This is a genomic window from Bacillus haynesii (genome assembly GCF_001969855.1).
Classification (GTDB): Bacteria; Bacillota; Bacilli; order Bacillales; family Bacillaceae; genus Bacillus; species Bacillus haynesii.
Genome location: NZ_MRBL01000012.1, coordinates 1 through 57,671, shown reverse-complemented (window position 1 = coordinate 57,671; position 57,671 = coordinate 1). Strand labels below are relative to the sequence as shown.

Annotated in this window: 61 protein-coding genes, 4 tRNA genes and 1 rRNA gene (1 of these 66 running past the window's edge); 20 read left to right on the top strand and 46 right to left on the bottom strand. The window is 44.9% G+C overall.

Annotated features, from left to right (window positions below):
- The 20 genes from BTA31_RS11250 to BTA31_RS11160 all read right to left on the bottom strand — a co-directional run.
- Positions 1 to 790, bottom strand: the 5' end (the start) of a protein-coding gene (locus BTA31_RS11250) for an AIPR family protein (protein ID WP_076791574.1). 1,388 nt of this gene lie to the left of the window's left edge; the window shows 790 of its 2,178 coding nt (coding positions 1-790); its start codon is at positions 788 to 790; the stop codon falls past the left edge of the window.
- A gap of 91 nt (positions 791 to 881) precedes the next feature.
- Positions 882 to 1,361: a 23S rRNA (pseudouridine(1915)-N(3))-methyltransferase RlmH gene (gene rlmH / locus BTA31_RS11245; RefSeq protein WP_076791572.1), complete on the bottom strand. Its 480-nt coding sequence runs from the start codon at positions 1,359 to 1,361 to the stop codon at positions 882 to 884.
- A gap of 80 nt (positions 1,362 to 1,441) precedes the next feature.
- Positions 1,442 to 1,600, bottom strand: a complete 159-nt coding sequence (locus BTA31_RS11240; RefSeq protein WP_003177948.1) for a CxxH/CxxC protein — start codon at positions 1,598 to 1,600, stop codon at positions 1,442 to 1,444.
- Between the two features lie 198 nt (positions 1,601 to 1,798).
- On the bottom strand, positions 1,799 to 2,281 hold the full coding sequence (locus BTA31_RS11235) for a DUF4234 domain-containing protein (protein ID WP_076791597.1): 483 nt from the start codon (positions 2,279 to 2,281) through the stop codon (positions 1,799 to 1,801).
- 429 nt (positions 2,282 to 2,710) lie between these two features.
- Positions 2,711 to 3,229, bottom strand: coding sequence for a GNAT family N-acetyltransferase (locus BTA31_RS11230; RefSeq protein WP_076791569.1), 519 nt, complete (start codon positions 3,227 to 3,229; stop codon positions 2,711 to 2,713).
- A 30-nt stretch (positions 3,230 to 3,259) separates the two neighbouring features.
- Entirely contained in the window at positions 3,260 to 3,730 is a 471-nt protein-coding gene (locus tag BTA31_RS11225; protein WP_043929009.1) for a membrane protein, read from the bottom strand.
- A 248-nt stretch (positions 3,731 to 3,978) separates the two neighbouring features.
- Positions 3,979 to 4,824, bottom strand: a complete 846-nt coding sequence (locus BTA31_RS11220) for an SAM hydrolase/SAM-dependent halogenase family protein (RefSeq protein WP_076791567.1) — start codon at positions 4,822 to 4,824, stop codon at positions 3,979 to 3,981.
- 300 nt (positions 4,825 to 5,124) lie between these two features.
- A complete protein-coding gene (locus tag BTA31_RS11215) occupies positions 5,125 to 6,336 on the bottom strand; it encodes a S1C family serine protease (protein ID WP_076791565.1) in 1,212 nt (403 codons plus the stop codon).
- Between the two features lie 82 nt (positions 6,337 to 6,418).
- Positions 6,419 to 7,213, bottom strand: a complete 795-nt coding sequence (locus BTA31_RS11210; protein WP_003177960.1) for an MBL fold metallo-hydrolase — start codon at positions 7,211 to 7,213, stop codon at positions 6,419 to 6,421.
- 14 nt (positions 7,214 to 7,227) lie between these two features.
- Positions 7,228 to 8,076 carry a two-component system regulatory protein YycI gene (locus BTA31_RS11205; protein WP_076791563.1) on the bottom strand — a complete coding sequence of 283 codons (849 nt, stop codon included), beginning with the start codon at positions 8,074 to 8,076 and terminating at the stop codon, positions 7,228 to 7,230.
- Entirely contained in the window at positions 8,063 to 9,427 is a 1,365-nt protein-coding gene (locus tag BTA31_RS11200) for a YycH family regulatory protein (RefSeq protein WP_076791560.1), read from the bottom strand. Before BTA31_RS11200 ends, BTA31_RS11205 begins: the two co-directional genes overlap by 14 nt.
- Positions 9,417 to 11,261 (bottom strand): cell wall metabolism sensor histidine kinase WalK, encoded by a 1,845-nt coding sequence (walK, locus tag BTA31_RS11195; RefSeq protein WP_020453619.1) that lies wholly within the window; start codon positions 11,259 to 11,261, stop codon positions 9,417 to 9,419. The genes BTA31_RS11200 and walK overlap by 11 nt, the downstream gene beginning before the upstream one ends.
- A 7-nt stretch (positions 11,262 to 11,268) precedes the next feature.
- Positions 11,269 to 11,976, bottom strand: coding sequence for a response regulator YycF (gene yycF, locus BTA31_RS11190; protein ID WP_043929002.1), 708 nt, complete (start codon positions 11,974 to 11,976; stop codon positions 11,269 to 11,271).
- Between the two features lie 409 nt (positions 11,977 to 12,385).
- A tRNA-Phe gene (locus BTA31_RS11185) sits at positions 12,386 to 12,458 on the bottom strand.
- A 21-nt stretch (positions 12,459 to 12,479) separates the two neighbouring features.
- A tRNA-Asp gene (locus BTA31_RS11180) sits at positions 12,480 to 12,556 on the bottom strand.
- Between the two features lie 88 nt (positions 12,557 to 12,644).
- A tRNA-Glu gene (locus tag BTA31_RS11175) sits at positions 12,645 to 12,716 on the bottom strand.
- Between the two features lie 7 nt (positions 12,717 to 12,723).
- Positions 12,724 to 12,799: transfer RNA gene (locus tag BTA31_RS11170), tRNA-Lys, on the bottom strand.
- A gap of 81 nt (positions 12,800 to 12,880) precedes the next feature.
- Positions 12,881 to 13,018: a hypothetical protein gene (locus BTA31_RS23700; RefSeq protein ID WP_239693176.1), complete on the bottom strand. Its 138-nt coding sequence runs from the start codon at positions 13,016 to 13,018 to the stop codon at positions 12,881 to 12,883.
- 87 nt (positions 13,019 to 13,105) lie between these two features.
- Positions 13,106 to 13,294, bottom strand: a complete 189-nt coding sequence (locus BTA31_RS23695; RefSeq protein ID WP_239693175.1) for an NUDIX hydrolase — start codon at positions 13,292 to 13,294, stop codon at positions 13,106 to 13,108.
- Between the two features lie 63 nt (positions 13,295 to 13,357).
- Positions 13,358 to 14,650 carry an adenylosuccinate synthase gene (locus BTA31_RS11160; protein ID WP_003177974.1) on the bottom strand — a complete coding sequence of 431 codons (1,293 nt, stop codon included), beginning with the start codon at positions 14,648 to 14,650 and terminating at the stop codon, positions 13,358 to 13,360.
- A gap of 264 nt (positions 14,651 to 14,914) precedes the next feature.
- On the opposite strand from BTA31_RS11160, the gene BTA31_RS11155 reads away from it, so the two are divergent.
- Positions 14,915 to 15,181, top strand: a complete 267-nt coding sequence (locus BTA31_RS11155) for a holin (protein WP_003177977.1) — start codon at positions 14,915 to 14,917, stop codon at positions 15,179 to 15,181.
- A 17-nt stretch (positions 15,182 to 15,198) separates the two neighbouring features.
- Here BTA31_RS11155 and dnaB read toward each other — a convergent pair whose 3' ends face one another.
- The gene (dnaB, locus tag BTA31_RS11150) at positions 15,199 to 16,563 is read right to left on the bottom strand and encodes a replicative DNA helicase (protein ID WP_020453623.1); all 1,365 of its coding nucleotides are present in this window, start codon (positions 16,561 to 16,563) and stop codon (positions 15,199 to 15,201) included.
- Between the two features lie 183 nt (positions 16,564 to 16,746).
- On the opposite strand from dnaB, the gene BTA31_RS11145 reads away from it, so the two are divergent.
- Complete coding sequence (locus tag BTA31_RS11145) at positions 16,747 to 16,944, top strand: DUF2188 domain-containing protein (RefSeq protein WP_043925016.1); 198 nt, start codon at positions 16,747 to 16,749, stop codon at positions 16,942 to 16,944.
- A 36-nt stretch (positions 16,945 to 16,980) separates the two neighbouring features.
- Here BTA31_RS11145 and BTA31_RS11140 read toward each other — a convergent pair whose 3' ends face one another.
- Positions 16,981 to 17,208 (bottom strand): hypothetical protein, encoded by a 228-nt coding sequence (locus BTA31_RS11140; RefSeq protein WP_412055726.1) that lies wholly within the window; start codon positions 17,206 to 17,208, stop codon positions 16,981 to 16,983.
- Positions 17,209 to 17,341: 133 nt separating this feature from the next.
- Between BTA31_RS11140 and BTA31_RS11135 the strand changes: the two genes are divergently transcribed.
- The 7 genes from BTA31_RS11135 to nagE all read left to right on the top strand — a co-directional run bounded on the left by BTA31_RS11135 (position 17,342) and on the right by nagE (position 23,879).
- Positions 17,342 to 17,494 carry a YycC family protein gene (locus tag BTA31_RS11135; protein WP_076791557.1) on the top strand — a complete coding sequence of 51 codons (153 nt, stop codon included), beginning with the start codon at positions 17,342 to 17,344 and terminating at the stop codon, positions 17,492 to 17,494.
- A gap of 57 nt (positions 17,495 to 17,551) precedes the next feature.
- Positions 17,552 to 18,757, top strand: a complete 1,206-nt coding sequence (locus tag BTA31_RS11130) for a CynX/NimT family MFS transporter (RefSeq protein WP_076791554.1) — start codon at positions 17,552 to 17,554, stop codon at positions 18,755 to 18,757.
- A 131-nt stretch (positions 18,758 to 18,888) separates the two neighbouring features.
- On the top strand, positions 18,889 to 20,139 hold the full coding sequence (nagA, locus tag BTA31_RS11125) for an N-acetylglucosamine-6-phosphate deacetylase (protein ID WP_083698298.1): 1,251 nt from the start codon (positions 18,889 to 18,891) through the stop codon (positions 20,137 to 20,139).
- Positions 20,136 to 20,882, top strand: a complete 747-nt coding sequence (gene nagB / locus BTA31_RS11120; RefSeq protein ID WP_076791552.1) for a glucosamine-6-phosphate deaminase — start codon at positions 20,136 to 20,138, stop codon at positions 20,880 to 20,882. Before nagA ends, nagB begins: the two co-directional genes overlap by 4 nt.
- On the top strand, positions 20,879 to 21,610 hold the full coding sequence (locus BTA31_RS11115) for a GntR family transcriptional regulator (protein WP_076791549.1): 732 nt from the start codon (positions 20,879 to 20,881) through the stop codon (positions 21,608 to 21,610). Before nagB ends, BTA31_RS11115 begins: the two co-directional genes overlap by 4 nt.
- Positions 21,607 to 22,503, top strand: a complete 897-nt coding sequence (murQ, locus tag BTA31_RS11110) for an N-acetylmuramic acid 6-phosphate etherase (RefSeq protein WP_076791546.1) — start codon at positions 21,607 to 21,609, stop codon at positions 22,501 to 22,503. The genes BTA31_RS11115 and murQ overlap by 4 nt, the downstream gene beginning before the upstream one ends.
- Positions 22,504 to 22,505: 2 nt before the next feature.
- Entirely contained in the window at positions 22,506 to 23,879 is a 1,374-nt protein-coding gene (nagE, locus tag BTA31_RS11105) for an N-acetylglucosamine-specific PTS transporter subunit IIBC (RefSeq protein WP_076791544.1), read from the top strand.
- Positions 23,880 to 23,917: 38 nt separating this feature from the next.
- On the opposite strand, the gene rplI is transcribed toward nagE, so the two are convergent.
- The 4 genes from rplI to BTA31_RS22900 form a co-directional block, all read right to left on the bottom strand.
- On the bottom strand, positions 23,918 to 24,367 hold the full coding sequence (rplI, locus tag BTA31_RS11100; RefSeq protein WP_043925023.1) for a 50S ribosomal protein L9: 450 nt from the start codon (positions 24,365 to 24,367) through the stop codon (positions 23,918 to 23,920).
- Positions 24,364 to 26,346: a DHH family phosphoesterase gene (locus BTA31_RS11095; protein WP_043925024.1), complete on the bottom strand. Its 1,983-nt coding sequence runs from the start codon at positions 26,344 to 26,346 to the stop codon at positions 24,364 to 24,366. Before BTA31_RS11095 ends, rplI begins: the two co-directional genes overlap by 4 nt.
- A 35-nt stretch (positions 26,347 to 26,381) precedes the next feature.
- Complete coding sequence (locus BTA31_RS11090) at positions 26,382 to 27,311, bottom strand: YybS family protein (RefSeq protein WP_076791541.1); 930 nt, start codon at positions 27,309 to 27,311, stop codon at positions 26,382 to 26,384.
- A gap of 215 nt (positions 27,312 to 27,526) precedes the next feature.
- Positions 27,527 to 27,667, bottom strand: coding sequence for a hypothetical protein (locus BTA31_RS22900; protein WP_020453636.1), 141 nt, complete (start codon positions 27,665 to 27,667; stop codon positions 27,527 to 27,529).
- A 160-nt stretch (positions 27,668 to 27,827) separates the two neighbouring features.
- Here BTA31_RS22900 and BTA31_RS11085 point away from each other — a divergent pair, with 160 nt between their 5' ends.
- Positions 27,828 to 28,304: a spore coat protein gene (locus tag BTA31_RS11085; RefSeq protein ID WP_043925027.1), complete on the top strand. Its 477-nt coding sequence runs from the start codon at positions 27,828 to 27,830 to the stop codon at positions 28,302 to 28,304.
- A 42-nt stretch (positions 28,305 to 28,346) separates the two neighbouring features.
- Here BTA31_RS11085 and BTA31_RS11080 read toward each other — a convergent pair whose 3' ends face one another.
- Together BTA31_RS11080 and BTA31_RS11075 are read right to left on the bottom strand one after the other, a co-directional pair.
- On the bottom strand, positions 28,347 to 28,766 hold the full coding sequence (locus BTA31_RS11080) for a universal stress protein (protein ID WP_043925028.1): 420 nt from the start codon (positions 28,764 to 28,766) through the stop codon (positions 28,347 to 28,349).
- A gap of 17 nt (positions 28,767 to 28,783) precedes the next feature.
- Positions 28,784 to 30,250 carry a SulP family inorganic anion transporter gene (locus BTA31_RS11075; protein WP_076791538.1) on the bottom strand — a complete coding sequence of 489 codons (1,467 nt, stop codon included), beginning with the start codon at positions 30,248 to 30,250 and terminating at the stop codon, positions 28,784 to 28,786.
- A gap of 216 nt (positions 30,251 to 30,466) precedes the next feature.
- Between BTA31_RS11075 and BTA31_RS11070 the strand changes: the two genes are divergently transcribed.
- Positions 30,467 to 31,768, top strand: a complete 1,302-nt coding sequence (locus tag BTA31_RS11070) for an MFS transporter (RefSeq protein WP_076791535.1) — start codon at positions 30,467 to 30,469, stop codon at positions 31,766 to 31,768.
- A gap of 78 nt (positions 31,769 to 31,846) precedes the next feature.
- On the opposite strand, the gene rpsR is transcribed toward BTA31_RS11070, so the two are convergent.
- The 6 genes from rpsR to BTA31_RS11035 all read right to left on the bottom strand — a co-directional run bounded on the left by rpsR (position 31,847) and on the right by BTA31_RS11035 (position 35,682).
- Positions 31,847 to 32,086: a 30S ribosomal protein S18 gene (gene rpsR, locus BTA31_RS11065; protein WP_003178022.1), complete on the bottom strand. Its 240-nt coding sequence runs from the start codon at positions 32,084 to 32,086 to the stop codon at positions 31,847 to 31,849.
- A 48-nt stretch (positions 32,087 to 32,134) separates the two neighbouring features.
- Entirely contained in the window at positions 32,135 to 32,647 is a 513-nt protein-coding gene (gene ssbA / locus BTA31_RS11060) for a single-stranded DNA-binding protein SsbA (RefSeq protein WP_003178024.1), read from the bottom strand.
- A gap of 46 nt (positions 32,648 to 32,693) precedes the next feature.
- Complete coding sequence (gene rpsF, locus BTA31_RS11055; protein ID WP_043925031.1) at positions 32,694 to 32,981, bottom strand: 30S ribosomal protein S6; 288 nt, start codon at positions 32,979 to 32,981, stop codon at positions 32,694 to 32,696.
- Between the two features lie 113 nt (positions 32,982 to 33,094).
- Positions 33,095 to 34,195, bottom strand: coding sequence for a redox-regulated ATPase YchF (gene ychF, locus BTA31_RS11050; RefSeq protein ID WP_076791532.1), 1,101 nt, complete (start codon positions 34,193 to 34,195; stop codon positions 33,095 to 33,097).
- 179 nt (positions 34,196 to 34,374) lie between these two features.
- Complete coding sequence (locus BTA31_RS11040) at positions 34,375 to 34,581, bottom strand: DUF951 domain-containing protein (RefSeq protein WP_043925046.1); 207 nt, start codon at positions 34,579 to 34,581, stop codon at positions 34,375 to 34,377.
- 87 nt (positions 34,582 to 34,668) lie between these two features.
- Positions 34,669 to 35,682: a YkvI family membrane protein gene (locus BTA31_RS11035; RefSeq protein ID WP_076791526.1), complete on the bottom strand. Its 1,014-nt coding sequence runs from the start codon at positions 35,680 to 35,682 to the stop codon at positions 34,669 to 34,671.
- Positions 35,683 to 35,983: 301 nt separating this feature from the next.
- Between BTA31_RS11035 and yyaC the strand changes: the two genes are divergently transcribed.
- Entirely contained in the window at positions 35,984 to 36,601 is a 618-nt protein-coding gene (gene yyaC / locus BTA31_RS11030) for a spore protease YyaC (RefSeq protein ID WP_043928245.1), read from the top strand.
- 36 nt (positions 36,602 to 36,637) lie between these two features.
- Here yyaC and BTA31_RS11025 read toward each other — a convergent pair whose 3' ends face one another.
- From BTA31_RS11025 to rpmH, 12 genes are all read right to left on the bottom strand, one after another.
- Positions 36,638 to 37,486 carry a ParB/RepB/Spo0J family partition protein gene (locus tag BTA31_RS11025; RefSeq protein WP_076791523.1) on the bottom strand — a complete coding sequence of 283 codons (849 nt, stop codon included), beginning with the start codon at positions 37,484 to 37,486 and terminating at the stop codon, positions 36,638 to 36,640.
- On the bottom strand, positions 37,479 to 38,240 hold the full coding sequence (soj, locus tag BTA31_RS11020) for a sporulation initiation inhibitor protein Soj (RefSeq protein WP_020453647.1): 762 nt from the start codon (positions 38,238 to 38,240) through the stop codon (positions 37,479 to 37,481). Before soj ends, BTA31_RS11025 begins: the two co-directional genes overlap by 8 nt.
- Before the next feature lie 241 nt (positions 38,241 to 38,481).
- Positions 38,482 to 38,925: a carboxymuconolactone decarboxylase family protein gene (locus tag BTA31_RS11015; RefSeq protein ID WP_043928248.1), complete on the bottom strand. Its 444-nt coding sequence runs from the start codon at positions 38,923 to 38,925 to the stop codon at positions 38,482 to 38,484.
- Positions 38,926 to 38,991: 66 nt separating this feature from the next.
- The gene (locus BTA31_RS11010) at positions 38,992 to 39,849 is read right to left on the bottom strand and encodes an RNA polymerase sigma-70 factor (RefSeq protein WP_043928249.1); all 858 of its coding nucleotides are present in this window, start codon (positions 39,847 to 39,849) and stop codon (positions 38,992 to 38,994) included.
- A 55-nt stretch (positions 39,850 to 39,904) separates the two neighbouring features.
- Positions 39,905 to 40,756 (bottom strand): nucleoid occlusion protein, encoded by an 852-nt coding sequence (gene noc, locus BTA31_RS11005; protein ID WP_023856799.1) that lies wholly within the window; start codon positions 40,754 to 40,756, stop codon positions 39,905 to 39,907.
- 97 nt (positions 40,757 to 40,853) lie between these two features.
- Complete coding sequence (gene rsmG, locus BTA31_RS11000) at positions 40,854 to 41,573, bottom strand: 16S rRNA (guanine(527)-N(7))-methyltransferase RsmG (RefSeq protein ID WP_043928251.1); 720 nt, start codon at positions 41,571 to 41,573, stop codon at positions 40,854 to 40,856.
- 13 nt (positions 41,574 to 41,586) lie between these two features.
- A complete protein-coding gene (gene mnmG, locus BTA31_RS10995; protein WP_043928252.1) occupies positions 41,587 to 43,473 on the bottom strand; it encodes a tRNA uridine-5-carboxymethylaminomethyl(34) synthesis enzyme MnmG in 1,887 nt (628 codons plus the stop codon).
- Positions 43,474 to 43,488: 15 nt separating this feature from the next.
- Entirely contained in the window at positions 43,489 to 44,868 is a 1,380-nt protein-coding gene (mnmE, locus tag BTA31_RS10990) for a tRNA uridine-5-carboxymethylaminomethyl(34) synthesis GTPase MnmE (protein ID WP_043928254.1), read from the bottom strand.
- A 335-nt stretch (positions 44,869 to 45,203) separates the two neighbouring features.
- A complete protein-coding gene (gene jag, locus BTA31_RS10985; RefSeq protein ID WP_076791521.1) occupies positions 45,204 to 45,827 on the bottom strand; it encodes an RNA-binding cell elongation regulator Jag/EloR in 624 nt (207 codons plus the stop codon).
- The gene (gene spoIIIJ / locus BTA31_RS10980) at positions 45,824 to 46,624 is read right to left on the bottom strand and encodes a YidC family membrane integrase SpoIIIJ (RefSeq protein ID WP_043928256.1); all 801 of its coding nucleotides are present in this window, start codon (positions 46,622 to 46,624) and stop codon (positions 45,824 to 45,826) included. The genes jag and spoIIIJ overlap by 4 nt, the downstream gene beginning before the upstream one ends.
- Before the next feature lie 166 nt (positions 46,625 to 46,790).
- The gene (gene rnpA, locus BTA31_RS10975) at positions 46,791 to 47,150 is read right to left on the bottom strand and encodes a ribonuclease P protein component (protein ID WP_020453656.1); all 360 of its coding nucleotides are present in this window, start codon (positions 47,148 to 47,150) and stop codon (positions 46,791 to 46,793) included.
- Between the two features lie 84 nt (positions 47,151 to 47,234).
- Positions 47,235 to 47,369: a 50S ribosomal protein L34 gene (gene rpmH, locus BTA31_RS10970; RefSeq protein ID WP_003178075.1), complete on the bottom strand. Its 135-nt coding sequence runs from the start codon at positions 47,367 to 47,369 to the stop codon at positions 47,235 to 47,237.
- Positions 47,370 to 48,008: 639 nt separating this feature from the next.
- On the opposite strand from rpmH, the gene dnaA reads away from it, so the two are divergent.
- The 8 genes from dnaA to BTA31_RS10930 form a co-directional block, all read left to right on the top strand.
- The gene (gene dnaA / locus BTA31_RS10965) at positions 48,009 to 49,349 is read left to right on the top strand and encodes a chromosomal replication initiator protein DnaA (RefSeq protein ID WP_009330034.1); all 1,341 of its coding nucleotides are present in this window, start codon (positions 48,009 to 48,011) and stop codon (positions 49,347 to 49,349) included.
- A 177-nt stretch (positions 49,350 to 49,526) separates the two neighbouring features.
- A complete protein-coding gene (dnaN, locus tag BTA31_RS10960; RefSeq protein ID WP_076791518.1) occupies positions 49,527 to 50,663 on the top strand; it encodes a DNA polymerase III subunit beta in 1,137 nt (378 codons plus the stop codon).
- Between the two features lie 167 nt (positions 50,664 to 50,830).
- Entirely contained in the window at positions 50,831 to 51,046 is a 216-nt protein-coding gene (yaaA, locus tag BTA31_RS10955; protein WP_003178084.1) for a S4 domain-containing protein YaaA, read from the top strand.
- Positions 51,047 to 51,062: 16 nt separating this feature from the next.
- Positions 51,063 to 52,175 (top strand): DNA replication/repair protein RecF, encoded by a 1,113-nt coding sequence (gene recF / locus BTA31_RS10950; RefSeq protein ID WP_076791515.1) that lies wholly within the window; start codon positions 51,063 to 51,065, stop codon positions 52,173 to 52,175.
- Positions 52,176 to 52,192: 17 nt separating this feature from the next.
- Positions 52,193 to 52,435 (top strand): extracellular matrix regulator RemB, encoded by a 243-nt coding sequence (gene remB / locus BTA31_RS10945; protein ID WP_043928258.1) that lies wholly within the window; start codon positions 52,193 to 52,195, stop codon positions 52,433 to 52,435.
- 59 nt (positions 52,436 to 52,494) lie between these two features.
- Positions 52,495 to 54,408: a DNA topoisomerase (ATP-hydrolyzing) subunit B gene (gyrB, locus tag BTA31_RS10940; protein ID WP_043928259.1), complete on the top strand. Its 1,914-nt coding sequence runs from the start codon at positions 52,495 to 52,497 to the stop codon at positions 54,406 to 54,408.
- A gap of 190 nt (positions 54,409 to 54,598) precedes the next feature.
- Positions 54,599 to 57,073 carry a DNA gyrase subunit A gene (gyrA, locus tag BTA31_RS10935; RefSeq protein ID WP_043928260.1) on the top strand — a complete coding sequence of 825 codons (2,475 nt, stop codon included), beginning with the start codon at positions 54,599 to 54,601 and terminating at the stop codon, positions 57,071 to 57,073.
- 337 nt (positions 57,074 to 57,410) lie between these two features.
- Positions 57,411 to 57,671: ribosomal RNA gene (locus tag BTA31_RS10930) — 16S ribosomal RNA — on the top strand; the annotation flags it as partial.

The following is a 57,671-nucleotide window of genomic DNA, read 5'->3' as shown; positions in this document are numbered from 1 at the left end:
TTTCGATAGTTTTTCTAATCTCTTCATTTATCTGGGTACTACCCAGTAATTTTCTTAAGTTATATTCATATAGAGAATTACCATAATTCTCCCACCAATCTGCTATTTGTAAAGCGGAGACTTGGCCATAAACGGCTTCCATCTCTCCATCATATTTTCCCCAATCTTTAAGATCAATATTAATATCGATATTTCTAGAATTATCTTTATTATGAAGGGAAGCATATAGTCGTTTTTGATTAATGATTTCCAAGTCAGCGATATCCCTAAAATCGTTAAGTTCCTCTAGTAATTCATTGAACTCTCGTCTAGCATCCTGAGATAGATTTATTGCTGTGTATACTAAAGTTATCTTAAATTTTAATTTACTTTTTTCTAAGATAGAAACAATTTCATCTTTTCGATCATTTACTTTTTGGTTGAATTTATCAAACTTAATGTTGATTAGGTCCTTAACACCTCCAATAAAATTATGAATCTCACCAATTGAAGGCTCAGAATTACCTTTATGATTGTATTTAGACTGGACTAAACAAAGCTCGTTTTTTTCTTCATTATAGTAAATTAAATCAATACCGTTATCGCCAGAGCCATCAGTTATAGAGTCTGCCACCATTCTGTTATCAATCTCGGTATACAGTACGTTTATACTGTAAGCAGCAAGCGCTCTACTAAGAAATTCATTTGATTCAGTTCGCTCTCCTCTTACAACTGCATCTGAAAGGTCAATTAATCCATCGTATTCGTCAATAATCCTTCTTTTTATTCGACTCATTTCAAGTAAACCCAATTTCAATCCCCCTGGATAAATAGATATTTACATTTTAACTCATATTTTCATTTATAGGATTTTTTGAACAAAATTCAGCAAAATATCTCACTCACTTATGATAAGGCTCCCCCCGATTAATCCGAAACGCCCGATAAATCTGCTCCAGCAAAATCAGCCTCATCAGCTGATGCGGGAATGTCATTCGAGAAAACGACAGCTTCTCATCCGCGCGCTTCAGGACGGCGTCGCTCAAGCCGAGTGAGCCGCCGATGACGAAGGTTACCTTGCTCTTTCCATATGTGGCGAGTCTATCCATATTATCGGCTAATTCTTCCGAACTTTTCATTTTTCCTCCGATTGCCAAGGCAATGACATGGGCGTCGGGGCTGATTTTTGAGAGAATTCGTTCGCCTTCTTTGTCTTTGACGATTTTCATGTCCTGATCGCTTAGGTTTTCCGGTGCTTTTTCGTCCGGCAGTTCGATGATGTCGACTTTTGCGTATGCCGAAAGCCGTTTTATGTATTCGTCGATTCCTTGTTTTAAATATTTTTCTTTTAGTTTTCCGATTGCTACGATTGATATATTCACAGGTCATCCCCACTTTAAGAACAAGTTATTCAGATGCATTATCCACAATTGTGGATAAAGGTTGTGTATTTAGTGTCCGATCATTCGTTCCCCACTATATATACTGCAGGCTTATCACACAATTCACAGGTTGTGGATAAACTGTGTGTATGTTCGATTTTTCTGATTTCCGGGGCCAATTCTTCTTCATCTACGTACATGTCAATGACGGTTTCAATATGCTCTTCACAAGACTTCATAAAAGTCCCTCCAATATCTGTATCATTGGGCTCTTTTATAAAAAAGCTCCTTATTCAATATACCCTATTTATGCACATGTTAGTAGGTTTTAGCATGACTTCGCGCGGTTATCCACAAGCTTTTATATTCCTCTGGATAACTCTGTTCCAGCTAAATTAAAAACACCAGCTAACCTCGCTGATGCTTTCATCTTGTTTTTATATTGCTTCTCTTTTTTCCTGAACAACTAAAGAATGCTGATTCGTGATATGCTGCAAATATGAAACGTTAAGAATGAAAGTCCAAAACCCGTTAACCGGCTTTTCTGACAACCCAATAAATGCTTTTCTAACCTTAAATGCGCTAACTAGATTTATCGTCCAAAAAAGGAGAAATGAGAGCTGCGGGAGAAAGCTGTGTCCGGGGCGCAGCGGGAGAAGCAAAATGCTGTCGCTGTATGAAAGCAGGTCTTCACTTTGAAATGTGATTGCATAAAAAGTCCAAAAAGGCTCCAAAATTGAAAAGACGCTTAACAGCAGCGTCACTTTAATGGCGACATACGGGAGCTTAATCTGGCATCGTTCTAAATTCTTTCTTCTTGAAAGAAACCAATACGGGATGTATATGCCAGACGTTATGATTGTTAATAACACCGCATATATGGCTTTTATTTTCGGAAATTCATCTAATTCCTTACTCATGCTGAAACACGCTTCTTTCCTTAAAACTGTTCTTCCAGGTCTTTTTATCCTTGCCATCTATACTTTTCCACTTTCCATATCAAAATGTACTATATTGAATCCGATAAATCAAAGTCCATTGAAGTGTTAAATTGGGATTTTCTTAGGTATATGGATTCTTTTTTTTGACTGGAATAAAAAAACTATATCCTTTTGCCTAATCCTTATTTCATGTTCATCTGCGGAAATTCGACAATCAATAGGACATTATTCGTCATATTTTTATCTTTGTAATATGCAATCTGTCATTGCGTAACATAAAGGGGTTCAATCGAATCATTTTGTCTTTTTTCGTTATTTTCCGTATCTCTCAACTAGGAATAATGACACGCTGTGTTTCATGTGGAACTTTGGATATGAAAAAAGATCAAAGCTTTCACAGCTTTGATCTTACAGTCTCTTGCTCATATGCAAATCCGTCGTCTCGAAATTCATTTTTTCATATAGTCGCTTCGCTTTTTTATTATGGGCGAATACATGCAGGGACAGCTTTTTGACTCCTAATTGCTTTGCCTCCTCTTCTAAGACGGCTAAAGCCTGCTGGCCGATTCCCTGCCCGCGATATGCTTCATAAAGCCCGAAATCGTAAATAAATGCTTCCTTTTGAGGATGGTGCGGGTCAGCGTAGAGCCAAAGCCAGCCTGCGGCATCCCCGCTGTCGTCCATGATTGACCATAGATGATGGTTGATCGTCTCAATGCCGTTTGGCAAAAGGGCTGCAAACTGCTCTTCTGCTTTCTCCATCGCTTCCGCCACTGTCCATGTGCCCGCTTTTACTTTCTCCATGGCGTAATGCTGGATGGAATAGATCTGGTATGTCTTAAAGTCTTCTTCCGTCATTGGCATCAAACGGATTGCCGGCTTTTTTCTCGGTTTGTTCAAGTCAATTTTAATTTTCGATTTCAACATCAAATTGTACTTCACTTCCTTGTTTATTGATCATGATGCTTTGCTCAGCCATTCGCTTTTCGGCTCGGAAAGTTTATTGATTCTGTGCTGAATGTAGATGACATTCAATAGGAACGCAAAAATGGACCCATTCGCAGGTTCTTTGCCTGAGAGCTTGTTTAATGAAGCAGTCACCACCAGTGCGCAGTAAATCAAAACACCTGCGGACAGAATCAAAATCACGCGGTCGAGCAGCATATAAAGGCTGTAATGCATGTCAGGAAAAGCGATTTTTGCTGATATTCTAATTGGAATAGAAAATAAATGATAAATTATGATAGCTTTTAACGTGGTGTAGGGAATATCATGATAAGGCAGCAAATCGAAGCTTTTTTTCCTGGATAGAAACCAGTATGGTATGTAAACCCCCAGTGTGATCAGACATAGCACAAAAACGGACAAGATACTTCTGCTCTTTACATTAGACAGCGTTTTCAACGCAGTCTGCACATTGTCGTTCATATCATTCCTCCGGACACTCGTTTTCCAAACAAATGAATTGAATGAATTTTTTCATAGCAGCGGCACACCCCCTCAATATATTCTTTTCTCTTGTTTTAGACAATATGACTTAGGTACCAATATGACAAATGAACTATTTTTTTAAAGATGATTGCTGTCTTCTCGATTAGCTGAAAAACGCGTTTATGTCATAAGAATGACACAAAAGCAAAGAGCCTGATTGGATATCCAGGCTCTTTTGTCTACCGTTATATATTTTTTCGAAGAGAAATCCGCCAGTTGATACCGGTGCCAATATGGTATGTTTTAGCAAACGATCCTTGGTTGAGGGCAATGCCCAAGCGGTCTAATGAATTGATATAAACAACCGGCTTGCCGACCGGCATATCAGCAAACGACCGCCCAAATGCCATCGTTTGCTGATAGACTTTTGTATCCTCATGCTTGATGACAACTTCTACAGGATCTCCGTATTGAATATCAAGTGACTTAAAGAGCGTCCGGCTGATATTCGTCCAAAGGTTACCAAACCGGATATCTAAAATGTCGATCGTTCCGGTTATCCAATCATTTTCGATATAAGCTTCCATGACCGGCAGTTTGACGATGGAAGCTATTGAAACTTCCGGACCGATCCGGTCGAAGCTGACAATGCCGGCTGCCAGTCTTGCCCCGGTGTAGGCGTAAATGTCGCGTCCATGGAATGTATGTGATTCCCCTGAATTCGGAAGCCTGTTTTGCGCTTCATCAAGATAGCGAGCCTCGGCAATTCCATTTTGCCGGCTGATATGGGTGAGTGTTCCGTTGTCCGGTGTGATGATATATTGATTGGAAGAAGTTCTGACTGCGACGCTGCGGCGTTCTGAGCCGACCCCTGGATCGACGACCGACACGAAGACAGTGCCTTCAGGCCAATAAGAAACGGACTGCAGCAGCCGATAGGAAGCTTCCCAAATGTGAAAAACGGGAATGTTGTGCGTCAAATCAAAAATCCGGAGTGAACTGTCAACCGAATAAGCCACACCGTACATCGCATTTACCGCCCCGTCATCAAGGCCAAAATCAGATTGTAATACAAGTGCATGCTGACTCATCCTATCTCCCTCTCCGCCCTGATCTTTTAAACCTTGCATTGAATCGGCCATTTGTCAGAATATTAAAGTCATCATATCGTACGCAAAATTGAAACGCAATATGATGCTTTGTCCATTTTTTACAAACTATAATTTTTTATAGGGCAAAACTTGGAATTCACACCCAAAAATCCGATTATTCACTCAGAAAAAATCTCATTTCACTCTCCAAAAATCATATTTTTTCCTTTTGACGATCATTCGTAGGGCGCGTCATAATAATAAAAAAACAGCCCGGCCGTACCGGCCAGACTGTCTTGATCAGCTTCCCAATTGTGATCGGGTCAGCTTTACTTCTGTTGTTTTTTCTTTTCCGCCCCGCAGGTATTTGATTTTTACCTTGTCGCCGACGTTTTTGGTGTAAAGCTTTTTACGCAGATCAACAATATCGTAAACGCGGTCACCGTTAAATTCGACGATGACATCGAGCTCTCTCAGACCGGCTCTACCCGCAGGAGATACCGGCTGAACGCCCATCACAACGACGCCTGATGTTACGTCCTTCGGCAGTTTAAGCGTTTCCTGCCAGTGGTAGCTTGCGATGTCGCCAAGTGATTTCATCTCAATTCCAAGATACGGCCGTCTCACTTCACCGTACGTTTCCAAATCTTCGATAACCGGAATGGCGAGGTTGGCCGGAATGCTCAGGCCGATGCCTTCGACGGCTGATTCAGCGATTTTCATCGAATTAATGCCGATGACTTTTCCATCAATATTAAACAGGCCGCCTCCGCTGTTACCCGGGTTAATGGCAGCATCTGTCTGCAATACTTCGGCATTCCAGTCCGGCTGTCCGTCTCCGTTTGAATCGACCGGAACTGCACGTTCGGTTCCAGAAATGATACCTTGTGTAACAGATCCTGAAAACTGCAGGCCGAGCGGATTTCCAATCGCGATGACAGGCTCTCCTGTCTTCACTTTATCAGAATTTCCAAATTCAGCAGCAGCTTTTATTTTATTGCTGTTGACTTGCAGAACAGCCAGATCCATCAGCTTATCACTGCCGATCAGTTTTGCCGGAATCCGTGTTCCGTCATTCAGGCTGACTTCAATTTGGGACGCCCCTTCAATGACATGGTGGTTGGTCACAATGTGGGATGTGTTGCCGTCCTTTTTATAAATAACGCCCGAGCCTGTTCCCGCTTCGCTGTCACCATCCCATACACCTGTCTTTTGGATGTTGATAACGCCGACAACAGAATCAGAAACCTTAGAGACCACTTGCGTGACTTCATTATTCACGTTGACGGATACATTGCGGACCGTACCGCCCTGCTGAGTTCCTTGACCTCCGCGCGCTTCGATGACTTGCAGATTATACGGCAGCCATCCCTGCTGCGAGAGGTACGGCAGGGCAAACACTGTTAAAAGAGCGCCGATAACGGCGCCGATCAGGCTTGAAAACAAAAAGCTTCTCCAATTTCTCACCGGCTTTTCCCGAACGAATTTTTCCTCATCATGATTAAACTCCACTATATTCAAATCCTTTCAAGGAACGATATATGTATATAGTGTGGATCATCTGCCTGCAGATTAATCATTCAATCAGGAAAATTTACACCGCTACGAGAGGTGTCGGTTTCTTAGGATCGGTATCATATAAATCAAACGTTTCTCCTGCCGCAAATCCTTTGGCAGCCAACGTTTGCTGCACGGACATTCTCGCCAGCTCTTTCATGTTGTTGTCCTGGCTTAAATGAGCCAAATAAATTCTCGATGTCTCATCACCGATTACATCGGTCATTGCGAGTGCCGCGTCCTCATTGGATACGTGTCCGACGTCGCTAAGAATCCGGCGCTTGATGTTCCACGGATAGCGGCCCATTTGCAGCATGCCAACATCATGATTGCTTTCAAAAACAAAAGCGTTTGCCGAGCGGATGATGCCTTTCATTCTGTCGCTGACATAGCCCGTATCCGTAATCAAAGCGAGCTTTCGGCCATTGTAATGAAAAACGTAAAACATCGGCTCTGCGGCATCATGGGATACACCGAACGATTCGACATCAAGGGAGCCGAATGACTTGACGGTTTCCATCGGAAATACGAACTTTTGGCCGTTATCCATTTTACCGATATGCCCTTCCATCGCCTTCCACGTTTTTTCATTGGCGTAAACGGGCAGCTCATATTTTCTTGCCAGCACGCCCAGCCCTTTTATATGATCACTGTGCTCATGCGTAACAAAAATGCCGTCAAGCTGATCAAGCTTTCGATCAATTTGCGCCATCAGCCCTTCCATCGCCTTCCCGCTAAGTCCTGCGTCAACTAAAAAAGCGTGGTCATCGGTTTCCAAATATAAAGCATTACCGGTACTCCCGCTCGCAAGTACGCTAAATTGCAGGCTCATGGTTTCTCACTCCATTATGATTTTTCCTTTTTCTCTTGTGATTGAAGAAGCGCTCCGTCCCGTGCATCCACGATAAATTCTTCGTGAATGGTTTTATCGTCCGTTTTGCGCTCCACTTCGATCCGCCAAACGGGCACGAAAATTTGAGCGCTTGCCAGCGGATACTGCGTAAAATAGCCAAGCTCGGCTGATTTAATTTTGCTGTACTTCTTCAAATAATCCGGATAGTACAACGCTTCAACCGCGCCGACTGCAGAGATCAGATTTTCCGTTTTGACTTCTTTTATATCCTGCAGCATCGACTGCTTATAGGAAACGACTTCGTTTTTATTATTCAAGTACAGAACAACTTCGCCCATCTCGTTGTTATCATCATTTTGCCGGTCCTGAAAGATATAATTTCCATTATAGGTTTGGAAGAATACGATCTGTTTTCCGTTCTTATCGACTTTCCAAAGCTTGTACTTGCTGCCGTCGATAATCTCTTCGTTGACGATTTCCCTTGCTTTTGTCTTCATATCCGTTTTCGGAAGCGCAATCGGTGTTTCAAATTCCATCTCTATTTCCGTCAAAGCGTTCTTTTTTTCAGTATTCATTAACGCCTTCGGCTTTTGCCCTTTTAACGACTTAATCTCGCTTTGCTTAAAGATTCGCTTTTGTGCAGAGATTGAGGAGCCTTTTGACGTCTCTTTAGACAAATTGCCGTATGCAATATGGTCTGCTTTCATATCTTCCTGCAGCGTTGATTTTTCTAAAATCGGAAACTGATTGTTGCTGCGCTTATCATAGTATTGAAAGGCCAAAAAGATATCAAGGATGAGGAAGACGATAATGAAGATTGTTTTTGTTCTATTCCACTCCATTTTCAATGCCCTCCTTCACCGCTGAATCCTTCTTTGATACCGGCTTTATCGTACCGTTTATTTTAATGCACCAAGTCGGCACAAGTTTGACAAGAGGGTCTTGTTCCTCTGATACTGAGACCATTTCATAGGCAGGGAAAATTTGTTCAATCTTTTCAAAATCATACTCTTCATTCTCTTGCAGGAACTGAATCAATTCTTCTCCGCTCATGATTTCTTTATCCGTCTTGCTGACCGGATTTGCATTTGCGCCCAAGACATATGTTGGGTGTTTATAATCCAATATGTCGTTGTTTGCCCAGCGAAGTTCAATCGACGTCGTTCCGAAAGGCTGGTTTTGGCTGTTAACGACCGGCAGCTGATCCATAAACAGATTAAAGTTGATCTGCTGATTTTCATTCAAACCGAAAAATTGATAATCATCCGTCCAGCTTCCCGTGTCGTTTAAATATTTAAAGCTTTTATTGATCAGCTCTCCATTTTGATAAGAAGAACTCGGTTCCAGGTTGCGGTGCTGGAACTTAACCTGTCTGTTGTTCGAGTAGACCTCCAAAAGACTTGTTCCATCCGTATATACCGGTCTGTTTAAGTTGGTTTCCTGCCGGACGGTTTGCGGGTCATCAAATAAAGCTTTTTTAAAACGCGTCGGGCTGATCGTTTCTGTAAAATACTCTTTTTCAGACAGCTTCAGCCTGTTAACCGGAAGCAAGACATCCCTGCGCGAATTGATTGCAAAGTCCTCATAAAGAGGCATTTGTGTCTTTTCTTTTTCAATGTCTGAAAGGATGTTGCGGTAATTTGCCGATTCAATCACCGCTTCAACAACCGTCTCTTTGCTGAAGGATACAAAGTAGATTTTTTTCATGCCCCGTCCTTCATTGAAAGGAAGAACGATTCTGTCAAAAGAGTTGTACTCATAAGAATTGGCGGACCATTTGAAAAGCGGCTGCAGCACATCGATTGGAATATTGTCGCTGAAGACGAGATCCAATTTGGATTCTTTATTTTTAGCGTACAGCCAGTTTTTGAACTGCTGCCTGTCAAATTTGTCCGAGATATCCTTTAACGATTTGACTTCCCATCGGCTCATGTCATCCCAGAGCTGAGAATAGAGCGTCGTATCATTCAGCAAATAATGCTGCCCATTCTCATGAATGAACATTTGCTGCGGTTTGACGGCTTCATTTAACAACTTTGTTTGGTTTGTAATCGGCTGTTTGTCGCTGACCTGAGCCTGTGAATCTTCCACTTTTTCGTAATTCCCCTGAAATCCCCAAATATTAAAAGTAAAAAGAAGACTGATCAAAACCAAAAGGGACAGTATTATCGTTTTAATTGTTTCACGCTTCATCCCAATCATCCTCTTGTTCTTCTTTATACGGCAGGGTAAATGTGATCGTTGTTCCTTTTCCTTCGATACTGTCGGCCCAGATGTCGCCGCCATGGGCTTGTACCATTTCTTTTGCGATCGCAAGACCGAGCCCCGTACCGCCGAGTCTTCTTGTTCTGGCTTTATCTACACGGTAGAAACGCTCGAAGATCTTCTCCATGTCTTTTCTCGGAATGCCGACACCTTCGTCTTTGACACTGATATAAAGAAGCTCTTCTTCTTCATTTACATCAACAGAGAACGTGATATGGCCTCCTTCAGGGGAATATTTCAACGCATTTGAAATGATATTATCCAGCACTTGCGTAATCTTGTCAGGGTCGATTTCAACATACAATTCTCTATCCGGCAGATTGCTGATAAACTCAACATGCTGCTCTTTCGTCATTTCAAAGCGTTCAATAATCAATGAGAAGAAACGGATAAAATGAATCCATTCTTTATTGAATTGATAATCCTTGCTGTCAAACTTTGAAAGCTGCAGCAAGTCGTTGACAAGCCTGATCATACGCTCTGTTTCATTCTGTGTCACATTCAAGAAGCGCGGCGCAATGTTTGGATCCTGCCATGCGCCTTCCGCAAGCGCTTCTAAATAGCTGCGCATCGTTGTGAGCGGCGTTCTGAGCTCGTGGGAGACATTTGCCACAAACTCTCTCCGCTCTTGATCAATCTGTTCTTGTTCTGTGACATCGTAAATAACCGCAATCAACCCGTCGATCTTTCCGTGTTCTTTTTGGATGACCGAGAAATTGACGCGGAGCACAGACGTCCGTTCTTCCTGTTCAATTTCAAGAAGCAGGGAATCCTGCTGTTCAACCAAATCTTCAAACGTATATTCGTCTTCAAGGCCGAGCAGTGAGGTGATCGGCATTTCCAGAGCCGTTTCACGTGAAACATTTAGAAGCTCCAGCGCCGGCGTATTAAGCAAAATAATCGCGCCATTTCGGTTTGTCGCGATAACCCCGTCTGTCATATACGCAATAACAGAAGATAGTTTTTTTCGTTCGCCTTCTGTCATGGACTGAGCTTCTTTCAGCTCTCTCGTTAAATAATTAAACGTTGTGGCCAGCTGGCCGATTTCGTCGTTTCCATACTTCCTAACTTTTCTTGAGAAATTTCCTTTCGCCAGTTCAATGGCCTGCTTTCTCATATCTGACAGCGGATGTGTAATCGTTCGCGCGACAAAGATCCCGAGGAAAGCAGTGATTCCAAGCGCAATAAAAGTTCCAGACGCTAAAATGGTGTTGATCGTCCGGATTTGATTGTAGACATTATCCATCGATGCCACGACGTAAATGGCCCCGATTGTCTCTTGATTCGATTTTTTAATCGGCGTGACTGAAATTCGCACTTTGCTGTCCCGCTCCGGGTCGAAAAATTTATTTTCGTACGGAATACCGACAAGCAGTGTCCTTTTAATAATGCCCTCTGTTGTCTTTTTCCCCGCCACCTCCCGGTTATAAGGATTGGAGGTCGCGATGACTTCATAGCTTTTATCAATCAGACTGACTTCGAGAATTTCGCCTTCTTTGCTGAAATCATTTAGAATCCGCTCTGCATCTTCTTTCAAGGTAGTCGAGGAAGACGTGCTTCTATCCTTCGTCATTTCCTGTTCCAGATAATATGAAAGGTTGTTCACCCGCTGGTCAAGAGAGTCATTATAAGATTTAAGAAGTGACTTCTCCATCTCATTGACAAAGTAGACGCCGATAATCTGCATGGCAACGATAATCAGCAGAACGTATATTAAGGTAAACTTAAAATGAATCGAGCGAAAAAAACTGACTTTATTCATTTGGGTATTAGTCCTGTTCCGGATTTCTCAAATAGTAGCCGACACCGCGCCTTGTGACGATCCAGCTTGGGTGACTCGGATTATCCTCGATTTTTTCACGAAGGCGTCTGACCGTAACGTCAACTGTCCGGACATCCCCAAAGTAGTCATATCCCCACACGGTTTGCAGGAGATGCTCACGCGTCATGACCTGTCCGATATGTTTTGCAAGGTAATGCAGCAGTTCGAATTCCCGATGCGTCAGCTCGATTGTCTCGTCCCGTTTTGAAACGACGTAGGCATCCGGGAAAATGACGAGCGATCCGATTTGAATTTCGTTTGAAGACGATTCTTCTTCGGCAGGAACCGCTGTGTTCTGTCTTCTCAAGTTCGCTTTGACACGCGCCAGCAGTTCGCGGGTGCTGAACGGTTTTGTCACATAGTCGTCAGCGCCCAGTTCAAGACCGATGACTTTATCGATTTCCGAATCCTTTGCTGTCAGCATAATGATGGGCATATCATATTTTTTGCGGACTTCACGGCACACTTCCACACCGTCTTTGTTCGGAAGCATGATGTCGAGCAGGATCATATCAGGGTTGAGATCCTCAACCATCTGAAGCGCTTCATTGCCGTCGTATGCGCAATGGACTTCATAGCCCTCTTTTTTCAAATTAAACTCTAAAATATCAGCAATCGGCTTTTCATCATCTACAACTAGTATCTTTTTTTCCATTGTTCATTCCTCCTGGTTCAGAGTTTGGATACAGCCAAAGGATGGCTGTCTATGTTTTATATCAAGTACACTGCATGTCGTCATTAAAAAACACTTTCTAGAAAATAGATTTCTTATACATTATAACGTTTATGAAGCAAAAGTTAAAAAAATAGTTCAAAGGAAAACGTTTGGAAATTAAAACCAGCCGCTATTTTTCCGCTTTTATCACAACAATTAAATTTTTGTGACTTTTTTTACTGAAAAATGAAACATCTTTTCCTTCAAGACCGTCTATATAGTAACGTCTTCTTCTTCGGCCGGGTTACCGGCCTCCCTTTTTTCTCCTTTTTATTCCTTCAGCATTTTATTTCCTTGATTTCAGCTAAAAGAAAACGCATCTGCTTAAAAACAGACGCGCTTTTTAGAGTGGCTCGGGACGGAATCGAACCGCCGACACACGGATTTTCAGTCCGTTGCTCTACCAACTGAGCTACCGAGCCGGGTATGTAACTTTTTATAAATGGCGGTCCGGACGGGACTCGAACCCGCGACCTCCTGCGTGACAGGCAGGCATTCTAACCAACTGAACTACCGGACCTTGCATAATTACAGTACCTGCTTCGGAGAAGAATCGTGGTCTCCTCCGGAGCAAGCGGGGATTTAGCAATAACGCTAAAGTAAATCAATGACCCGTACGGGATTCGAACCCGTGTTACCGCCGTGAAAGGGCGGTGTCTTAACCACTTGACCAACGGGCCAGGGAAATGGTGAGCCATGAAGGACTCGAACCTTCGACCCTCTGATTAAAAGTCAGATGCTCTACCAACTGAGCTAATGGCTCGTTTCGTTGTTTTCGCAACAACGAGATTTATATTATCATAGAACGAACAGAAGTGGCAATATATTTTTTTATTTTTTTCTATTATTTTTTCCTTTCGTGATGATACTCCGCCCCTTCGCGGTTCAGCCAGTGCATGATTCCATTCGGAGGGAATACAGACAACAGCCGGTCAGCTTCATGAAGCGGCATCCACTTGGCTTCAACAATGTTTCTCGTCAAACGTGATGTCATCCGGCCGATCGGTGATCCGGGTCCTAAACACGATGAAATAGACATGCTCGCTGCTGATCACCGCTTCATTTATAGCTAAAATATCAAGAGGCTGAACCCGTAGCCCGTTTCTTCCTTCATTTCTCTCGCCGCGGCTTCTGTCAGCGATTCTCCAGCTTCCACCTTGCCGCCCGGTAACGTCCATGATTGATTTTTCTTATTTTTCACCATCAGAATGTTTCCGTTCTCTTCCGCGAATGAATATACAACATCGACACGTTCCACCCGTTTGCCCTCCTTGTCATTGAAAAACAAAGCCCCTGCGGACTGCAGAGGCTCTTCTAGAATTTAGTTCGGACGATAAACGCTTCTCACCACATTTGTTTGAGAGCGGTCAGGACCGACTGAGAAAATGGAAAGCGGAATGCCTGTCAGCTGAGAAACTCGCTCAAGGTAATGGCGGGCATTTTCAGGCAGGTCGCTCAAGCTTTTCGCTCCTGTGATATCTTCAGTCCAACCCGGCATTTCTTCATAGACAGGTTCACATTCAGCGAGCGCTTTTAAGCTTGCTGGGAACTCTTCCAGGATCTCGCCGCGGTATTTGTAAGCGACACAGATTTTCAATGTTTCAATACCGGTCAATACGTCAATTGAATTTAATGAAAGGTCGGTAATTCCGCTGACGCGGCGGGCATGGCGGACAACCACGCTGTCAAACCAGCCGACGCGGCGCGGGCGCCCAGTAGTTGTTCCGTATTCGCGGCCGACCTCACGGATTTGGTCTCCGATCTCATTGTTCAGCTCTGTCGGGAACGGCCCGTCTCCGACACGTGTTGTGTATGCTTTCGAAACACCAACGACATGCTGGATTTTTGTCGGTCCCACACCTGAGCCGATCGTCACGCCGCCGGCGACAGGGTTTGAAGACGTAACAAACGGATATGTCCCTTGATCGATATCAAGCATAACCCCTTGCGCCCCTTCGAATAAAACGCGGCGGCCGTCATCAAGCGCGTCGTTTAAGACGACGGACGTGTCGCAGACATATTGTTTGATCTGCTGGCCGTACTCATAGTATTCGTCTAAAATGTCTTCTATTTTAAATCCTTCCGCATCGTACATTTTTTCTAGCAGACGGTTTTTTTCTTCTAAATTGCGGGCGAGCTTTTCTTCAAAGACGTCCCGGTCCAACAGATCGGCGATGCGGATTCCGACGCGAGCGGCTTTATCCATATAAGCAGGGCCGATTCCTTTTTTCGTCGTGCCGATTTTATTGGCCCCTTTCCGCTCTTCTTCGACCGCATCAAGCTTTAAATGATACGGCAGAATGACATGGGCCCTGTTGGAGATTCTCAAGTTGTCCGTGCTGACGTTCCGCTCATGAAGATAAGCCAGCTCCGTCACCAATGCTTTCGGATCAACAACCATTCCGTTGCCGATCACACACGTTTTATCCTTATAAAAAATACCGGATGGAATCAAATGCAGTTTGTACGTTACCCCGTTGAATTTAATCGTATGTCCTGCGTTATTTCCGCCTTGGTACCGTGCGATTACCTCTGCGTTTTCGGAAAGGAAATCGGTGATTTTACCTTTTCCTTCGTCACCCCACTGCGTACCTACAACAACTACTGAAGACATATCCGTGCACCTCCGTTAACCTTTTCAAACGATATCAATATCAAACACATTCAGTTTATCAGTGTCAATCCGTAAAGTCAATCGGAAATCCGAACATTAATTTTAGTGAAGAACATTTTCGTTCGTTATTATAAAACAAATTTCATATATTTTCTTTTTAATAGACAGTCTGTAAGTCAAATCTTAAAAAAACTGTTTTTCTTGGACAAAGATACATAAAAAACCGACAACGCAAATATTCAATAAGTAAGGAGGGAGATGCCGATGGAGACGGTATTAATTTTTGCATCCGTTTTATCGCCGATCATTTTGGCGCTGGTCGAATTGGTGAAGAAGACGGTCAAAGTGCCGAAAAACTTGATTCCGCTCGTTTCACTCTTGATAGGTTTGCTGATCGGGGCCGCAGCATATCCTTTTACAGACCTTGAACTGGTGCTCCGTTTATGGTCCGGGGGACTGGCCGGGTTAACGGCGACGGGTTTATTTGAAATCGGTAAAAACCGCAATGCAAGAAAAAAGAAAAATCCCTGAGAGCATGTCTCAGGGATTTATGCACCAGGCGCAACACCCGCATCATCAAACCGGCGTTCCAGGTTGACGAACTTATTATATTCTTTTACAAAAGCGAGTGAGACGGTCCCGACCGGGCCGTTTCTTTGTTTTGCAATAATGATTTCAATGATGTTTTTATTCTCAGATTCTTTGTCATAGTAATCATCACGGTACAGGAACGCAACGATATCGGCGTCCTGCTCGATACTTCCCGATTCCCGGATGTCCGACATCATCGGACGCTTATCCTGGCGCTGCTCGACGCCCCGGGAAAGCTGTGAAAGAGCGATGACCGGAACTTCAAGCTCCCTCGCCAGCGCTTTCAGCGCACGGGATATTTCCGACACTTCCTGCTGGCGGTTGTCACTTGATCTTCCGCTTCCCTGGATGAGCTGCAGGTAGTCGATCAAAATCATGCCGAGGCCGTTCTCCTGCTTTAACCGTCTGCACTTGGAACGGATTTCGCTGACACGGATCCCCGGTGTATCATCGATGAAAATTCCGCTGTTTGATAAGCTTCCCATCGCCATTGTCAGCTTGCCCCAATCCTCTTCCGTCAGGTTTCCGGTCCGGAGATTCTGGGCGTTGATGTTGCCTTCCGCACAGAGCATCCGCATGACCAGCTGCTCGGCTCCCATCTCAAGACTGAAGATCGCGACGCTTTCATCGGTTTTTGTCGCCACGTTTTGGGCGATGTTTAAGGCAAAAGCGGTTTTACCGACGGACGGACGGGCGGCTACGATGATCAAATCGTTTCTCTGAAAGCCCGCCGTCATCCTGTCAAGCTCGGTAAAACCTGTCGGGATCCCGGTGATGTCCCCTTTTCTGTTGTGGAGCTGTTCAATATTATCGTAAGTTTGAACGAGCACGTCTTTAATATTTTGAAAGGCCCCGGAGTTTTTACGCTGGGCGACTTCCATAATCGTTTTTTCTGCTTCGCTTAAGAGGTCTTCGACTTCATCCTCCCTTGTATATCCGTCTTGGGCAATCGTCGTTGCCGTACGGATCAAGCGGCGGAGAATCGATTTTTCTTCCACGATTTTTGCATAATACTCTATATTAGCCGCAGTCGGCACAGAATTTGCAATATCCGTCAAATAAGAAATACCGCCAACCTCTTCCAAAAGGTCCGTGTTCGCAAGCTCTGATGTTACCGTCACCAGGTCTACAGGCTCGCCGCGGTCTCCAAGAACAAGCATGGCGTTATATATTTTTTGGTGCGACATTCTGTAAAAATCATCTGGAATCAAGACTTCTGACGCCAAAGTTAAAGCTGATGGTTCTAAAAAAACAGCACCTAACACGGCCTGTTCGGCTTCGATATTTTGTGGCGGCAGCCTGTCATTCAGAAGATCTGTCATGTTAAGCACCGTCCTCCCATTTAAAAATAATCCAACGTCTATTTTACCATTTTTACAGAAAAAAAATAGACTCGCTTTTTGTAGAAATATTTTCATAGAGAGGGAGAACGGCAGTCAGGATGTTTGCTCCCCTGATCTATCCGGGAAATAAATCAGTAAACAAGTTTCGGGAGGTTGTTTTTCATGAAGGTCTATACGGTGTCACCAAATGCCGAGACAGACGGATGGTTTTTGAAACTGGAAGATACGGCGCCTGTTGAGCTTTATGACACAAGGGCAGAGGCCGTGGAAAAAGGAGAAGAGATGGCGAAAGAGAATCGTCCTGCGAAGCTTGTCATCTATGACCGGCAGGACAACAAAGAAGACGAACGGTCTTATTAAACACCTCGGCCGAGGTGTTTTTTTAAGATTCCACAATTAATCCAGCCGGCTGTTCCAATTGTGTTTCAAGAGCATGCCGACCATCAAATCAGTCGCATGCTGGTACAAATCCCATTCTTCATAGGCCGCAAATTTCATCCGCAGCGTTTGCAGCACATTGCGCATATCTTTGTACTCTTCAAATGTGTAAAGCCCTTTCGCTCTAACCTGCTGTTCATACAATTTCTTTTTCAGCCCTGATATTGTCGAATTCAAGACGATCACCTCCACTTTATTTATATCGCTTTTTTCTTTTTCTTCCAACTCACTTGTCATATGATGTTACAATAAATATTGGAGTCAATATTCACTGTTGCGTACTCTGCGCGCTGGGGTACAATATAAAATGGAGGACTTTATGAAACCTTTACAAATATCTGCCGAAACGGCGCAAAAACTTTCGGAAACCTTAAATCTTCCTCTTGAACAAATCATGCATATGCCGCAGCATATCCTGCTTGCGAAAATTGCCGAAATTCAGAAGCAAGATCAAAAAAGTAACCTTGGATGATGTTCCGGGTTTCTTTTTCATGTCACTTTTCCACCTGAAAGCAAAGGAGAATACATCATGCATTACATTGACGCTCGACGCGCCCGTTTGAACAATATTTTTTTGATTGCAGGAATCATATTTATCGCTTTTAATTTAAGACCGGCTATTACAGCTGTCGGGCCATTGATCAGTTCGATCCGCTCTGATATGGATTTGACGAACGGCATGGCAGGCTTCTTGACGACGCTGCCGCTGTTATCTTTCGCCATCCTGTCCCCAATCACCCCTAAGCTCGGTCAGAAGCTGGGCAACGAGAGAACCCTCTGGGTCGGATTGGTCATCTTATTGATCGGGATTTTGCTGCGCTCTTACGGAGAATCTTTCACATTATTTGCAGGAACCGCATTGATCGGAGTCGGCATCGCCATCTGCAATGTGCTGCTGCCCAGCCTGATCAAACATAAATTTCCTGACAAAGCGGGAATTATGACCAGTTTCTATACGACCGCCATGTCGATTTTTGCGGCGCTCGCTTCAGGGATCAGCATTCCGCTGTCGCACGGTTTAGCGTGGGGATGGAGCGCGTCGCTCATGGTCTGGGCGGGCCTCGCGTTTGTTGCGATTTTGATTTGGGTTCCCCAGCTCCGCTATCATGATACGGGAAACCGTACGGTCAGCTTAAAGGGGAACGGCCAAACGGTCTGGCGCTCGAAAATTGCCTGGCAGGTCACATTCTTTATGGGCATACAGTCGTTCTTGTTTTACTGCACAATCGCCTGGCTGCCTGAAATTCTCCGCTCACACGGGATGAGCATGTCCCTTGCCGGCTGGATGCTGTCGCTGATGCAGTTTGCCAGCCTCCCGTCGACATTTTTGACTCCGGTTCTCGCCGGGCGGTTTCGAAACCAAAAAAGCATCGTGCTGGCCCTCGGCATCCTATACTTGGCGGGGATGTCAGGGCTATTGTACGGAGGCAATACAGCGATGCTGACGCTTTGGGTTATTTTAATCGGGATCGGACAAGGGTCCAGCATCAGTTTAGCCTTGACTTTAATCGGGCTGAGAAGCGAAAATGCCGATCAAGCCGCGGCATTATCAGGGATGTCGCAATCTGCCGGGTATTTGCTGGCAGCGATTGGTCCAAGCTTTGTCGGTTTTCTTTACGATCATATGCACTCATGGAACGGACCGATTTTACTGTTCATCGGGGCGCTGGTCGCTTTGATCGGTGCAGGACTCGGTGCGGGAAGAAATCAATATATCTATGCTAAAGCAGCATAACGAAGCCGGCAGATGAGCCGGCTTTTTTTTGGAATATAACCTGACAACACAGCGGTCAGATGAAGCTTGATGCTGTATGATCAAACTTGACAAAAATAATTCACTTAATGGTCTAGACAACTAGAGTTGTAATGTTCTATACTGATGATAACGTTTTCAAGAAAGGACTTTTGACTGTGAAAACCAAACCTTCTCAACGCTATATTTTTAAACATCTTCATATTTACAGTGAAAATGGAACGATAGAAGACGGATTTCTTCTGACGAACGGAGAAAAAATCGAGACTTACGGACCAATGGCTGATATTCCTGCTTCAGCCGCAACGGCAGAACAGCTGACATTTCCGGAGAACTTCAAAGTGCTGCCGGGCATGATTGATGTTCATATTCACGGAGCAAACGGCGCAGATGTTATGGATGGAACAGCCGAGGCTTTGCAAACCATGGCTGAAGCCCTGCCGAAAGAAGGAACGACAAGCTTTCTGGCAACGACGATGACCCAAGATAAAGCCACGATCGAGCATGCGCTGGCAAACGTTCACCGGTATAAGGAAGCCGGCGGACAGCCCGGAACCGCTGAAGTATTAGGCGTTCACTTAGAAGGCCCTTTTATTTCAGAAAAGCGGTGCGGCGCCCAGCCGCCGGATGACATTATACCGCCGGATCTTTCGTTATTTAAAGAATGGCAGCGCCTCTCGGGGAATAACATTAAATTAGTCACACTTGCGCCAGAGCTGGAAGGGTCTTTGGAACTGATTTCCTTTTTAAGAGAAACAGGTGTCACGGCATCCGCCGGCCACTCCGACGCCGGCCTCAAAGAAATGGAAGCCGGGATTAAGGCAGGCCTCTCACATGTCACCCATTTGTTCAACGGCATGCGGGGGCTGCACCACCGCGAGCCGGGGACGGCAGGAAGCGCCCTTCTTCATGATGAACTGAAGGCCGAAGTCATTGCCGACGGCATTCATGTTCACCCTGCCGTCATCAAGCTGGCATTTCAGCAAAAACAGAAAGAAGGCATCATTTTAATTACGGATGCCATGCGTGCAAAATGCTTAAAAAATGGAACCTATACATTAGGCGGACAGGAGGTGTTCGTGAAAGGCGAAAAAGCCGTTTTACAGGATGGTACGCTTGCCGGCAGCATCTTGAAGATGAACCAGGCTGCTCTGAACATGATCGATTTTACGGGGTGTTCACTCGAAGATATCGTCTACATGACAGCGGTCAATCCTGCCAGACAGCTTCATGTGTTTGACCGGAAAGGCAGCATACGGAGCGGGAAAGATGCCGATTTGATCGTTTTAAATGAAAAAAATGAAGTTGTGATGACGCTTTGCAAAGGCGTGATTGCATACAGCAAAAGGGAGGTTTCACCATGAAGATCATTGAAGCTAAAGATTATCAGGACATGAGCCAAACAGCCGCCCGATTCATCATCGAGAAAGTGAATCGCTTATCTGCACCTGTTCTCGGCCTTGCAACCGGAGGAACGCCTCTTGGCACATATCAGGGTTTAAGGGAAGATCATGCGCATAACAAAACGACTTACAAGCACGTCTATACCGTTAACTTAGACGAGTATGTCGGCGTTTCCCCGGATGATGAAAACAGCTATACATTCTATATGAAAAAACAGCTTTTCGATCACATTGACATCCCGCTCAGCCATACTCATCTTCCGGACGGGATGGCTTGTGACCTGGACGCCGAATGCAGCCGCTATGAAGCGCTGATCGAGCGGCTTGGAGGCATTGATCTTCAAGTGCTCGGCCTCGGCTTGAACGGTCACATTGGATTTAACGAGCCGGGCACCCCATTTTCATCGAAAACGCATACGGTTGAACTGACACAATCAACGAAAGAAGCAAATGCCCGTTATTTTGATTCCTATGACGCCGTCCCTTCGCAAGCAATAACGATGGGCATATCCACGATTATGAAAAGCAAGCAGATCCTGCTGCTCGTTTCAGGGGAGAAAAAAGCCGGCATCCTGGCGAAGCTGCTCAGTGAAGAACCAAATGAAGACACCCCCGCTTCCGTCTTAAAAACGCACCAGGACGTCGTCATCATAGCGGACAGCGATGCTTTATCAATCGTGAAAGAAAGGGGTATGGCCTTTTGATCAAAAAAGATTCCCACATTCCGATTTACTATCAGATTGAAACCGAGATTAAAAAGCTTGCCGAAACAAAAGATTTGAAACCCGGCGATCTCATTCCTTCTGAAAGAGAGTTCGCAGAAAAATATGAGGTAAGCAGGATGACCGTTCGGCAGGCGGTCAACAATCTCGTCAATGAAGGCATTCTCGTCCGCCAGCGGGGAAAAGGGACATTTATTGCCGAGCCTAAAATTGAGCAGCCTCTCAAAGGATTGACAAGCTTTTCCGAGGACATGAAATCAAGAGGCATGAGACCCGGCACGAAAATGCTCGGCTTCGGCGTCATCCCGTGTGACCAGAGCACAGCGCGCAAACTGGAGATACGTGAGGGGGCTTCCGTCTATGAAGTCAAACGGATCCGCCTCGCCGATGATATCCCGATGGCTTATGAAATCTCCTATTTGCCCGCCGATATCATCAACGGCCTGACCGAAGACATTATGAGCGCATCTTTGTATGACTATGTCGAAAATACGCTCTCCCTTACGATTGACCGAGCCGCGCAAACACTCGAGCCGGCGATTGCCTCTCCGGCAGAAAGCGAGCCTCTCGACATCGAGGAAGGCGCACCCGTCCTGCTCATCGAACGCTTGAGCTATTTGGACGACGGCAGACCGTTTGAAGTGGTCAAATCCGTTTACAGAGGCGACCGCTATAAATTCGTCATCGATATGAAGAGGAAAGACCAATGAGGAAAACAGAGGATACGAACGACAAAAGCACAGCACTTGATGAAATGAATGCTTTAGATATCGTCACCTTGATGAATGAGGAAGACCATACAGTCCCTCGCGCGATTACACCCTGCCTTCCCCTGATCGCCGAGGCGGCGGAGACGATTGTCAGCCGTTTTGAGCAAGGAGGAAGAGTGTTTACAGCAGGCGCCGGCACAAGCGGCAGAATCGCAGTCCTTGATGCGGCAGAACTGCCGCCGACCTTCTCTATTGACGAAAGCCGTTGGACCGGCCTGATCGCCGGCGGATATGACGCGATGTGGACGCCTCTTGAAGAAAATGAAGATGACCGTGAAAAAATCGTCGCTGAACTGAAAGCGCAATCATTCTCGAAAGATGACGTCTTAATCGGCGTCACAGCGAGCGGTTCGACACCTTATGTCCTCGGCGCTTTATCCTATGCCAAACAGCTCGGAGCCGCGTCTGTTTCGATCAGTTGCAACGCGGATACAGAAGCAGGCAAATTAAGCGATATCGCGATTGAGGTTCAAACAGGACCGGAAATTATCCGCGGTTCAACACGGCTGAAAGCAGGAACCGCTCAGAAAATGATCTTGAACATGCTGTCAACAACGGCAATGGTGAGGCTTGGCCGCGTCTATCAAAACGAGATGGTGAATATGAGACTGCTCAATCAAAAATTGGCCGGGCGCGCTGTCACCATTCTGATGAATACTACCGGGTTATCGCAGGATGAGGCCCTGCAAGCATTAAAAGAAAGCGGCAATGACATCAAGGCAGCGATCTTTATGGTGTTGACAAGCGGAACGCTTGAGGATGCCCGCCGCTGTTTATCACACGAAAATGGACATTTGAAAAAAGCGATTCAATATCATCGAAAGGGGTTTTAACTATGTTGGGATTTCTTCAAAATATCGGCCGCGCGCTCATGCTGCCGATTGCCGTTCTTCCTGCTGCGGGCCTCCTGCTCGCACTGGGAAGGGAAGACCTGTTAAACATTCCGTTTATCGCCGCTTCAGGACAATCGATTCTTGACCAACTGCCGATCATCTTTGCGATAGGCGTTGCAATCGGGTTGTCAAAGGATGGCCACGGGGCCGCCGCACTGTCCGGAGCCATCGGTTATTTTGTCCTGACAGGCGGCTTAGCAGCCATCAATAAGGACCTGAACATGGGGGTTCTCGGCGGGATTATTTCAGGTGTTGTCGCCGCCGTCATGTATAACCGCTTTAAAGATGCGAAGCTGCCTGACTGGCTCGGGTTCTTCGGCGGAAAACGCAGCGTTCCGATTATGACAGCCTTCTGTTCCATCATTCTTGCAGGCATTTTCGGCTTCGTCTGGATTTACGCACAGCAGGCAATTGACGCCATTGGAGGATGGATCATTCATGCGGGGGCATTAGGGGTCGGGATATTCGGTCTTTTAAACAGGCTGCTTCTGCCGCTCGGCCTTCATCACATCTTAAACAATATGGTTTGGATGGTTTTTGGAGAATTTGCGGGCAAAACGGGTGACATGAACCGGTTCTTTGCCGGAGATCCAAGCGCTGGCGCCTTTATGACAGGGTTCTTCCCGATCATGATGTTCGGTCTTCCTGCGGCATGTCTGGCAATGATCGCCGCCGCGAAAAAGCATCGCCGCAAAGCAACGGCCGGATTGCTGATCGGATTGGCGTTCACATCATTTTTAACCGGTATCACGGAGCCGATTGAGTTCACATTCATGTTCCTGTCGCCGCTGCTCTTCGGTATTCACGCCTTGTTAACCGCAAGCGCCATGACCGTAACCAATATGTTCGGCATCCATCACGGCTTTACCTTTTCAGCCGGGACGATCGACTATCTCTTAAACTTTGGAATCGCCACAAAGCCGCTGCTCTTGCTGCCGCTCGGTCTTGTATACGGCATTATTTATTTCATCATCTTTTATTTCTTGATTACGAAGCTCAATTTGAAAACGCCTGGACGAGAAGATGACGATGAGCAGGAAAATACACCTGTCAGCCCTGACACAGGATCGTCCAAATACGAAACCCTTGCGGACAAATACATCGAAGCACTTGGCGGAAAAGAAAACATCGAGACGCTGAACAACTGTGTGACCCGTCTCCGCCTCAAGGTCCGCGATGCTTCCAAGTTGGATGAAAGCGCGATGAAAGCCATGGGAGCGAAAGGCTTCGTAAAGCTCAATCAGCACGAGGTGCAGGTGATCATCGGTACAGACGTCGAATTCTTGGCGAATGAAATGAGAAAACATATGGAATAAAAGATAAAGCCCCTTCATCCGGAAGGGGCTTTGTTATTTTATGATTGCTCTTTCACGTGAACTTTCAGTGTTGCTTGTACTTCAGGGTGGAGTTTCACGGGAACATTCGTATATCCCAATGAGCGAATCGCATCATTTAATTCGATTTTGCGCTTGTCGACTTTTAACTGATGGCCTTTTTGCAGTGCATCCGCGATTTGTTTGCTTGTCACGGAGCCGAATAGACGGCCGCCTTCTCCAGACTTGGCTGAAAGCTCCACCGTAATGTCCTCAAGCTGTTTTTTCAGTTCTTTCGCAGATTTTAGTTCTTCAGCCGCTTCTTTCTTCTCTTTTTTCTTCTGACCTTCAAGTACGCTGATATTGGCTGATGTCGCTTCAACAGCCAGCCCTTTTTTGATCAAAAAGTTGTGCGCGTATCCATCCGCTACATTTTTCACTTCGCCTTTTTTCCCTTTGCCTTTAACATCCTGTAAGAAAATTACCTTCATTTCTGAATGCCTCCTTCGAAATACTCGTCAATCGCTTCTTTCAGTCGGTGGAGCGTTTCTTCAACCGTGATATCGGTCAGCTGTGTCGCGGCATTGGTTAAATGACCGCCGCCCTCGAGCGCTTCCATGATGATTTGAACATTCACTTCGCCGAGCGATCTCGCACTGATGCATACCGTGTTCTCGTCTCTTCTCGCCACAGCAAATGACGCTTCGACATCGCTCATGGACAGGAGAGAATCCGCGGCTTGCGCAATGATAACCTGGTCAAAATATTCGTCCGCCTCATCGTCCGGCAGCGATGCGATGGCGATGCCTTTTTGATAAAAAACGGTATGTTGTATAAGCTTCGCCCTTTTAATATAATGATCGGCCGTTTCTTTTAAAAACTTTTGCACCAATACGGTGTCAGCGCCTTTTGCACGCAGGTATGACGCCGCATCGAACGTACGGGAGCCGGTGCGCAGCGAGAAGCTCTTCGTATCGACAATAATCCCGGCCAAAAGGGCTGTTGCTTCGATCATGTTGATTTTTAAGCGCTTCGGCTGGTACTCGAGCAGCTCTGTTACAAGCTCCGCTGTAGATGAAGCGTACGGCTCCATATAGACAAGCAGCGGGTCTTTAATAAACTCTTCCCCTCTTCTATGATGATCGATAACGACGATATTTTCAATTTTATTGACCAGCCTTTCTTCAATGACAAAGGAAGGCTTATGCGTATCAACGATCACGAGCAGCGTGTCGTCTTTCGCGATCTCAAGTGCCTCTTCCGGCGTAATAAATCTGGACCACAGTTCTTCGTATTTTTTAATTTCCCCGATCAGCCTTTGAACGCTTGCGCCGATCTGATTGGAGTCGATCACGACAAAACCGTCTTTGCCGTTTGCTTGTGCGACCTTCAAAATCCCGATGGCTGATCCGATCGAATCCATATCGGGAAACTTATGACCCATGATAATCACATTGCTGCTTTCAGAGACAATCTCCTTGAGGGCATGTGAAATGACCCGGGCTCTGACGCGCGTCCGTTTTTCCATTGGATTCGTCTTACCGCCGTAAAACTTCACTTTCCCGTTCGGCTGTTTGATTGCCACCTGATCTCCTCCGCGTCCCAGCGCCAAGTCAAGGCTGGATTGCGCCAGATCGCCGAGCTCTTTCAATGATGCAACAGATGCACCGATTCCGATGCTTAACGTCAAAGAAATCGTATGAACGGACGTCTTCTCCCGAACTTCATCAAGAATCGAAAACTTTGATGCTTCGAGCTCGCTTAAAATATGTTCGTTTAATACACCGATAAACCGCTCAGAGGAAACTCGTTTTAAGAAAATGCCGTACTCTTGGGCCCACTGGTTCAAAAGCGATGTCACTTCACTGTTTATCGAGCTTCTTGTCTGGTCATCAAGCCCTTGTGTCACATCGTCGTAATTATCGAGAAAGATGTAGGCTAGGACTGTTCTTTCATTTTCGTATTGTTTTTCAATCTGCGTCTGCTCTGTGACATCAAAGAAATAAAGCAGTTTTTCTTCCCGTTTGATGACCACATTAAATTTCCGCTCATTCAGTGTAATCGTTTCTGTGTCCACTTCCTGTTTAATCAAAGGGACGACAGATTCACAAGTATCATAAAGCGACCGGCCGACAAGCGTATTTTCATTAAAGCATGATGCCATAAAAGGATTGGCCCACTCGATATAGTACTGATCGTTAAACAGCATGATCCCGATCGGCATTTCAAGCAGCGCCTCTTCCCCGACTTTTTTCAGACGGTAAGACAGCGTCGATATATAATCGTCCAGCTCTTTTCTGATTTGGGAGTCAGCCCGTCTCAAAAAGTACAAAATGACACCAAGAATGAGAACGCCGGCCGCCCCTGCCACCCAATTAAAATAAATGTTGATGAGGACAGAAATGATTGTGACGACGATTAAAGAATATATGGGGTATCGAAATAACGGTTTTTCATAAAAACTTGGCACTCAAATCAACTCCTCACCATTGGAGAACATCGTGGCTACGATTTTTTTACTCTTTCTCTCAAGTTAAAGCCTATGTCAATTATACCTAAGATGCGAACAAGGTACATCAGGGGCGAAAACAACCCGATAATTAAAAAAAGAACCGGCAGGACAGTTGGCAGTTTCTTGGCATGGCAAAAGTAAAACACAAATGAAAACCCTTGGATGATCAAGACAAAGCCCATGATGAGACTCGCATTTAACAGAACGGAGGAATATACACTGCCCTCTTCAACAGGAGCCAGCGACAGAAGAATCGTCAATAAATAAATCCAAATTATGCTTTGCGGAAGCCTCATATCCCTGAACGGTTTCAAAGACGGTAATTGTATGATGCGCCGCAGCACCGGCTTTGCGAGCAGGTGATTCAAAAATGCGGTGATTCCTGAAAATATCACAATGGCCGTCGGATATAAATATTGCGCCTGTTTGAATTGTTCATTTAGCAATTCGATCTGCTTAGCCGTCTCTTTATCATTTCCAAACGGTTTGATACTCGATTCAAAGGTTTTGATTGTTTCATTATATGCTTGATTGGCCGTCTCTATTAAGTTTAGCCCAAGAAACTGAATGCTGATGAAAAGCAGCAGCACGAATGAAACCATGTATGTAACGGCTGCTGCAGCAATCGCTTGAGCTGGCTCTTTTCTTCTGTAGCAATAGCCCATGATCACGCCTGCAGCACTTAATGGAACGGCAAACATCAGTCCACCTAAGGAACCGACAATCAATGAAACGGGTAAACTGATCAACCCCACCGAAATCCCCGGCTTTAGACCGTGCCTGATCGTTTGAACCATTGCAGGCAGCGGCAGCGTCAATAAAAGAATGGTGCCGATGAAAGGAATATAGAGGCTGATCATCAGCAAAACGGCAAAAATACTGACCATGATAGCGCCTTCTACTAAAGCTCTTGTTTGTTTCACTTGTTCACCTCGTATGTTTAAATGTCATGAATCAAAAAGAGCAGCATAGACGACTGCTCTTTTCTAACGCCGCAATTTCATTTTCAAATAAAGACGATGAGATGAGCAGGTCTCGGCCTTCTCTCATTGTTTCTTTATTCTAACATAAGGTCAAATCGCAAGTAAAACGATCATAAGGCTTGAGAAAGCGAGTCAATGTTCCATGTGAAACACTGTCAGTCCAGAAACCCCGACTTCTCTTTATTTTTCTTTCTCGCTTTTCTGATCAACAACAATATAATCAAAATTGCGATCAGAAGCGTCACGCGAAGCCCGCCGCTCAAGAATAGAAAAAAGTCCTTCAACACATCCAACACATTGATCACCTCTTATTGTTATCACTCAGATGCAAAAATCCCGTATTATTTGACTTCCCCTTTCCAAAACGTTCTAAAACGTCCCTCTGATTCCTTCTATTAACCTTTAGACGGTAATGGGCATATGCTGACTAAGAAAAAGCAATAAAGGAGAATATGAATGACAACAAAAACATTAGCTTGGCATGAAACGTTGGAGTTGCATGAACTAATTGCGGCACAGTCTGTCGGACTGGTCAAGATCAAGAAAAGCATGAAAAAAATCAGCGATCCTCAGTTAAGACAGCTTTACAGCGTGTCAGCAAAGGCATTGGAGCAAAATTTAAGGGAGCTTCTGCCCTTTTTGCCAAAAGCCCCGGCATTTCAGCGGGAGGAAGAACGGGCCGACCTGTATTTTGATGCGGGCGATCTGTTAGTATTGGCGAAAACGACCGTTCGAAATTATGCGATTGCGATCACGGAAACGGCGACGCCCGAGCTCAGGAGAGTGCTTGTTAAACAAATCAATGCGGCCATTAAATTGCATGAACAAATTTTTTATTTTATGTACCAGAAAGGCTTATATCCCGCCTACAACCTCGTCGAGCTGCTAAAAGGCGACGCCATGCACGCGCAAAAGGCAATATCGATGAGATAAAAAAGCCAGCGAGGATAGAATCCTCACTGGCTCTGTTTTTTGCTATTTTACGATTAAAACCGGACACTTCACTCTTTTCGCCACTTTATGGCTGACACTTCCCAGCACCATTTCCTGCAAAGTGTTCAGCCCCCTGCTTCCGATAATCACGATATCAACATCATGATGGTTGGCGTACGATACTATCGTCGGGCCCGGATCCCCGTGCTGCATCGTCATTTGATAGGGAACGGCCGATTGTTTGAATTTATTTTCTATCGACAGCAGCCTGCTGCGCCGTTCACGTTCGAGTTCTGCACGGTTCTCGCTATGCAGGACTTCATGTTTTGCTTTCGCATAATCCAATACATAAATAACGTCGACGACCGCCTGCTTTGACATGGAAGCCAAATGAATCGCATGATCGGCCGCTCTTTCAGAATGCTTTGAGCCGTCAGCAGCCAGCAATATATTTCTATACACCCTTCATCACCCGTTTCTTAGTGATTTGACACTGAACGATGAGGCTGATCATAAGTTGCTAATTTTTCGACCAGCTTCCAGCTGGACTCATTTAAACCAATCAAGTCAACGTCTATTCCCTGATCTTTCATTTTCAAAACGACTTTATCGATAGCCGCCACAGCGGAATCATCCCATATATGGGCCTCTGAAAAATCAAGAATGACCTTTTTCGTTTGCTCATCCGTTTTAAAAGACTTTACGAAATCTTGAACAGATGCAAAGAAAACTTGTCCTTTGATGATGTACTTAATCGCATGTTCTTCTGACTTTTCTTCAATTTTCAATTTGGAAATTTTCGCCACAAAGAAGATCGCGCTCAAAATAACGCCGGCGAAAACCCCTTTTGATAAATCGTGGGTCGCCACAACGGTAATAACGGTCACAAGCATGACAATGGAATCCGTCAGCGGCACCTTTCTTAACATGCTGAACGAAGACCAGTCAAACGTACCGATCGATACCATAATCATCACACCGGCCAAGGCCGCCATCGGAATCTGTACGACCCAGTCGCCCAGCACCAAGATCAAAAACATTAAGAAAACGCCGGCAACAAAGGTGGACAAGCGGCCTCTTCCTCCTGATTTTACATTGATCACAGACTGGCCGATCATCGCGCATCCCGCCATGCCTCCGAAAAACCCGGCGACAATGTTGGCGATGCCCTGTCCGCGGCTTTCCCTGTTTTTGTCGCTTTCCGTATCCGTCATATCATCAACAATAGAAGAGGTTAATAATGACTCAAGCAAGCCGACGATGGAAAGCGCAAAGGCTGTTGGAAAAATAATGGCCAATGTCTCAAAATTGAAAGGAATATTGGGGATCATAAAAGCAGGCAATGATTGCTTCATTTCTCCCAAATCACCGACAGTGCGAAGATCAAAATGGCCGAAAATGGCAAATGCAGTCATCGCAATAATGGCAACAAGTGCAGATGGAACAGCTTTTGTAAAACGGGGAAGAACATAGATAATCAACAACGTAATACCGACCACAACATACGTCATATTTGAAACTCCAACAAAATGAGGAACCTGCGCCATAAAGATTAAAATGGCCAGCGCATTTACGAAACCTACCATAACCGACCGCGGAATAAATTTCATAAAGCGCGCAATCTTCAGCACCCCAAATATCAATTGGATGATTCCCGTTAAAATCGTAGCAGCAAATAAATAATCAAGCCCGTGATCTCTGACCAAAGATCCCATCAAAAGAGCCATCGCCCCGGTCGCGGCTGATATCATCGCCGGACGGCCGCCCGTAAAGGAAATGACAACGGCGATACAAAAAGATGCGTACAAACCTACCATCGGGTCTACACCCGCAATGATGGAAAACGCTATGGCTTCAGGAATGAGAGCAAGCGCTACGACGATACCCGAAAGGATATCCCCCCGTACATTAGAAAACCATTCGCTATTTAATTGTTTAACATTCAAAGATTCAACACCTCGTTCGTAATCATTTGCTTCTAACTCTCATAGAAGCTGATCTGTTTTTAACATGTTTCACTTTAGCAAACCTGTATCAATATGTCTATATGGTATTTTTCTCCGCGCCTGTTTACTGCCCGCAATCCCGTGGAAATGAACACGAAGAAATTAAGAATGTAATTTTAAAAAGAGTCCAATCTAATCATTAGAGGAGGTTTCAATATGGCGCAAGAGCTGGAAAAACGACCGGGACATACAAGATGGTATATTTCTTCTTTATTAAGCAGCATGATCATTTTAAATTACTTTGACCGTGTTGCCATTTCAGTCGCAGCTCCTGCGATACAGGATTCCTTTCAATTGACGGCAACCCAATTAGGCATCGTCTTTTCCATCTATACCTACTCATACACGCTGATGCAGATTCCGGTCGGGAGTCTCTTGGATAAGTACGGCGTTGCCTGGGTGACAAGGGTTGGAATGACCGTATGGAGTTTTCTAACCATTATATTGGCTTTTTTACAGGGGAAATTGCTTCTTTATATTGTCAGATTTTTAATCGGGCTGACGAGTGCTTCAGCTTTTCCTGCCGCTTCCAAAGCCACGGCCTTATGGTTTCCGCCAAATGAGCGCGGCCTTGCCAATTCCCTGTTTGACTCGGCAGCGAAGTTCGCGAATGTCATCGGCGCGCCTCTCGTTGCCTTTTTAGTCACGACATTTGACTGGCGAGCCGCTTTTTTAACGATCGGAATCATCAATGTACTGTTCACCGTATTTTTCTGGTTGTATTATGAACAGCCCGATCGGCACAAACGAATCTCAAAAGAAGAGCTCCATTATATTCAAAAGCATAATGCCGTATCAGATGAAGACATCTCAGAACGGACGCTCATTGCTTTAAAAGCGATGCTGACAAACCGTAAAGCATGGGGACTGATGATCGGATTCACGGGTTACGGCTATACATTCAACCTGCTCTTAACCTGGCTGCCGACTTTCTTTAAAGAAACATACGGAATGGATATTATGTCCTCGGGGCTGTTTACAGCGGTTCCCTGGCTGATATCGACGATTTCCGGAATCGTTGTTGGCGGATGGCTCGTCGATTTTTTAATTCAAAAGGGGCATTCGAATACAAAGGTATACCAGACCGTTATCACAATCGGCATGAGCCTTGGATTTGCCTTTTTGGGAGCTGTTTTCACGCACAACATCACGATTGCGATCATCTGCATTTCCGTCGGCTTAGCCGGAATATCTGCGACGGCGCCTGTCGGTTGGTCGATATCTGCTGATATTGCACCGGTAGGTTCCATCTCTCTGCTCAGCTCAATGGTCAATTTGGCAAATAACTTATTCGGAGGGATTATTGCGGTTTCATTAACGGGTTATCTGGTCGATGTAACCGGTTCATTTACGCTCAGCTTTTTAGTAGCCGGATTTGTATTACTGCTTGGGCTCGTGTTCTATCTTGCAGTCCTCGGCGATATAAAACGGATTCAGATTGGCAAGCAGGAAACCTGAATGCTGCAGGAAACGACCCGGCTTTTGATGAATTAAAAAAAGAACAAGACCGTATTGGGTCTTGTTCCTTTTATCGGCTTACTCGCCTGCTACGTATGGAAGTAAAGCCATTTGACGAGCGCGTTTGATTGCAACAGTCAATTTACGTTGGTATTTCGCGCTTGTTCCTGTTACACGACGTGGTAAGATTTTACCGCGCTCAGAGATAAATTTTCTAAGAAGATCTACATCTTTGTAGTCGATGTGCGTAATGCCGTTAGAAGTGAAATAACACACTTTACGGCGTTTCGCACGACCGCCTCTGCGTCCTCCTGCCATCGTTATTTCCCTCCTTTCTATTCTGTTTTTTTATTCGTCCGTCATCCATTAAAATGGCAAGTCGTCATCAGAGATGTCAATCGGCTTTCCATCGTTTGCGAATGGATCGTCATTGAAGCTGTTGCCTTGATTGCGATTCTGATTGTTTTGACTGCCGCCGAATGGAGCCGGTTCATTCTGTCCGCCGCCAAAGTGTTGGCCTCCCTGGCCTCCGCTGTAACCGCCGGAACCAGAACCGCCGCCTTTAGGCTCCAGAAATTGAACACTTTCAGCTTGAACTTCCGTGACGTATACACGCTGTCCCTGCTGATTTTCATAGCTGCGCGTTTGCAAACGTCCATCTACACCCGCAAGACTTCCTTTTTTAAGGAAATTTGCAACGTTTTCGGCTTGTCTTCTCCAGACAACACAGTTGATGAAATCAGCTTCACGTTCACCCTGCTGATTCGTAAACGTACGATTGACAGCAAGCGTAAAGGTGGCAACAGCTGCACCGCTTGGAGTATAACGAAGCTCTGGGTCCTTTGTCAGTCTGCCGACTAAAACAACTCGGTTAAGCATATTGAGAGACCATCCTTTTGCTTTAGAGTATATAATTCAATTCTGTTTATTCATCTTCTTTAACCACGATGTGGCGAATGATGTCATCACTGATTTTAGCTAAACGGTCAAATTCTTGAACTGCTTCAGCACCAGCTTGAACGTTTAAGATTTGGTAGAATCCGTCGCGGAAATCGTTGATTTCGTATGCAAGACGGCGTTTTCCCCAATCTTTTGTTTCAGTGACCTCCGCACCGTTAGTTGTTAAAATGTTGTTAAAACGCTCAACAACAGCCTTTTTAGACTCTTCATCAACGTCTGGGCGGATGATGTACATGATTTCGTACTTTCTCATTTGTATTTGCACCTCCTTTTGGACTAAGCGGCCCATTATATTGGGCAAGGAGCAATAATCCTATTACTCACAATTTTATATTATATCAAAGCTCTTGTCCTATTTCAACTGCGTTATACATTGAAACGGAAATGAATGACATCGCCGTCTTTAACAATGTATTCTTTCCCTTCAAGGCGGACTTTTCCGGCCTCTTTTGCTGCGGACATGCTTCCCGCCTCCAGCAGATCGTCGTAAGCGACTGTTTCCGCACGGATAAATCCGCGTTCAAAGTCCGTATGGATGATGCCCGCACATTCAGGGGCTTTCATTCCTTTTTTAAATGTCCAAGCTCTGACTTCCTGTTCTCCCGCTGTAAAATAAGTGGCGAGTCCAAGGAGGGAGTAGGACGCTTTAATCAGCTGATCCAGACCGGATTCTTCGATGCCGAGTTCTTCAAGGAACATCGCCTTCTCTTCGCCTTCAAGCTCTGCGATTTCGGACTCAATCTTGGCGCAGACAACGATGACTTCCGCGTTTTCAGCTGCAGCAAATTCCCGGACCTTCTGGACGTACTCGTTTCCTGAAGGATCAGCCACTTCATCCTCGCTGACATTTGCTACATATAAGACAGGTTTTGTCGTCAGCAGATGAAGCTGCTTCAACACCTTTTGCTGCTCTTCCGAGAACTCGACAGAGCGGGCCGGCTTTTCCTGTTCAAACGCCTCTTTTAACTTTGTCAAAATCTCAAATTCAAACACGGCTTCTTTGTCTTTTTGCTTGGCCATCTTTCCGACCCGGCCGATCCGCTTCTCAACGGTTTCAAGGTCAGCCAGTATCAGCTCAAGGTTGATCGTCTCGATATCCGAAATCGGATCTACTTTCCCGGACACGTGTGTGATATTGTCATCGGCAAAACAACGGACAACGTGGCAGATCGCGTCTACTTGGCGGATGTGGGACAGGAACTTGTTTCCGAGCCCTTCTCCTTTTGAAGCTCCTTTTACAATGCCGGCGATATCGGTGAATTCAAATGCGGTAGGGACCGTCTTCTTCGGATTGACGAGTTCTGTCAGCTTTTGCAGACGCTCATCAGGCACCTCTACAATTCCGACGTTTGGATCAATCGTACAGAACGGGTAGTTGGCCGATTCTGCCCCGGCCTGAGTAATTGCATTAAATAAGGTTGATTTCCCAACGTTAGGCAAACCAACAATCCCAGCTGTTAAAGCCATTATTTCATCTCCTCTATAATGAACATCCATGTGTAGTCGTAAATGTTAAACCTGCAACAATTATAAGGATGATTACAGTAAAAGACAAGCTGACAAAACTTGCTTTTCAAGCATACAAACTAAGTGAAAATTCATTTTTCCTTGAGATCGAAAAAAAAGCACGAGGGGGTCCGCTAAGATTAAGATTCGGACTCCTCATGCTTAACTAATATCTTTTTCAGCTTTCTTTGAAACTCTTTGCGCGGGATCATGACGCTGTGTGAACAGCCCTCGCACTTGATCCGGATATCCATTCCCATCCGAATGATCTTCCAGCGGTTCGCCCCGCAGGGATGCGGCTTTTTCATTTCGACCACGTCATTCAGGCCAAATTCTTTATCGGCCAACATCGTTCACCTCTTTGCTTCCTTGTTGTGATCTTATTGTACAAAAAACCACGGCGAAAGAGCAATTCTTCACAATTATAAATATATTTATTTCCATTTACTTAAAATCGGATAAAGTAAGATATTTACCAATAAATACAAATTCAACAACCCGTAAATTGGATATAAAAAAGCGATTAAGTTTGAAAAGCCGATTGACGTAAAAGGCACCATGATCGCGAGGAGCAGGAGGACGATCACCCATCTCGGCCAGTTCACAAATGACAGAAAACGGCTGGACAGACCGAGAATGCTTGAGATCGTCGTTGTGTAGATCGCGACGCAAAGAACAGCCGTCATAAAAATAAAAATCGGAAAAGGCGCGCCCTCCAAAACCGCGAATAAAGGAATTTCATAATGGGCCAGCTCACCGGCAAGCTCTACAAGGGTCTCATTGTACATGTATGAAATAGCGCCAAACACCAGGCCGCTTAATATGCTGGCAATCTTCGCCTCTCCGACTCCCTTCATCTCTTTGCCGACCGCAGATAATACAGCGACAACAGATAATATGTTCAGGGAAGTGAATGCGATGCCGGCAGGCCAGTTGTATTGATGAGTCAAATTGAGCAGCCACGGCTGATGGTGAGCTGTTTGAAAAGAAATCAGCGCATACAGCAGCCCAGCCACCAAAATCGGGATTAAGTAGCTGTTAACGGACAATATGCCATTAAGCCCCCAGAAAAACAACAAGCCTGTGCATAAACAAAACAAGATGACGCCCGTCCAAAACGGGATATGAAAGATTTGCAGCGTTACCCCGCCTCCTGCAATCATCACAATCGTAGTGGTAAACAAATACAGGATGATCAGCACATCGTATACTTTAGCCAGCAGCGGACCGATTAATGTTTCGAGGACAGGCAGAAAATGCTCTGATTTTTGTTCATAGCTGATCTTCATCACAATATAGGTTGACAGGCTGAACATGATCGTAAACAACAGGATAGCCAGTCCGCTTTCATCACCAAAAAACTGCCATATTTCCTGGCCGGATGCATATCCCGCACCTATTAAGCTTCCTAAAATAAGAAGCATCCACTTCATTCCGGCTCTCCACACGATTTGCTCACCCCAACAATATAGTTTTTAAGCTTGTTTCTCCGCTCATGACACTATATTGCCGGTCCTCTATAAAAATTCATGAAACCCCTTTCGACTTTTCTCGTTTAAATAAATATATTATATCAATATAATAAAATGAACTATCACATTTTCTCTTAGTAAAGTATTTTTTCGGCTGGCCAAATCGATTCATCCAAAGCATAAAAAAAGGGACAGCTGGATATACTGTAAACAACCATTCATACTCGAAAACTCACCAAGACACTGCTGTTACCATGATGACAAGGATGTGAAGCCTATGAATCGAAAAGGCGGAATTTTTTCTCAAGAACCAATAAATGAATATATTTCTCATTCGGATCCGCTAGCTGTGAAACAAATAGAGAAAGTCCTTTCCGTCTATTTAAAGGAAGCCGGAGACCGGCCGATCGTGATCGTTTGCATCGGTACAGACCGCTCCACCGGAGATTCGCTCGGTCCCCTCGTAGGAATGAAACTCTCCGCAAAACAGCTGACACGTTTTCATGTCTATGGAACGCTTGCCGATCCGGTTCATGCCGTGAACTTAAATGAAAAACTTGATCATATTCATCAGCAGCATCAAAATCCATTTATGATCGCGATCGATGCCTGTCTTGGACGGACTAAAAGCGTAGGGTCTTTTCAAATCGGCAAAGGGCCTTTGAAGCCGGGAGCAGGCGTTCAGAAAAGCCTGCCCGAAGTCGGCCACGTGCATATTAACGGAATTGTCAATGTCAGCGGCTTTATGGAGTATTTCGTCCTGCAAAATACAAGGCTCAATCTTGTCATGAGCATGGCTAATGTGCTTGCTGACGGGCTGTCTCATTTGGAGAAAGCAGAATGGCAGCGGCGCCATGTGTCACCAATTCAAAGAATGACCGGAAGGATGTCATAAAAAAACCATCTGTATGTGATCAGATGGTTTTTAAGCTTATGCGTCTTCTTGGGCCAGCAATTCGAGAATGCGCTCCAAGTCTTCATTTGAGTAGAATTCGATTTCGATTCTGCCTTTTTTCTTTTGCTTTTTAATGGTCACCGGGGTTCCAAAATAGTTTTGTAAATAAGATTCCCGTTCTTTGATCACTGCATCTTTCACTTGTTTCGACTTCTTTGTTTCACGTGGAACATCAGCATTTAACTGTTGAATTAACTTTTCAAGCTGGCGGACGTTCAGCTGTTCGGACACGACCTTTTGAACAAGCGGCTCAAGCTTTTTCTTGTTTTTCAATCCGAGCAATGTTCGACCATGGCCCATCGATAACGTCCCGTTGTCAATTAACTTTTGGACGTCTTTAGGAAGTGTCAGCAGCCGCAAGTGGTTGGCGATGTGAGGCCTGCTTTTTCCAAGTCTTTTTGCCAGTTGTTCCTGGGTCATCTCGAGATGTTTGAGCAAAGATTCATAGGCTTTTGCTTCTTCAAGCGGAGACAGGTCTTCTCGTTGAAGATTTTCCAATAGGGCAATCTCCATCATCAGGGATTCGGACAGCTCGCGCACAATCGCAGGAATGGTTTCCAATCCGGCTTTTTCAGCAGCCCGGAAGCGGCGTTCTCCGGCTACAATGTCATAACCTTTAATTGACTTTCTGACAATGATGGGCTGCAAAACACCGTGTTGTAGAATGGACTCCTTCAAATCTTTTAACGATTGGTCATCAAACGTTTTTCTTGGCTGATAAGGGTTGGGCCGCAAGTCTTGCAGCTTGATTTCCTCAACCGTTTCTTCGGATAAATCAACATTTGAAAACAATGCATTAATCCCTTTTCCGAGACCTTTAGGCATTCGCAGCCACTTCCTTTGCTAATTCTAAATAGACTTCCGCTCCTCTGGAACGAGGATCATATAAAATGATCGGCTTTCCATGACTCGGTGCTTCACTGAGCCGGACATTCCGGGGGATAACCGTTTGGTATACTTTATCACGGAAGTACTTTTTCACTTCTTCGATGACCTGTATGCCTAAATTCGTTCTTGCATCAAGCATTGTCAGCAATACACCGTCTATCATCAGATCCGTATTTAAATGTTTTTGCACGAGCCGAACCGAGTTGAGCAATTGGCTCAGCCCTTCCAGCGCATAATATTCGCACTGAACCGGAATCACGACGGAATCGGAAGCCGTAAGCGCATTGATTGTAAGCAGCCCTAATGACGGCGGGCAGTCAATAATCATGAAATCATAGTTTTGTTTAACAGATTCCAAAGCCCTTTTCAGCCGGACTTCACGGGAAATGGTCGGAACGAGTTCAATTTCCGCCCCCGCAAGCTGAATCGTTGCAGGAATGACATCCAAGTTTTCTACGGATGTTGTTTTGATGACATCTTTCACATCTGCATCATCTACTAATATATCGTACACACATTGATCAACATCAGCCTTTTCAACGCCGATACCGCTTGTTGCGTTTCCTTGCGGGTCTATGTCGACTAACAAAACCCTTTTCCCGATGTAAGCTAAACAAGCTCCCAGGTTAACGGAAGTTGTCGTTTTGCCAACGCCACCTTTTTGGTTTGTGATCGCAATAATTTTCCCCACAATGTCACCTACTTTCACATTGAACAAGTTTCTCTCATTTCTCTATTTTAACAAAAAAAGAATCAGCCGTTTGCTTTTTTTGAATTTTTGTTTTTTGAAAGAGATCCGTTTTGTTTATTTTTCGACATAAAGAAACCATTTTTTTATCTCAGAAAAAAGAGAAGAGACGTTCAAATGAAGTGAAAGATAGTTTTAATATTATATTAATATAAAAAATCCCCCTGTATTAGGGGGACTTCAATCAATCTGCTGCGGGCATTTTCCGGGTGGCAATAGCAATCCTGTTCCAGGCATTAATCGTGACGACTGCCATGATCAGTTCGGCTGTTTCAGCTTCTGAAAAATGGGTCCTGACTTCGTTGTATACTTCATCCGGCAGCCCGTGCTCGCCGATTCGCGTAACGGCTTCAGTCAGCGCCAATACTGCCCGCTCTTTTTCCGTGAAAAAAGGCGCTTCCCGCCACGCATTAAGCGCATATATCCGCTGTTCCGTCTCACCGTTCTGCCTTGCATCCTTCGTATGCATATTTAAGCAGAAAGCACATCCGTTCAGCTGTGAAGCCCGGATTTTGATCAATTCCTTTAAGATGGGGTCAATGCCTGAAGAAGCCTGCGCTTTTTCAAGCTCCAGCATTCCTTTGTAGCCCTCAGGGTTTACTTTTTCCATTAGAAATCTCGTTTCCATGTCTATTCCTCCTTTAAGTGTTTCACTTATATAACAAGTGAGGAACGGCGTTTGTGACAGAAAACGTTATATTTTAATGTGCTTCAGTTTATCGGGATTTGACACGATAAACACATTTTTGATGGAATCGCCTTCCGGATTCCAAGCAAAGCAAACGGCGTAAGCCGGGCGGTTGTTTTTAATAATCAACACACCCTTTTGGCCGTTGATATCGACAGGCATAAAGCGGCCGGAAAAGCTTCCCTTTGAAACAACTCCCGTAAAAAACGCATAAATGCGGCTCTTTCCATAGATCGGTCTCAAAGCGCTACGCACTTTTCCGCCGCCATCTGTATACAAGACGGCATCTTCAATCAATTTCTTGGAAAACTCCTCAAAATTACCGGTTCTCGCTGATTCGATAAACAGCCGGGCCAATTGCTGTTCTTCAACCGGCTGTGATAATACTGAAATTTCCCCGTTTAATTTCTGTTTCAGACGGCTGTGGATTTTACGGCAGTTCGCTTCCGACTTCCCGATAATGGACGAAATTTCCTTATAATGATATCCAAACACTTCCCTAAACATCAAAACGGCTCTTTCTACAGGATTTAATCGGCTCATAACTACCAGAAAAGCATAGGAAACCTTTTCTTTTTCTTCAACGTACTCAGCCGGACTTTGAGCTGAAAGTGCCACCTGCGGTTCCGGAAGCCATTCCCCGATATATACCTCTCGCTTCTTGCGGGCAGACTGCAGTTCATTTATGCAGCGGTTTGTGATAGATTTCGTCAAATATGCTTGAATATGGTCAATTTGACTGATATCTTTTTCCTGAAGGTCTGCGAACAATTCTTGGACGATGTCCTCTGCATCTTGCAAAGAACCGAGCATACGGTAAGCAATTGAAAAAAGCAATGAATGATATTGTCGATAATATTCCATAGATGCTCCCCCATAGATATTTTGCCTAAAAAAATAAAAGCTCTATAGGGAGCTTTTATTTCGGTATCTTGATCGTAAACTGAATATATTCTTCAAATTCCTCTTCTTCCGTATTCAGTTTGACGCCGCTGTCTTCCACCATTGATAAGGACTGGCGAATCGTATTCATCGCGATTCTCGCGTCCCTGCTGTACGCTTTTCTCTTTGGTTTCGGCTTGCGTTTATCCTGCTCAAGCATTTTGACGACACGGTCTTCGGTTTGTTTTACATTTAAATTCTTTTCGATGACTTCATGTAACAGCTTGACCTGAAGGTCGGGCTGTTTCAACGGTATGAGCGCTCTGGCATGGCGCTCTGAAATTTCTTTTTTCAAGATCGCTTCCTGCACCTCTTCCGGAAGCTTTAACAGTCTGAGCTTATTGGCGATTGTTGACTGGCCCTTTCCAAGCCTTTGTGCAAGGGCTTCCTGTGTCAAATCGTGAAGCTCTAAAAGCCTTGCATAAGCATGCGCCTCTTCAATCGAAGATAATTCTTCCCTCTGAAGGTTTTCGATAAGAGCGACAGAAGCGGTCTCCGTATCTGAAAAATCCTTAATAATAGCGGGAACCTTCTCCCAATCGAGCGTTTGAACCGCCCGCCAGCGCCGCTCTCCGGCTATGAGTTCATATTGGCCTTCCCGCTCTGTTTTTCTGACGACAATCGGCTGGATAATGCCGTGTGTATGAATGGTTGCAGCTAATTCTTTAATTTTTTCTTCTGAGAAAATGGTGCGCGGCTGAAAACGGTTAGGAATTATATCGCCTACTGGAATCTCTTGAATTTCTTCTTTATTCGTATCATGTTCAGCAATCTCTGCTTCTTCTTCCTTGTCGCCAAGTCCGAAGAGACGAGAGAATGAATGCTTCATGTACCTACACCACCTTTAAACACTGCCATTTTTATAATTCTATTTTCTCATGAATTTTCCTTCTGTGACATCACGAAATTTGAAGAAAACGAATAATTTAACCTTCAATAGGAGATTTATTAGGTGTTCCAGGCTTTCTTGGAAATTTCTTCGGTGTCTGAGATTGCTTTTTGATGACAATGATGTTTCTGTCGCTTTCTTCTATTGGCAGCTGAAAAGAATGTACGGTTTCAATTTCGCCTCCAAGTGTTTTGATGGCTTTTTTGCCCGTTTCAATTTCTTCATCAGCCGAAGCTGCTTTTAATGCTACGAATAAGCCGTCTTTTTTCACAAGCGGAAGGCAGAGCTCGCTGAGAACCGAAAGGCGGGCGACAGCGCGTGCCGTCACGACGTCATAGCTTTCTCTGTGGTCTTTCGATCTTCCGAATATTTCCGCGCGGTCATGGTAAAAAGCTGTGTTTTCCAGCTTCAAAGCATCTGACAGCTGATTCAAAAAGTGAATCCGTTTGTTCAGTGAGTCAACGATTGTGACGTGAAGGTGCGGAAAGCAGATTTTAATCGGAAGGCTTGGAAATCCGGCGCCCGCTCCAACATCACAGAGACTGGTCATCTTTTTGAAATCAACGTAAAAAGAAGCGGCAATGGAATCGTAAAAATGCTTTAAGTACACTTCTTTTTTCTCGGTAATCGAGGTTAAATTCATTTTTTCGTTCCATTCAACAAGCCATTCGTAATAGGTCTCAAATTGCTCCAGCTGGAAGGAGGAAAGGGAGATGCCTTTCTCTTCCAAACCGGCTGTAAATTGCTCAATGTTCATGCCGTCACCCTTTCTATTCCGCAACCTTGGCAATCCGTCCCTGCTCTAAGTAGACGAGCAGAATGGAAATATCAGCAGGATTGACGCCGGAAATCCGTGAGGCTTGTGCGACAGACAGCGGTCTGACCTCTTTCAATTTTTGGCGCGCTTCCGTTGCAATGCCTTTGATCGCGTCATAGTCGATTCTGTCAGGAATCTTTTTGTTTTCCATTTTCTTTAGTTTTTCGACCTGCTGCAAGGACTTTTCAATATATCCTTCATACTTAATTTGAATTTCTACCTGTTCAGTAACGTCGCCGGCGACTTTTTGTTCAGGCGGCGCAAGAGCTGTGACGGTTTCATAGTTCATTTCCGGCCGCTTCATCAGGTCGGTCGCGCGAATGCCGTCTTTGAGCTCGCTGCCGCCTAGTGAACGGATATATTCCTGATTTTCCTTTGTCGGTTTGATAATAACAGAATGAAGACGTTTTTTCTCTGCTTCAATGGCCGCTTTTTTCTCTTGAAACTTTTGATATCGTTCTTCAGAAATCAAGCCGATCTGATAGCCGATCTCGGTCAGGCGCAAATCTGCATTGTCGTGACGCAGAAGCAGCCTGTACTCCGCACGCGAAGTCAGCAGACGGTACGGTTCGTTTGTTCCTTTCGTCACAAGGTCGTCGATCAATACACCGATATAAGCGTCAGAACGGCTGAGAATGACCTCTTCTTTGCCAAGCGCTTTCCGGCCCGCATTGATGCCGGCCATAATTCCCTGTCCGGCCGCTTCTTCATAGCCTGATGTTCCGTTAATCTGTCCGGCTGTGAATAGTCCCGGAATTTTTTTCGTTTCCAGTGTCGGCCACAGTTGAGTCGGTACGATCGCATCATATTCAATCGCGTATCCCGCCCGCATCATTTGCACATTTTCAAGACCGGGAATAGTTGAAAGCATTTTTCGCTGCACATCTTCCGGAAGGCTTGTCGACAATCCCTGGACATAGACTTCCTGAGTGTTGCGACCTTCAGGCTCAAGAAAGATCTGGTGTCTCGGCTTATCATTAAAGCGGACGACCTTGTCTTCAATAGACGGGCAATATCTCGGCCCCGTTCCTTTGATCATGCCCGAGTACATCGGTGAGCGATGCAGATTGTTGTCAATGATTTCGTGCGTTTCCGGACTTGTATATGTGAGCCAGCAAGGAAGCTGGTCTGTAATATATTCCACCGTCTCATACGAAAAGGCCCGCGGCACTTCATCACCGGGCTGAATTTCCGTTTTGCTGTAGTCAATCGAATGGCTGTTGACCCGAGGCGGCGTTCCTGTTTTAAAGCGGACGAGGTCAAAGCCGAGCTCTTCAAGGTGCTCAGACAGCTTGATGGACGGCTGCTGGTTGTTCGGTCCGCTGGAGTATGACAGATCGCCAAGAATGATTTTCCCTCTCAAAAATGTTCCCGTCGTCAAAACAACGGTCTTAGAACGGTACTCCGCCCCTGTTTGGGTTACAACGCCCCGGCATTCCCCGTCTTCAATGAGAAGGCGTTCGACCATTCCTTGCAGCATGGTCAAATTCGGTTCATTCTCAAGTGTCTTTTTCATCTCGTGCTGATATTGGAATTTATCAGCCTGAGCCCGCAGCGCACGGACGGCAGGTCCTTTTCCTGTATTTAAAAGCCTCATTTGGATATGAGTTTTATCGATATTTTTAGCCATTTCCCCGCCGAGCGCATCGATTTCGCGGACGACGATTCCTTTTGCAGGTCCGCCGACAGACGGGTTACATGGCATGAAAGCAACCATATCAAGGTTAATCGTTAAGACAAGCGTTTTTGCGCCTTGTCTGGCTGACGCCAGCGCCGCTTCAACACCGGCGTGGCCGGCGCCGACGACAACGACGTCATATTGGCCTGCTTCATAGCCCATATGCTTGTTCCTCCTTTATTTTCCTAAGCAAAATTGAGAGAAGAGCTGGTCGATCAGGCTTTCATGTACAGCATCGCCAATGATCTCCCCGAGAACTTCCCAACATCTTGTTAAATCAATTTGAACCATATCGATCGGCACATCGTTTTCGATGCCCTCCAAAGCGTCAGTGATGGCGCGCTTCGCCTCATGCAGCAGTGAGATGTGCCTTGTATTGCTGACATATGTCAAGTCGCCGCTCTCGATCGTGCCTGTGAAAAACAGCGATTGAATGGCTTCCTCCAGCTCATCAATCCCTTCCTCTTTCAATAAGGATGTCGTGACGACAGGCTGATTCCCCGCCAATTCCCGAACGCGATCAAGATCAAGCTTTTGCTCAAGATCGGTCTTATTGACGATGACGATGATGTCCATTCCCTTTGTTGCTTCAAAGAGCTTGATGTCTTCTTCTGAAAGGGGCTCGCTGTAATTGAGGACAAGTAAAATCAAATCGGCTTCTTTTAAAACCTGTCTTGAACGTTCAACGCCGATTCGCTCGACGATGTCTTCGGTCTCGCGGATCCCGGCTGTATCGACAAGACGCAGCGGCACGCCTCTGACATTCACATATTCTTCAATGACATCCCGCGTCGTTCCCGGAATATCCGTTACAATCGCTTTTGTCTCATGGACGAGACTGTTTAAAAGCGAGGACTTGCCGACATTGGGCCGCCCGATGATAACCGTCGAGATGCCTTCTCTTAATATTTTACCCTGCTCTGAAGTCGTCAGCAGCGCCTCGATTTCCTTTTTGACCTTTGTCGCCTTTTCAATCAGCATCTTGTGTGTCATTTCTTCGACATCATCGTATTCCGGATAGTCAATATTCACTTCAACGTGAGCCAATGTTTCAAGAATCTCGGCTCTCAACCGTTTGATCAGTGAAGACAGCCTTCCTTCCATCTGATTCATGGCCACATTCATAGCGCGGTCTGTTTTGGCCCTGATGAGATCCATGACAGCTTCAGCCTGGGAAAGATCGATTCTTCCGTTCAAAAAGGCTCTTTTCGTAAATTCCCCCGGTTCCGCCAGACGCGCTCCCTCTTTCAAAACGAGCTGAAGCACCTGGTTGACGGTCACAAGTCCGCCGTGGCAGTTGATTTCTACAATATCTTCCCGCGTAAAAGTTTTCGGCGCTTTCAGTACCGAAACCATGACTTCTTCCACGACTTTTTCCGTTTCCGGATCAACGATATGACCGTAGTTAATCGTATGTGAATCGACGGAACTCAGCCTTTTCCCGCGAGGTCCTTTATATACTTTATCGGCGATCGCAAGAGCCTCAGGGCCGCTCATCCGAACGATCGCAATCGCCCCTTCTCCCATCGGCGTTGAAATCGCAGCGATGGTATCCATGGCTTTCACCTCTCTTTTTCATTCGTATATCTATTATCCCCATTTGTCCGGGGCATCTTCCAAACATCGTATATGGATGAAAAACTTTTATTGTAATCAAAATTTAAAGATAACATAGTTTCAATTGAAGTGAAAGTGACTTGAACCGTTATCCACAACCGTTCTAAGCCATCATTACTTACTTTAACTTATCCACATGTGAATAACAATTAAATTTCATTTTCATCAACAGCTTACACCGAAAAAACTAGAACTTAAACTGATTTTGTCTGCATTCATCGATTTTGCAACGGCAAAAAACCGAAGTCCCTATTTTGGGAACTTCGGTTTTCCTGTTATTTTTTATATGAGATGACAAGGTGCCGGTTATGGTCTTCTCCGGTAGAGTAAGTTTCGATATGCTGCGAGTAGCCTGCAAGCGTATCATGGATGACCTTGCGCTCACCGGAAGGCATCGGCTCCAGGTGAATGTCTTTTTTCTGCCTGGACGCCTGGTCAGCAAGCTTCAATGCAAGCTGAGCCAGTGTTTCCTTCCGCTTTGCACGGTATCCTTCGGCGTCAACCACCGCTTGGATATATCTGTCGGAATGACGATTGAGCACGAGCTGCGTCAGCGTTTCAAGGGCATTTAAAGTTTGTCCCCTTTTTCCAATTAAAAGAGCTGTTTTATCACCTTTTAACTGGAAAACCACTCGTTTTGACTCCTCTTTTGCCGTCACCTGGGCTTGTATTCCCATATTCGAAATCACATTTTCCAAATACTGTTTCGCTTCTTTAACCGGGTCTATTTTTTCCCGAATGTTCACGACTGCAGACCGATGACCGAAAATGCCGAATAATCCCTTTTTTCCTTCATCAACTACGTCGACTTCGACATCATCTGCATGAAGGCCTAGCTGTTCAAGCCCGGATTGCACTGCTTCATCGACGGTACGTCCAGTAGCAGTCAGTTCCTTCACTTTTTCTTACCTCCGGATTTTTTTCCTCCGGCTGCCGCTTCCTGTCTCTCTGCCTTTAGATCAGGCCCTTTGATAAAGAAGGTTTGAGCAATCATGAATAAGTTACCGACTACCCAGTACAGAGAAAGAGCCGCCGGGAAACTGATCGCAAATACAACGATCATGATCGGCATCAGCCAAAGCATCATCGCCATCTGCGGATTTTGCTGCGCTGTTCCCGCCATCATCAGCTTTTGCTGAATGAAAGTGAACACACCGGCGAGAATCGGCAAAATGAAATACGGATCACGCTCCCCAAGGTCAAACCATAAAAAGCTGTGTTCTGCGATTTCCCGCGTTCTCATAATGGCATGATAGAATCCGATTAAAATCGGCATTTGAATTAAGATCGGGAAACATCCGGCAAGCGGGTTAACCCCGTGCTTTTGCATGAGAGCCATCGTTTCCTGTTGAAGCTTCTGCTGCGTTTTTTGATCTTTAGAACTGTATTTTTCGCGAAGTTTTTGCATTTCAGGCTGGAGAGCCTGCATCGCTTTCGAACTCTTCGTCTGCTTGATCATCAGCGGCAAAATTAAAAGTCTGATTAAGAGCGTGACGATGATAATCGCGAGTCCGAAGTTTTCATTCGTTAAATTTGCTACATACGTGATCAGCTGTGACAACGGGTATACGATATACGTGTTCCAAAACCCTTCGCTTTCTGCAGTGATCGGCTGGTTGATTTCCGTACATCCAGCTAAGAGCACGATAACGCCGATCATACTGAACAATAATAAAATTCGCCTCTTCAACAACATTTCCTCCTAAATCTTCATTCTTCAACCGGTATTTTTCGGTTATGACCATTAAAAAGACATACTTTCTCGTATTTTATCATCTTTCTCCCCGAATGGGCGACGACATTTTTCAGGAGCTAAAGGAAGCGCTTAAAAATGAGGAGCCATAACTTCTTTCTAACCCGGACTATGATGGCTGATTCGGTTTTTTCCGGTAGACAAACGACTTTCTGAAAAGATGCTGCAAACTTTTTTTCGTCTCTTCATATGACAATTCAGCTGCAGGCTTTCTTGCAATGATAATGTAGTCATTTTCTTGTTTTAATAGATCCCGCTCTTCCTGGATGACCTGGCGAATCAGCCGCTTTACCCGGTTGCGCACGACTGCGTTTCCGATTTTCTTGCTGACCGACAGTCCCACCCGAAACTCTTTCGCCTCAGGCTGGTGAAGCACATATAAAACATATTGCCGGTTTGCCATCGATTTGCCTTTTTTAAATACTTTTTGAAAATCTTCATTTTTCTTTAATCGATTTCGCTTTTTCATATCTTCTTTCACTCCGATAACAAGCTGGCAAATGGGCCTGGTCATTCCTCTATGTAAAAAAGACCACTGACATTATTCAGTGGCCTAAGCTGATAATACTTTTCTTCCTTTGCGGCGACGACGTGCTAATACAAGACGTCCATTTTTAGAACTCATACGGCTGCGAAAGCCATGAACTTTGCTGCGCTTACGGTTATTTGGTTGAAATGTTCTTTTCATGTATGACACCTCCCTCGAGGAATAGCTGTTAAAGACAGTCTAATTTATTATATTGGGATGAGCAGTTCATTGTCAACTTCGCTCACACATTTCTTTTTTGCACCATAATAGGATAACACATATCAATTTTCTTCGAAAGCCTAATTTCATTTTTCCTCAATTTTAGCTTAAAAGATTTTTTTGGAAGCGGGAAAATGGGATGAAAGAAGCGAAAAAAAGCCAATGTGGATATCTTTTGCCTCGTTTTTTCTATCCACAATCATTATCGACAACATTTTCACAAAACTAACCGTTGTGGACAATATTTCTTCAACAGTTTGTATAGTGTGTGGATAAGTTCCTCGCAACCATTGCAACCACTCGATTATTCTGATATTATATTTGTGTTTTAACTCTTGATAACAAATTGGCTGCCAATCCCTTATCCACAAACTGTGGATAAGTTGTGGAAAGTTTTTTCACAGGGTGTGCAGTAATTTGTCCACATCTTGTGAAAAATGTCGAAAAGACGTTTTTCTACTATATTATATGTTTTCAACATTTCATTAACGAATGGACTCATCCATTTGCTCTTTTTTTGTGTTCTATAACAGGTTGGACAAGCAAATATTGCTGGTAAAGGAGGGACGAACCGCCATTATGAAAAACATATCGGATCTTTGGAATCAAGCTTTGGGGCAGATTGAAAAAAAATTGAGTAAGCCCAGCTTTGAAACATGGATGAAATCGACAAAGGCCCATTCATTGCAGGGCGATACGCTGATCATCACCGCACCGAACGAGTTTGCCAGAGACTGGCTTGAATCAAGATACCTGCACCTGATCGCCGATACGATCTACGATCTGACTGGAGAAGAATTGAGCATTAAATTTGTCATTCCTCAGAATCAAAATGAAGAAGATTTTATGCCCAAGTCTCCAATCAAAAAAATGTCGAAAGAAGAACCGGCTGATTTTCCGCAAAACATGCTGAATCCCAAATATACATTTGATACGTTCGTTATCGGTTCAGGAAACCGATTCGCCCATGCGGCGTCTTTGGCAGTGGCTGAGGCCCCGGCGAAAGCTTACAATCCGCTGTTTATTTATGGGGGAGTCGGACTTGGAAAGACTCACTTAATGCATGCGATCGGACACTATGTCATCGATCACAATCCATCTGCAAAAGTGGTTTATTTGTCATCTGAGAAATTTACCAATGAGTTCATTAACTCGATCCGTGACAATAAAGCTGTCGATTTCCGCAATCGCTATCGAAATGTTGACGTTCTTTTGATAGATGATATTCAATTTTTAGCCGGAAAAGAACAGACGCAAGAGGAATTTTTCCATACGTTTAATACGCTGCATGAAGAAACAAAGCAGATCGTCATTTCCAGCGACCGGCCTCCAAAAGAGATTCCAACGCTTGAAGACCGTTTGCGCTCCCGTTTTGAATGGGGATTGATCACAGACATCACGCCTCCTGATCTGGAAACAAGAATTGCGATTTTAAGAAAGAAAGCAAAGGCAGAAGGACTTGATATCCCGAATGAAGTCATGCTTTATATTGCAAATCAGATCGACAGCAATATCAGGGAGCTGGAAGGGGCATTAATCAGGGTTGTCGCATATTCTTCCTTGATCAATAAAGACATCAACGCCGATCTGGCTGCTGAAGCTTTGAAAGATATCATTCCGTCTTCAAAGCCGAAAGTCATTACAATTAAAGACATCCAAAGAATCGTCGGCCAGCAGTTCAATATCAAGCTGGAGGATTTCAAGGCGAAGAAACGGACAAAATCGGTAGCTTTTCCGCGGCAGATCGCTATGTATCTATCAAGAGAAATGACAGATTCTTCTCTTCCGAAGATCGGCGAAGAGTTTGGCGGACGCGACCACACGACTGTCATCCATGCCCACGAGAAAATATCAAAACTGCTGAGCGATGATGAACAGCTCCAGCAGCAGATTAAAGAAATTAAAGAGCAGCTGAGATAAGTGGTGAGCGGGAAAGTGTGAATAACTTGAACATAGTCTTACACAGTCTGTCCACATGTGGATAGGCTGTGTTTCCGTTCGTTATTGACACTTATCCACAAATCCACAGCCCCTACTAGTACTTCTGCTATTTTTATAAAACATAATAATTAATAGATTCCCGCAAGGAGGATGATTATGAAGTTTACAATTCAAAAAGACCGCCTAGTCGAAGGTGTCCAAGATGTGTTAAAAGCCGTTTCTTCAAGAACGACGATTCCGATCTTAACCGGTATTAAAATTGTGGCCTCTGATGAAGGTGTCTCTCTGACAGGCAGCGATTCCGATATTTCGATTGAATCGTTTATCCCGAAAGAAGACGGCGATTTAGAGATCGTGACAATTGAACAGCCCGGCAGCATTGTGCTTCAAGCCCGTTTTTTTAGTGAAATTGTCAAAAAGCTGCCGATGTCAACGGTGGAAATCGAGGTTCAAAATCAATACTTAACGATCATCCGCTCCGGCAAAGCAGAGTTTAACTTAAACGGTTTGGATGCAAGCGAATATCCACTTTTGCCGCAAATTGAAGAGCATCACGCTTTTCAAATTCCGACCGATCTGCTGAAAAACCTAATTCGCCAAACCGTTTTTGCGGTGTCCACCTCAGAAACACGCCCAATCTTGACAGGTGTAAACTGGAATGTCGCGGGCGGTGAATTAATATGCACTGCGACGGATAGCCACCGTCTGGCGCTAAGAAAAGCTAAGCTCGAGATTAACGAAGACAGTTCATACAATGTCGTCATCCCGGGAAAAAGCTTAACCGAGCTGAGCAAGATCCTTGATGACCACCAGGAGCTTGTCGATATTGTCATTACCGAAACACAAGTGCTGTTTAAAACAAAAAACGTGCTGTTTTTCTCAAGGCTGCTTGACGGAAACTATCCGGATACAAACCGCCTGATTCCTCAGGAAAGCAAAACGAACATGATCGTCAATACTAAGGAATTTCTTCAGGCGATCGACAGGGCTTCGCTCTTGGCGAGAGAAGGACGAAACAACGTGGTGAAACTTTCCGCAGCCGCCAATGAGTCGATCGAAATTTCTTCAAACTCTCCGGAGATCGGAAAGGTTGTCGAAACGGTGAATGCCGAGCAGATTGAAGGGGAAGACTTAAAGATATCCTTTAGTCCGAAATATATGCTGGATGCCCTTAAAGTTCTTGAAGGAGAGGACATTCATGTGAGCTTCACGGGCGCTATGAGGCCTTTTCTGATCCGTACGCCGAATGACGATTCGATCGTCCAATTAATTCTTCCTGTCCGGACGTATTAATTTGTTGGAATAGAAAGTTGCCGGCTGGTCCGGCAGCTTCTCTTATTTTTTCGGGAGAAAAGCGCTCTCGTCCTGCCTTGGTTGTTCATACCGCAAGTTTCCCCTTTCCTTCTTTCCCTGTTTTTTAGTACAATTAGATATTAGTGATATTGAAAGAGGTCGATATAATGACAAAGACGGTGGCTATTGATACAGAGATGATTACCCTCGGTCAGTTTTTGAAATTGGCGGATGTCATTCAGTCCGGAGGAATGGCAAAATGGTTTTTATCGGAATATGAAGTACTCGTCAATGACGAGCCGGATAACCGCCGCGGACGAAAACTGTATGTCGGAGATGTGGTGACGATTGAAGGATTCGGTTCTTTTCAAGTCGTCGGCTAAAAGCAGGTGGTATTGATTGTATATCCAAAATCTTACATTATCATCTTACCGTAATTATGAGCGCCTTGACCTTCATTTTGAGAACAAAGTGAACGTGATTATCGGAGAGAATGCTCAAGGAAAAACGAATTTGATGGAAGCGATCTATGTGCTTGCGATGGCGAAATCCCATCGGACGTCAAATGATAAAGAACTCATACGATGGGATGAAGACTATGCTAAAATAGAAGGCAGGGTCATTAAAAAAAACGGTTCTGTACCCATCCAGCTTGTGATTTCCAAAAAAGGAAAAAAAGGTAAAGTGAATCACATTGAACAGCAGAAGCTGAGCCAGTATGTCGGGGCTGTCAACACGATTATGTTTGCGCCGGAGGATTTAAATCTTGTAAAAGGAAGTCCTCAGGTCAGAAGAAGGTTTCTCGATATGGAAATCGGCCAAGTATCACCTGTCTATCTTCATGACCTTTCTCTTTACCAAAAAATCCTTTCACAACGGAATCATTTCTTGAAGCAGCTTCAAACGAGAAAGCAGACCGATCAAACGATGCTTGACGTGCTGACGGAACAGCTTACGGAATTCGCGGCAAAGGTTGTGATGAAACGGCTTCAATTTGTCGAACAGCTTGAAAAATGGGCTCAGCCCATTCATTCCGGAATTTCAAGAGGTCTGGAAGAGCTGACGTTAAAGTATCATACGTCTCTTCACGTATCAGATTCGCCCGATTTGTCGAAAATGATCAATAGTTATCAAGAAACGTTTTCTAAATTAAGAGATAAAGAAATAGAACGGGGAGTTTCTCTTTCAGGTCCCCACAGGGATGATGTTCTTTTCTACGTCAATGGCCGTGATGTGCAGACTTACGGATCGCAGGGCCAGCAGCGTACGACTGCATTGTCACTTAAATTGGCTGAAATTGATTTGATTCAGGAAGAGATAGGAGAATACCCGATTCTGCTTTTGGATGATGTTTTATCAGAGCTGGACGACTATCGGCAGTCTCACTTGCTCCACACCATTCAAGGCCGTGTTCAAACATTCGTAACAACGACAAGCGTTGATGGAATTGATCATAAAACCTTAAACGAAGCGGAAATCTTTCGTGTTGAAAATGGCACGCTATCGGACTGAGAAAATGGGGTGAGGGATTGTATATCCACTTAGGTGACGATTTTGTCGTCTCAACGCGTGAAATTGTGGCTATTTTTGATTACAAGGCAAAGACATCGCCGATTGTTGAAGAGTTTTTAAACAAGCAAAGACAGCGAATCGTCTCTTCTAACAGCACGCCGAAGTCAATTGTTGTCACATTACAATCAATTTATTTTTCTCCTTTAGCCTCAGGCACGTTGAAAAAACGGGCGCAATCCAAGCCGGAAATCGATTCATAAAGAATCTTAACTATAAATTTATTATGTTTGAAGAAAAGTGTAGGTGAATGTGCGTGGCAATGGAACAGCAAAATAATTACGATGAAAATCAGATACAGGTTCTAGAGGGATTGGAAGCCGTGCGGAAAAGACCCGGAATGTACATCGGGTCGACAAGCGGCAAAGGTCTGCACCATTTAGTATGGGAAATTGTCGATAACAGCATCGATGAAGCATTAGCCGGTTACTGCACTGAAATCAATGTCGAAATTGAAAAAGACAACAGCATCACTGTAAAAGACAACGGACGGGGGATTCCGGTCGGTATTCATGAAAAGATGGGCCGTCCTGCTGTGGAAGTCATCATGACTGTCCTGCACGCCGGAGGAAAGTTTGACGGAAGCGGATATAAAGTTTCAGGCGGTTTGCACGGCGTCGGTGCTTCTGTTGTTAACGCCCTTTCAACCGAGCTCGATGTAACGGTTTACAGAGATGGAAAAGTCCATTATCAGGAATTTGAACGGGGCGTTCCGCAAGCTGATTTGAAAGTCATCGGAGAAACGGAAGTGACGGGAACAACCACTCACTTCAAGCCTGATCCGGAAATATTTACGGAAACGACTGAATACGACTATGATACGCTTGCCACTCGTGTCCGGGAGCTCGCTTTCTTGACAAAGGGCATCAAAATCACGATCGAAGACAAGCGAGATGGAAAAGAGCGCAAGAATGAATACTGCTATGAAGGCGGTATTAAAAGCTATGTTGAACACTTGAACCGTTCGCGGGAAGTTGTTCATGAAGAGCCTGTCTACATTGAAGGATCCAAAGACGGCATTACGGTCGAGGTGGCGCTCCAATACAATGACAGCTATACCAGCAACATCTATTCATTTGCTAACAACATTCATACGTATGAAGGCGGAACGCATGAAGCCGGCTTTAAGACCGGTTTGACGAGGGTCATCAATGATTACGCGAGAAGAAACGGCGTATTCAAAGAAAGCGATCCAAACTTAAGCGGGGAAGACGTCCGTGAAGGTTTAACAGCGATCATTTCAATCAAGCACCCGGATCCTCAATTTGAAGGGCAGACGAAAACAAAGCTTGGCAACTCAGAAGCGCGTACGATAACAGATGCACTGTTTTCAGAAGCGCTCGAAAAGTTTCTGCTTGAAAACCCGGATTCAGCGAAAAAAATCGTTGAGAAAGGGGTTATGGCTGCCAGAGCACGGATGGCCGCAAAGAAAGCGCGCGAATTGACGCGCAGAAAAAGCGCCCTTGAAGTGTCAAATCTGCCGGGGAAACTGGCTGACTGTTCTTCTAAAGACCCGACGATTTCCGAGCTTTACATCGTTGAGGGTGACTCTGCAGGCGGATCGGCAAAACAGGGCCGCGACCGTCATTTCCAAGCTATTTTGCCTTTAAGAGGGAAAATTTTGAACGTCGAAAAAGCCCGCCTGGACAAAATTTTGTCCAACAATGAGGTTCGTTCTATGATCACCGCGCTTGGCACCGGAATCGGGGAAGATTTCAACCTTGAAAAAGCCCGCTACCACAAAGTGGTGATTATGACGGATGCCGACGTCGACGGTGCACACATCAGAACATTGCTGCTGACCTTTTTCTACCGCTACATGAGGCAGATCATCGAACAAGGGTATGTCTATATCGCTCAGCCGCCTCTTTACAAAGTACAGCAGGGGAAACGTGTTGAGTATGCGTACAATGACCAGCAGCTCGAAGAAATTTTAAAAGAGCTTCCGCAAAATCCTAAGCCAGGCCTGCAGCGCTATAAAGGTTTGGGTGAGATGAACGCGACACAGCTTTGGGAAACGACGATGGATCCTGAAACGCGGACATTGCTTCAAGTAACGCTCAAAGATGCGATCGATGCGGATGAAACCTTTGAAATGCTGATGGGCGACAAGGTTGAGCCGCGCCGCAATTTTATCGAAGAGAATGCCCGATATGTAAAGAATTTGGATATTTAATGATTGTAAGGCCTTATTTTCGCTTAATTGAAATAAGGTCTTTTCTAGAATGAGCCTTTGGCGCTCTAGTCATTTGATGTGTATAAAATCAAGATTATTGATATAATGGAGAATAGCCTAATTCGTTGAAGAGTATAAATACAAATCTACTCCCACACAACTCATGTAGATTCTCCAGGGAGGTTTTTTAATGAGTGAACAACATAAGCCCCAAGTTCAGGAAGTCAATATCAGTCAGGAAATGCGCACATCTTTTTTAGATTACGCAATGAGTGTTATTGTTTCCCGCGCTCTTCCGGACGTAAGAGACGGTCTGAAGCCGGTGCACAGAAGAATATTGTATGCGATGAACGACCTTGGGATGACAAGTGATAAGCCGTATAAAAAATCCGCGCGTATTGTCGGCGAAGTTATCGGTAAGTACCACCCGCATGGTGATTCTGCTGTTTACGAAGCAATGGTCAGAATGGCGCAGGATTTTAACTATCGGTACATGCTCGTTCAAGGCCATGGAAACTTCGGTTCTGTCGACGGCGACTCGGCTGCGGCCATGCGTTACACAGAAGCGAGAATGTCTAAAATATCAATGGAAATTCTGCGCGACATCAATAAAGACACAATCGATTACCAGGACAACTATGACGGATCGGAAAAAGAGCCGGTTGTCATGCCCGCGAGATTTCCGAACCTGCTGGTCAACGGAGCGGCCGGTATTGCTGTAGGTATGGCCACCAACATCCCGCCGCATCAGCTCGGCGAAGTCATTGACGGGGTCTTGGCGGTCAGCAAAAACCCTGATATCACGCTTCCGGAATTGATGGACATCATTCCTGGACCCGACTTCCCTACTGCAGGGCTGATCTTGGGAAGAAGCGGTATCCGCAAAGCCTATGAAACAGGCCGGGGGTCTATTACGCTTCGAGCCAAAGCTCAAATCGAAGAAACATCTTCCGGTAAACCGGTAATCATTGTTACGGAAATACCGTACCAGGTGAATAAAGCAAGGCTGATCGAAAAAATCGCCGATCTGGTGCGCGATAAGAAAATCGACGGCATTACAGATCTCCGCGATGAATCAGACCGAAACGGTATGCGCATCGTCATTGAACTGAGAAGGGATGCAAATGCTAATGTACTGTTAAATAACTTGTACAAGCAGACCGCTCTTCAAACATCATTCGGCATTAATCTTTTGGCGCTTGTTGACGGACAGCCGAAAGTATTGAGCTTGAAGCAGTGTCTGGAGCATTATCTTGACCATCAAAAAGTCGTGATCAGAAGGCGTACAGCATTCGAGCTTCGCAAAGCGGAAGCGCGGGCCCATATTCTTGAGGGCTTGAGAGTGGCGCTTGATCACCTTGATGAAGTTATTTCCCTAATTAGAAATTCACAAACGGCTGAAATCGCAAAAAACGGATTGATCGAGAAATTTTCTTTGACTGAAAAACAGGCCCAGGCGATTTTGGACATGCGTCTGCAGCGTTTAACAGGGCTGGAACGCGAAAAAATCGAAGAGGAATATCAAAGCCTTGTTGAGCTGATTGCAGAGCTAAAAGCAATCTTAGCAGACGAAGAGAAGGTTCTTGAAATCATTCGGGAAGAGCTCACAGAAGTCAAAGAGCGCTTTAATGATGAGCGCCGTACAGAAATCGTGACATCAGGCCTTGAGACGATTGAGGATGAAGATCTCATCACGCGTGAGAATATCGTTGTGACTTTAACTCATAACGGATATATCAAACGCCTGCCTTCTTCCACTTACCGCAGCCAAAAACGGGGCGGAAAAGGCATTCAGGGCATGGGAACAAATGAAGACGACTTCGTTGAACACCTGATATCAACATCCACCCATGACACCATTCTCTTCTTCTCGAATAAAGGGAAGGTGTACCGTGCGAAAGGATATGAGATCCCTGAATTCGGACGGACAGCAAAGGGAATTCCGATTATTAACCTGCTTGAAGTGGAAAAAGGAGAATGGATCAACGCGATTATTCCGGTAAGCGAATTTGATGACGAGTCTTATTTGTTCTTCACGACAAAACACGGAATATCAAAACGCACGCCGCTTTCCCAATTCGCGAATATCCGCAATAACGGATTGATCGCCTTAAGCCTCCGCGATGAGGATGAATTGATGGCCGTCCGCCTGACGGATGGAAATAAACAAATTATTATCGGCACGAAGAACGGTTTGCTGATCCGTTTCCCTGAAACAGATGTAAGGCAAATGGGAAGAACAGCAGCCGGCGTTAAGGGGATCACTCTGACAGATGACGATGTTGTCGTCGGCATGGAGATTTTAGAAGAGGATTCTCACGTGCTAATCGTAACTGAAAAGGGCTACGGAAAACTGACGCCAGCTTCAGAATACAGGGTTCAAAGCCGTGGAGGAAAAGGGCTGAAGACCTGCAAAATCACAGAAAATAACGGATCTCTTGTGACAGTGAAGGCAACAACAGGAGAAGAAGATTTAATGATCATCACAGCAAGCGGCGTGATCATTCGGATGGATATTAAAGATATTTCCACGACCGGCCGCGTCACTCAGGGTGTGCGCCTTATCCGCTTAGGTGAACAAGAGCATGTCGCGACTGTCGCTTTAGTTGAAAAAGATGATGAGAACGATACAGAAGAACAGGAACAGGAAGCGGACGAATCATAAAAACATGCAGCCAAATGGCTGCATGTTTTTCTATTCAATCTTTCAAATATAATCTTTTCATCAGAAGCATAATGTGCTATAATTTCTCTTGGTCGCTTAAAAGCAACAACAAAAACTTTTTTAAAAAAAGTGTTGACCGCTTGTCTCATAAATGTTATATTTAAGTGGTCGCTTTGAGAGCGGCAACGAAGTTCTTTGAAAACTAAACAAGACAAAACGTACCTGTTAATTCATTAAATAAATCGCACATGTGAATGTGCGTAGTCAGGGGCCTGCACGATGCAGGTCATGCAGATGTTGTCACAGGATGTGACGAACTTAATCTGCGCTCCATTATTTCATGGAGAGTTTGATCCTGGCTCAGGACGAACGCTGGCGGCGTGCCTAATACATGCAAGTCGAGCGGATCGACGGGAGCTTGCTCCCTTAGGTTAGCGGCGGACGGGTGAGTAACACGTGGGTAACCTGCCTGTAAGACTGGGATAACTCCGGGAAACCGGGGCTAATACCGGATGCTTGATTGAACCGCATGGTTCAATTATAAAAGGTGGCTTCGGCTACCACTTACAGATGGACCCGCGGCGCATTAGCTAGTTGG

Coding starts and splice junctions, on each gene's coding strand:
- BTA31_RS11240 (WP_003177948.1), bottom strand. CDS start 1,600: ATGAAGTCTTGTGAAGAGCATATTGAAACCGTCATTGACATGTACGTA.
- BTA31_RS11235 (WP_076791597.1), bottom strand. CDS start 2,281: ATGAGTAAGGAATTAGATGAATTTCCGAAAATAAAAGCCATATATGCG.
- BTA31_RS11230 (WP_076791569.1), bottom strand. CDS start 3,229: ATGTTGAAATCGAAAATTAAAATTGACTTGAACAAACCGAGAAAAAAG.
- BTA31_RS11225 (WP_043929009.1), bottom strand. CDS start 3,730: ATGAACGACAATGTGCAGACTGCGTTGAAAACGCTGTCTAATGTAAAG.
- BTA31_RS11220 (WP_076791567.1), bottom strand. CDS start 4,824: ATGAGTCAGCATGCACTTGTATTACAATCTGATTTTGGCCTTGATGAC.
- BTA31_RS11210 (WP_003177960.1), bottom strand. CDS start 7,213: ATGAGCCTGCAATTTAGCGTACTTGCGAGCGGGAGTACCGGTAATGCT.
- BTA31_RS11205 (WP_076791563.1), bottom strand. CDS start 8,076: ATGGAGTGGAATAGAACAAAAACAATCTTCATTATCGTCTTCCTCATC.
- BTA31_RS11200 (WP_076791560.1), bottom strand. CDS start 9,427: ATGAAGCGTGAAACAATTAAAACGATAATACTGTCCCTTTTGGTTTTG.
- walK (WP_020453619.1), bottom strand. CDS start 11,261: ATGAATAAAGTCAGTTTTTTTCGCTCGATTCATTTTAAGTTTACCTTA.
- yycF (WP_043929002.1), bottom strand. CDS start 11,976: ATGGAAAAAAAGATACTAGTTGTAGATGATGAAAAGCCGATTGCTGAT.
- BTA31_RS11160 (WP_003177974.1), bottom strand. CDS start 14,650: ATGTCTTCAGTAGTTGTTGTAGGTACGCAGTGGGGTGACGAAGGAAAA.
- BTA31_RS11155 (WP_003177977.1), top strand. CDS start 14,915: ATGGAGACGGTATTAATTTTTGCATCCGTTTTATCGCCGATCATTTTG.
- dnaB (WP_020453623.1), bottom strand. CDS start 16,563: ATGACAGATCTTCTGAATGACAGGCTGCCGCCACAAAATATCGAAGCC.
- BTA31_RS11145 (WP_043925016.1), top strand. CDS start 16,747: ATGAAGGTCTATACGGTGTCACCAAATGCCGAGACAGACGGATGGTTT.
- BTA31_RS11135 (WP_076791557.1), top strand. CDS start 17,342: ATGAAACCTTTACAAATATCTGCCGAAACGGCGCAAAAACTTTCGGAA.
- BTA31_RS11130 (WP_076791554.1), top strand. CDS start 17,552: ATGCATTACATTGACGCTCGACGCGCCCGTTTGAACAATATTTTTTTG.
- nagA (WP_083698298.1), top strand. CDS start 18,889: ATGTTCTATACTGATGATAACGTTTTCAAGAAAGGACTTTTGACTGTG.
- nagB (WP_076791552.1), top strand. CDS start 20,136: ATGAAGATCATTGAAGCTAAAGATTATCAGGACATGAGCCAAACAGCC.
- murQ (WP_076791546.1), top strand. CDS start 21,607: ATGAGGAAAACAGAGGATACGAACGACAAAAGCACAGCACTTGATGAA.
- nagE (WP_076791544.1), top strand. CDS start 22,506: ATGTTGGGATTTCTTCAAAATATCGGCCGCGCGCTCATGCTGCCGATT.
- rplI (WP_043925023.1), bottom strand. CDS start 24,367: ATGAAGGTAATTTTCTTACAGGATGTTAAAGGCAAAGGGAAAAAAGGC.
- BTA31_RS11085 (WP_043925027.1), top strand. CDS start 27,828: ATGACAACAAAAACATTAGCTTGGCATGAAACGTTGGAGTTGCATGAA.
- BTA31_RS11070 (WP_076791535.1), top strand. CDS start 30,467: ATGGCGCAAGAGCTGGAAAAACGACCGGGACATACAAGATGGTATATT.
- rpsR (WP_003178022.1), bottom strand. CDS start 32,086: ATGGCAGGAGGACGCAGAGGCGGTCGTGCGAAACGCCGTAAAGTGTGT.
- ssbA (WP_003178024.1), bottom strand. CDS start 32,647: ATGCTTAACCGAGTTGTTTTAGTCGGCAGACTGACAAAGGACCCAGAG.
- rpsF (WP_043925031.1), bottom strand. CDS start 32,981: ATGAGAAAGTACGAAATCATGTACATCATCCGCCCAGACGTTGATGAA.
- ychF (WP_076791532.1), bottom strand. CDS start 34,195: ATGGCTTTAACAGCTGGGATTGTTGGTTTGCCTAACGTTGGGAAATCA.
- yyaC (WP_043928245.1), top strand. CDS start 35,984: ATGAATCGAAAAGGCGGAATTTTTTCTCAAGAACCAATAAATGAATAT.
- BTA31_RS11025 (WP_076791523.1), bottom strand. CDS start 37,486: ATGCCTAAAGGTCTCGGAAAAGGGATTAATGCATTGTTTTCAAATGTT.
- BTA31_RS11015 (WP_043928248.1), bottom strand. CDS start 38,925: ATGGAAACGAGATTTCTAATGGAAAAAGTAAACCCTGAGGGCTACAAA.
- BTA31_RS11010 (WP_043928249.1), bottom strand. CDS start 39,849: ATGGAATATTATCGACAATATCATTCATTGCTTTTTTCAATTGCTTAC.
- noc (WP_023856799.1), bottom strand. CDS start 40,756: ATGAAGCATTCATTCTCTCGTCTCTTCGGACTTGGCGACAAGGAAGAA.
- rsmG (WP_043928251.1), bottom strand. CDS start 41,573: ATGAACATTGAGCAATTTACAGCCGGTTTGGAAGAGAAAGGCATCTCC.
- mnmG (WP_043928252.1), bottom strand. CDS start 43,473: ATGGGCTATGAAGCAGGCCAATATGACGTCGTTGTCGTCGGCGCCGGC.
- mnmE (WP_043928254.1), bottom strand. CDS start 44,868: ATGGATACCATCGCTGCGATTTCAACGCCGATGGGAGAAGGGGCGATT.
- spoIIIJ (WP_043928256.1), bottom strand. CDS start 46,624: ATGTTGTTGAAGAGGCGAATTTTATTATTGTTCAGTATGATCGGCGTT.
- rnpA (WP_020453656.1), bottom strand. CDS start 47,150: ATGAAAAAGCGAAATCGATTAAAGAAAAATGAAGATTTTCAAAAAGTA.
- rpmH (WP_003178075.1), bottom strand. CDS start 47,369: ATGAAAAGAACATTTCAACCAAATAACCGTAAGCGCAGCAAAGTTCAT.
- dnaA (WP_009330034.1), top strand. CDS start 48,009: ATGAAAAACATATCGGATCTTTGGAATCAAGCTTTGGGGCAGATTGAA.
- dnaN (WP_076791518.1), top strand. CDS start 49,527: ATGAAGTTTACAATTCAAAAAGACCGCCTAGTCGAAGGTGTCCAAGAT.
- yaaA (WP_003178084.1), top strand. CDS start 50,831: ATGACAAAGACGGTGGCTATTGATACAGAGATGATTACCCTCGGTCAG.
- gyrB (WP_043928259.1), top strand. CDS start 52,495: ATGGAACAGCAAAATAATTACGATGAAAATCAGATACAGGTTCTAGAG.
- gyrA (WP_043928260.1), top strand. CDS start 54,599: ATGAGTGAACAACATAAGCCCCAAGTTCAGGAAGTCAATATCAGTCAG.